The following is a 57671-nucleotide window of genomic DNA, read 5'->3' on the forward strand; positions in this document are numbered from 1 at the left end:
TGGCCGGTGGAGGGCGGTGGCCGGTGGAGGGCGGTGGCCGGTGGAGGGCGGTGGCCGGTGGAGGGCGGTGGCCGGTGGAGGGCGGTGGCCGGTGGGGGCGGTGGCCGGTGGGGGCGGTGGCCGGTGGAGGGCGGTGGCCGGTGGGGGCGGTGGCCGGTGGGGGCGGTGGCCGGTGGAGGGCGTCGACCGGTGGGAAGGCGTCGGTCAGCCGCGCACGATCTGCTCGGTGTAGGCCCAGTCGTCGTCGAGGGCGGCGTCGCGCTCGCCGGTCAGGCCGGTCAGGTCCGCGCCCGCGACGCGGCCCGCGCCCGCGATCCGGTCCCGCAGGATCCGGGCCGTGACCACGGCGGCCCGGGTGCCCTGGGCGGTGACCGGGTCCAGGTGGTAGCCGGCGTCGCCGACCAGGCACCAGCCGGGCCCGCTCATCGGCCGGCGCAGCATGCGCATCCGCCCGGCGCCGCCGATCGACGTGGTGCGGCGCCCGACGGCGACGGCCGGGCCGAGCAGCGGATCGTCGCGCACCATCCGCTCGTACGAGCGCGCCGGGTGCCGGCCGGTCTCGTCGATCAGGCTCTGGTGCAGGTCCACCGCGACGCACCACTGCTTGTCGCCGCAGGGCGTCGAGATCATGACGCTGCGGTCCTGCAACGAGAAGTAGGAGCGGTCGGTGGGCAGCGGCAGGTTCTCGTAGTAGGCCAGCAGCGCGAACCACGGTGACTCGACGACCCGGTAGGCCTCCGCCCCCACGCGCTCGGCGTTGCGCGACAGCCGGCCGTCCGCCAGCACCAGCAGGTCGCAAGTGACCTCGCTGTCGACGCCGCCGTGGCGTACGGTCGCGCCACGTACCCGACCCGCGTCGATGGTGAGGTCCCGCACCCGGGCCGGGCGCCGCACGGTGACGTTGCCCCGGCCGCGCGCCGCGGCCAGCAGCGCCGGGTCCAGCACCTCGCGGGGCACGCTCATCCGGTACGAGTACGCGTCCTCGCGCGGGTAGACCCGCTCGACCACGTCCTCGCCGATGCGCTGGGTGTCGCCGTAGGTGCGCGGGGCGCCGCAGGCCAGGACCGTCTCCAGCAGACCGAGCTCGGCCCAGGCGAGGTTGCCGGACCGGTCCCAGGTGGACTGCTGCGGCCAGAACGCGGTGGGCCGCGAGGCGTCGAGGACGAGGACCCGCTCGGCGTACGGCGCGAGGGCCCAGGCGGTGCACGCCCCGGCGATCCGGCCGCCGACGACGACGACCTCCCAGTGGCCGGTGATCACGCCGGCACCGGCTCGGCGCGGTGGTGCTCCGGCGGGCTCCCGAGGTCGTCACGCGACACGACTCAGTCTCGCATCCGGACCCGACCCGGGGAAGGGAGCAGCCCGGCGAGGGGCGCGGGCCTCGTGGGCGACGGGGCCGACGTCGCGCGACGGCCCCCGAGGTCGCCGCGACGGCGCACACCGTCGGGAGGATCTTGTTATTACTGGCCGATTACCCAAGACCATTAGATTCACCCAGGTCAGCGGGCTCCCGTCTGGACGTGGGGTGAAATGTGAACAGTCGAACAATCGCGCGCCCGGAGCCCAGGCTCGAGGTCCGGGACCTCGGGTGGCGGCAGCTGTGGGCGGGCTCCCGGCTGCTCGCCCAGGCGTACGAGAACGGCGCCATCTGGGCCGCCGCCGGCTCGCTGCCCCGGTGGCAGCGGAAGTCCGCGCTGACCGCGCTGTACCTGTCCGAGCTGGTGATCGCCCAGCTGATGAGCTCGGGCATCACCCTCGCCGCGTACCGGGCCGACCGGCTCGACGGGATCCTCGTCCTCTACGGCGACGAGCGCACCACGCCGTGGTGGGGGTGGGCGCTGCGCTCGGTGGCGTGCCTGCTGGCCGGGCCGCGGGCCGTGGTGCACGCCGTCCGCATCTCCAACGCGCTGGACCGGATGCGCCCCGACCGCCCGCACGTGTGGTTCGCGGTGCTCGGCCGGCGGGTCGACTCGGTCGGCGTCGGCTACGTCCTCATGCGCGCCGGCCAGGCGCGGGCCGAGGCCCTCGGCCTGCCGGGCTACCTGGAGACCTCGGCCGGCCCGGAGCAGGTGCAGATCAACGAGATGCTCGGCTGGACGTCCGTCGACGAGTACGTGCTGAGCACCGGAAGCGTCATCAAGACGATGTGGCGCGACAACCCGGGGCGGTCATGACGGCGGCCGGACTGTGCCGGGGGCTGGACACGCTCTTCGCGGTCCCGCCGGAGCACCGGCTCGGCGATGTCGACCGTGCCTCGGCGAGACAGGTCCTCGGCTGCGACGACCACACGCTCTCCACGTTGCTCGACAGCGGGCTGCCGGCCAGTGGTGACCCGGGCGAGGAGCGTTTCGACTCGCGCGACCTGTTCAACCTGGCGCTGTACTCCGGCACCGGCACGACGGTGCCGGAGCAGGCCTTCGCCTACTCGCTGCGGTGGATGCGCTCGTCGACCGAGGAGTTGCTCGCGCCCCGCGCCTCCCGGTTCGCGCTGCGGATCGCGTGTGCCGCGGACGCGTGCGGCCCGCAGCCGACCAGCACGCTGGCACTGCCGCGCCCCGAACGCTGCGGCGGCGCGGTGCACGACCTGACGGTCGAACCCGCCGACGGCGTCGCCGGGCCGGACGCCGAACTCGGCGACACCGTCACCCGTACGGCGTCGCAGCTCGCCGTCACCGCCACCGTCCACACGACGGGCGAGCGGGCCGAGCTGCGTTCCCCGGAACTGCGCGCGATCGCCGCCGAGTTCGCCGCCATGGACCTGCGCTGGGTCAAGCTGCCCGAGGCCCTGCAGAACGACGTGGACCTGGTGACCACGCACGGCGTGGCGAGCTGCGACTCGGCGAGCCGGTACCTGGCCCAGCTCTGCCACCGGGCCGGCATCCCGGCGGTCACCCGGATCGGCTGGGTCGTCGGCATGCTCGACCTGGTCCACGCCTGGGTCGAGGTCGAGGACGCCGACGGGGCGACCAAGGTCATCGACCCGGTCTTCGCGCTGTTCTCCGCCACCGTGCGCGACACCAACCCGCTGCTGCGTGATCCGGCCGTCGCGCTGCGCACCAACCGGCTCATCCCGACGGGCCTGTCCACGGGACGGGCCGTGGCCGAACACCGGTGCGCCGGCGAACCGGCGGCGGCCCGGCTCACCACGAAGATCCTCCCCGCACCGACACGCCCCCAGGAGGGGTCATGAGCACGACCGAGACGGTCCCGGAGTTCCTCACCACGTTCCTGCGCGCCAGATGTCCGGACATCGACTCGGTCGGGCTCGACGACGACCTCGTGGACACGGGCGTCCTGAACTCGATGCACTTCGTCGAGCTGCTCTACCTGATCGAGGCGGAGCTGGGCACGGAGATCTCCCTCGACGAGGTGAGCACGGACGACTTCCGCACCATCTCCCGGATCACGCGACGTTTCTTCACCCCGGGGCAGGGCCCCGGCGCGACACCCAAGGAGTAGCAATGTTGGAGACCCGCGTCCGCGAGGTCGTCGGCTCGGTGTTCGGTGTCGCACCGGACGAGCTGCCCGAGCGCCTGGACCCGGACACCGTCCCGGGCTGGACCTCGCTGCGCCAGATCCAGCTCATGATGGCGCTCGAGAGCGCGTTCGGCATCGAGATCGACCCGAACCTGCTGCCGGCCCTCGCGTCCGGCCCGGCCATCGTGCAGTACCTCGAGGAGACGCTGGCGGTCCCGGACGGGACGGCCCGATGACGGCGTACCACCCGCAGTTGCGCACGGTGCACGACGTCGTCGCCTTCCACGCCGGGCAACGGCCCGACCATCCGGCGGTGCACTGCGAGGACCGTACGGTCAGCTACGCGCAGCTGCACCGGTCGAGCAACCGGACGGCGCACGCCCTGCGGCGCGCCGGGGTCACGGCCGGGCACCGCGTCGCCTACCTGGGCAAGGAGTCCGAGCACTACTACGACGTCCTGTTCGCCTGCGCCAAGACCGGCACCGTGCTGGTCCCCATCAACTGGCGGCTGCGCGCCGGCGAGATCCGCCACATCATGCGCGACTCCGGCAGCACGGTCCTCTTCTGCGACGAGGACCTCCTGGACACCGTCGACGCACTGCGGCCGGACCTGCCCGAGCTGCGCGAGGTCGTGTCGCTGGCCGGCTTCACCGGTTGGCAGGCCGACGAGGACGCCGATCTGGACCCGTCCTGGACAGAGGAGCAGCCCCTGGCCCAGGTGTACACCAGCGGCACGACCGGCAACCCCAAGGGTGTCGTGCTGGCCCACCGCAGCTTCTTCGCGGTGCGGGACGCGCTCGCCTCCGAGGGCCTGGACTGGATCGACTGGCGGCCGGACGACGTGAGCCTGATCGGCATCCCGGGGTTCCACATCGGTGGGCTCTGGTGGTCGATCCAGGGGTTCAGCGCCGGGATCACCAACGTGTCGGTCCGGGTGTTCGCCGGGCACGAGGCGGTCCGCCTCATCCGGCGCCACGGCGTCACCACGGCGTGTGTCGTGCCGGCCCAGTTGCAGATGATGCTCGCGCCGCCCCGGCCGAAGCGGGAGGACTTCGTCTCGCTGCGGAAGATCGTCTACGGCGGGTCGCCGATCTCCGAGGCGCTGCTCGGCCGCAGCATCGAGATGTTCGACTGCGAGTTCGCGCAGATCTACGGCCTCTCCGAGAGCGGCAACACCGCCGTCTGCCTGCCGCCGTCGGAGCACGTCGTCGGCGGGCCGCGCATGCAGGCGGCCGGACGGCCGTACCCGGGCTTTGCCGTGAAGATCATCGACGGTACGGGTCGCGTGCTGCCGCCGTTCGAGGTCGGCGAGATCTGCCTGTCGACCCCGGCGCGGATGATCGAGTACCGGGGCCTGCCCGACGCCACCGCCGCGACCCTGGTCGACGGCTGGCTGCACACCGGCGACGCCGGCTACCTGGACGACGAGGGCTTCCTCTTCGTACGCGACCGGATCAAGGACACGATCATCGTGGCCGGCGAGAACGTCTACCCGGCGGAGATCGAGAACGCGGTCTGCGCGTACCCGGGGGTGGTCGAGGCCGCCGCCGTCGCCGTGCCGCACGAGCACTGGGGCGAGGTCGTGCACTGCTTCGTGGTGACCCACCCCGACCAGCCCGTGACCGCCCGCGATCTCACCCCGTTCCTGCGGGGACGGATCGCCGACTTCAAGATCCCGGCGAGCTTCGAGTTCGTCGCCCAGCTGCCCCGCAACCCCAGCGGGAAACTCCTCCGGCGGGAGCTGCGCGAAAGGTTCTGGCAGCACCTCGACCGGCGCGTGGCCTGACAGCCGGCGCGGTCCCCGTCCGGCCCCCAACACCCACCCTTCGTGCAAAGGCGGATCGATGCACATTTTCCTGCGCCACAACAGCGACCGGATCGCGCTGTCGACAGGCAGCCCCAACCGGCTCTCGCTCGGCTACTCGGAGGACCCGCGAGCGGTAGCGAGCCGGCTCCCCCGACGCGGTGCCGACGAGCCGAAGAACGTGCTCCTGCTGGGCGCGAACGGATACGTCGGCATGCACATGCTGCGTGAGCTCCTCGGCGACGCCCGGGTGGCGACGGTCTACGCCCTGGTGCGCCGCAAGGGCGACAAGTCCGGCGAGGACCGCATCGCCCGGCAGCTGCGGAAGTACAAGATGGAGCTGCCCGACACCGGGAAGCTGTCGGTCCTGGAGGGCAGCTACCTGGAGCCGGCGATGGGGCTCGACCGCGCCGCCCACGACGAGCTGCGCACCGAGGTCGACGTGGTCATCGACGCCGCGGGGGCGACGACCCACGACTACCCCTACGCCCGGTACCGCGAGGAGAAGGTCCTGCCGACGCTCCGGCTCGCCGAGTTCTGCCTGCAGGAGCGGTTCAAGACGCTGCACGTCATCGGCTCGGTCGGCAGCGAGGTCTACCAGCAGCGGCGCGACTTCTACCGCAACAGCTTCTTCTACACCGGCTACAGCAGGATGAAGTGGGTCGTCAAGCACCTCAGCCTGCGGGCGAACCGTGACGGCGTGCCCATCCACATCTACCAGGCGCCGTTCGCGTTGGGCGGCGCGCCCACCGGGTTCAAGGACCCGGGTATGGAGTACTCGTTCTGGAACATGATCTCGCACATGCTCCAGCTGGGCCTGATCTGGGACTCGGAGGTCACCAGCCCGATCGTCGCCGGCGACGTGCTGGCCCGGTCGGTCGTGGACAACGCGTTGTCGGACGCGCCGCGGCCGATCAGCTACCCGGTGACCCCGGCGACCACCCGCGAGATCGCCGAACGGTTCGACCTGAAGCTGGTGTCGTGGCAGGAGTTCCGGCGCGAACTGATGCGGCAGCACCGGTTCCGGCCGGGTCAGATCGACTGGTCGAAGCCGATCACCAGCATCAAGCGCGGCCGGCAGCAGTCCAAGTTCGTACGCTCGCTGTTCCCGCGGTCGTTCCACACGCTGCTGAGCAACATCCACCACGCCGCCGCCAACCCGACGACCGTGCGGCTCGACACCGACCTGCCGCCGATCGACGTCCTGGTCAACAACGCCAGGCGGATCCGCAAGCTCGGCAAGTACCTGCCCGAGGAGGCGGTGGCTCCCGTCGCCGTCGCCGCGACGGTTCCCGCTCCGGCCCCCGCCGCCGAACCGGTGGCCGTCGGGGCCGTCTGACCCTCCCCTCTCGCGCGACAACGACGCCGGCTGACCTGGCACGGGTGCCAGGTCAGCCGGCGTCGGCGCGTCGGCGGGCTGGCGGGCTGGCGGGCCCAGTCCGGTATCCCCGCCGAAGGTCTCCGCGCTGCCGCGGCGGGCCTGGCGGTGGGCGCGGTGCTGGCGCTCCCCCTCGGCCGCGAGGCCAGTCGGCCGACTCCGGGACTTTGACGTATCCGAATGCGTTGCCCGGCTGTCGAGTCGCCAGCGGGAATGCCCGGACACCAATGGCCAAAGGCCGGCCGAGGCGATACGCCAACACGTGCACGAATGGCCCCACTCGCAACCCATCGAGAGGGAATTCCGCACCGCCCGGCGGCTTTGCCTGTCCCGAGGCACGCGATTCGCCCCATCGCCGGCGAGGAGCGCCCGACCACCGGCCTGTGCGGCGGCACGCCGAATCCGGCCAAGGTCCGGCCACCCCACCCGGGACGCCCGGCGAGCGCTCGTCAGCAGGCGCGGTGTCGGCCAGACAGAGAGCGCCACCTGCGCGAACGCCTGCGCCGAGCCGCTGGCCGGCACACCAGTTCCCGGCACCCTGACCGCCGACACAACCGCCCCGTCGCGTCGGCGACCAGGTGCCCGGCGCCCCGACCGCCGCCGGCCCTGGCGGTCGGCTCGCATCTCCATTGACTCTCGCTGTAAGACGGTCCAGGAAAGACCGCCGACCCCTTGGCAGAGGGTCGACGCATTCGCTACCTTCTCTATTGCCGCAAGCGGGAACGGATGAGGGGAGTCGTCGTGACGGCGTACCGCTCGGAGAATGTCTCCGAATTTCTCTTTCGGAGTCCCGAACGCTCGCCGCAGTCGACTTTCCTACCTCGTCCGCCCGACCGATCCGCATCCTGACTGCGTTTCCGCGGCACCGAGGTTCCCCCGAACGCCCGTCCCGGCTGCAGCCTGGGCGGTCCCGTCCAGGGGTGTACCGAGCCCACCGCGCCGGAGAGGAGGTACGAGCCATGGCCTTCGACATCGTGATCGTCGAGACGAACGACGTTGTGCTGAACCACGGGGCGGCCTGACGCGCCCGGTGCCGGACCCGCATGCGGGTCCGGCACCATTCCGTCCGTCGTGCTTCGTCGTCGTCGAAAGGGCATCGGAATGCGGGTACGCCGCCGCGACCAGCTCGTCTGCCGCTGGGACAGCGATGCGCTGATGGTCGCCCTGCCCGGTCAACGCCGGTGGTTGCGGGTCACCCCCGACCTGCTGAGCCTGTTGCAGCGGCTGGACGACTTCACCGACGTCGACGAGGTCGCCGCCCAGTTCGGGGGCGAGGCCGCCGACGCCGCCGTCCAGGCGGTCCACAAGCTCCGCGACGCCGGCATCCTCGTCGCCGACACCGACGACGCCTGCACCCCGCCCGTCTGGCAGCACTGGGGGCCGATCGCGTCGCGCATGCACACCGAGGCCCGCGACGCGAACTACCTCGTGGATTCGCCGCGACGCGACGCCACCGCCGCGCAGATCGCCGCCGACGGCGCACCTCCGGCGCCGTTCAAGCGGTACCCGGACGCCCCGGCCGTGCACCTTCCCCGACGCGCCCTGCCGCTGCGTACGCCCGTGGAGGAGGTGTTCGCCGCCCGGCGCACCCACCGCGCGTTCGCCGGTACCCCGGTCGGCATCGACGCGCTCGCCACCGTCCTGTCCTGCACGTTCGCGCCCCAGCGATTCCTCGACGGCGGCGCGTTCGGCCCGCAGCAGGGACGCATCAGCGCCTCCGCCGGTGGCCGGCACGAGGTCGAGTGCTACGTGGCCGTTTACGACGTCACCGGCGTCCCGGCCGGCCTCTACCACTACGCGCCCGAGGTGCACCGCCTCGAACTCCTCGACGCCACCGTCGACCGCGAGCGCATCGCCGCCCTGGCGTACGAGCAGGAACCCTCCTACCAGGGGGCCTTCACCTGCCTCACCACCACCGTCGCCGCCCGCCTGTCCTGGAAGTACCGCCACCCCCGGGCCTACCGGCTGTGGATGTTCGACGCCGGCCACTACGGTCAGACCTTCGCGCTGACCTGCACGGCGCTCGGCCTGGCGCCGTTCCAGACCGTGGCGTTCCACGACAGCGGCGTCGAGGCGATGCTCGGCGTGGATGCCGACCACGAGTTCGCCACCTACCTGCTCTCCGCCGGCAATCCCGCACCCGACGACGGCACCGGTCCCACCGGGCCGGGGTATCCACCGCCGTTCCGCCTGGCCGCCAGCTCCCACCGGTCACCGGCCGACCCCGCCGCCGGCCCGGAGCAGCTCGGATGAGCCCGACCGGCCGCACCGGCGTCCCCATCGTGGCGCCCGGCACCGGCAGCCGCGGGGCCCCGCCCGGCCACGCGGCCGGCCCGGCGTCCGTCGTCGGCGTGCCGGCCACCGGCCACCGCCGGGCGCGCCGCACGCCATGAGCGCGCCCACCAGCCCCGCCACCGCCGCCGCGCAGAAGCTGAGTCAGCACCCGCGGTTCCTGCGGGTGTGGGCCAGCCAGTCCGCCGGGGCCGTCGCCGACCAGATCCTGCCGGTCGCGTTCGCGCTGTACGCCGTACAGCGCGGGGCCGGTGCCGGCACCATCGCCGTCATCCTCGCCGGCCGGGCGATCGCCCTGGTGGTCTGCCTGCTCGCCGGGGGCATCCTCGCCGACCGCGTCTCCCGGCCCCGGATCCTGTTCACCGCCGATCTGATGCGCACCGCCATCGTCCTCGGCACGCTGCTCGCCCTCGACGACCTGCCCCTGGCCGCGCTCGGCATCGTCACCGCGCTCTCCGGCGTGGCCGAGTCCCTGTCCCGGCCGGCCATGCGGTCGTTGATCCCGGCGCTGCTCCCCGCCGGCCTGCTGGAGCGCGGCAACGCCCTGATGTCCGCCGTGCAGCGCTCCGCGACCCTCCTCGGGGCGCTCGCCGGCGCCGCGATCGTGACCGCCATCGGCATCCACGCCGCGCTGGGCCTGGCGGCCCTGCTGTTCGCGACCGGCGCCCTCGCGGTGCTGGGCGTGCGCGACGTCGCCGCCGGTGACCGGCCCCGGACCAGCGTCCTGGCCGACGCCGCGGCCGGCATCGCCACCGTCCGGCGCCGTCCCTGGGTCGCCGCCGTCATGGCTGCCGTCGCGGTCCAACTCTTCGCCGGCACCGCGCCCAGCCTGACGCTGCTCCCGCTGATCGCCGCGGACCGCCTCGGCGGCGAACTCGCCTACGGGCTCGTCCTCGCGGCTGCCGCCGCCGGCGCCCTCCCGGCCATCGCGCTGGCCGGCCGGTGGCGGCCCCGGCGGCCCGGCACGGTCAGCATGCTCGCCCTCACCACCTACGCCGCCCTGCCCGCCAGCCTCGCCTTCGCCCTGCCGCTACCGGTCACGGCGCTCTGCTTCGCCCTCGGCGGATTCGTCGTGGAGATCTACTTCATCTCCTGGCTCTCCGCCCTGCAACGCGAGATCCCCGCCGAGGTGCTGGGCAAGACCCTCGCCCTGGACCAGCTCAGCGCGTTCGCCCTGCTGCCGGTCGGTTACGCCCTCACCGGGCCGGCGGTCGCGGCGTTCGGGATCCAGCCCACCCTCGTCGCGGCGGCCGCCCTGACCGCCGCGGCCAGCGCCGTCACGCTGCTGGTCCCCGGCGTCAGCACCTTCAGCGACCCCGCCCGGGCCCACGCCGCCGGTGCGCCGGCGGGCGGCGCGGACCGCAGCGGATGATCCCTTCGGGTACGCGGAACGGGCCGTGACCGCCTGGCGGCCACGGCCCGCTGCGCGTGGAGACCGCTGCCGGGTCAGCCCACCCGGGCCGCGGCGGCGGTGACGCCCGTGACGCCGCTGCCCGACTTCGTGACGTGGTAGGTGACGGTCGTGCCGCTCCAGAAGTGGAACGTCAGGGTCACCCGGGCGCCGTCGTTGACCTCCGCGAAGAAGGCCTCGGTCAGCGTGATGCGGTTGCCGGCGTAGTCGGGGGCGAAGGCCACGTCGAACTCCTTGAACGGCGTCCAGTTGTGCGGGCCGGCGTTGCTGCCGTCGGCGTACTTCGCCTCCAAGGTGGCGAGCTGGTCACCCCGGAACTGGGTCGGCACGGCGAACGAGGTGGTGCTCCCGGTCGCGTTCGACAGCACCGGCGGGTCGTACGTGATCACGTTGATCCGCCACGGGACCCCGGCGGAGAACCGCGCGTGCAGGGTGGCGTTCACGCCGTACGCCCGGCTGCCGACCAGCCGGGTCAGCGCGCTCGCGGTGAGCGTGAGCTGGCTGCCCGACACGGTGTAGTCGGTGCCCTGCGCCAGGGCGGTGCTGCCCTGGTACAGCCCCTGGATGGTGGTGCCGTTCAGGTTCAGCGCGAGCGTTTTGGCAGTGATCGAGCCGGTACGCGGCACGTACACCTGGTCGGCGTAGGCCGTGCCGGAGCGGGTGGTCCAGCTCGACTTGATCTGCGCGAACAGCTCCGCGTCCTTCCACTGGAACGTGAGCCGGTTGAAGTGCTGCCCGTTGTCCCAGAACTGGGTGGTGATCTTCCTGGTCTTCGCGTACCAGCCGAGGAACTCGAAGAACTTCAGCTTCTCGCCCTGCTGGATGGTGCCGGTGTGCCGGTCGAAGCCGAGCAGGCCGTACTCGCCGATCACCACCGGGATGCCCTTGGCGACGAAGGCGTTGTGCACCCGGTCGAAGGCGTCGGTCAGGTCCTTCTGGGTGGTGGCGTCGAACCGGGTGCCCCCGGCGACGTTCACGCTGAACGGCCAGTAGCCGTAGAAGTGCACGGTGGCGATCAGGTTGCGGTCGCCCAGCTGGGTGAAGGTGCTGGTCAGCTCGTCGATGCGGGCCTGGTCCGACGAGGTGTGCAGGGTGGGCAGGACGAGCATCCGGGTGGCGTTGTTGCCGCCGGAGGCCCGCACGATCCGGTGGAAGGACGTGTTCAGCTCGTGCAGCAGCTGGGCGTTCTGGGCGTCGCCGGAGCTGTTGGCGAACTGCGGCTCGTTGACGCTCTCGAAGTGCAGCCTCGGCGAGGCGTCCCGGAACGCGGCCGCGATCTGGGTCCACAGCGCGTTGTAGCGGTTGAGGACGGTGGTCCGGTCGGTCGGCATCGCGTTGATCCACTGCCACGAGTCGTGGTGGATGTTGATCATTACGTAGAAGCCGTCATCCAGGGCCCAGCCGACGACCTCCTTGATCCGGTTGAGCCACGCCGCGTCGATCGTGTACGCCGGCGCGGCCCCGTGGTGGTTGCTCCAGGTGACCGGGATCCGGATGCTGTTGAAGCCCTGCGCCCGGATGGCGTCCAGCTGCGCCTGGGTGACCCGCGGGTTGCCCCAGGCCGTCTCGTCGCTGCCGACCGCGTCGAAGGTGTTGCCGAGGTTCCAGCCGGGCTGCATCGCGGCCACGTAGGCCATCGGGTCACCGGTCGGCGGCGGGGTGGTGGGTGGCGGGGTGGTGGGTGGCGGGGTCGTCGGCGGGGCGGTGGTCGGCGGGGCGGAGGTGGGGCCGACGCCGCCGGTGCAGGTGACGCCGTTGAGGGCGAACGACGTGGGGGCGGTGTTCGCGCCCGACCAGGAGCCGTTGAAGCCGAAGGACACCGTGGCGTTGGTGCCGATGGCGGCGTTGTAGCCGACGTCGGTGGCGGTGACGTTGGCGCCAGCGGCGGTGACGTTGGCGTTCCACGCCGAGGTCACCTGCTGCCCGGAGGGGAACGTCCAGGTCAACCGCCAACCGTTGATCGGGTCACCGAGGTTGGTCACGGCCACGTTCGCGGTGAAGCCGCCGGGCCACTGGTTGGCCGAGTATGCCACCCGGCAGCCGGCCGCCGCGTGCGCGCTCACCGCGAACGTCAGGCCGAGGCTCACCAACAGCAGGGTGAGGGCGCCGGTGAACAGGCTCAGCCGCCATCGGGTTCTTCTCGTCGTGCCTCGCATCTCGGCCATGACGCTCCTCGCCTGGGGTGCCGCTGGGACGGGCTCGCGGCAGGCGCCACCACGAACGCGGCCGCACCCGATCGCGAACCGCAGATTAAGTTTGGATTCCAAACTTTGTCAATCGGCGTACCTCTATCTGGGCAAGGAGGCGCGGGACGGCCGGAGGTCCGACCGCCCCGCGCCGCGCCTCACTGGTTGCGGCGGTACACCTCGATGTACGCCGCGGAGCGGTACTGCTGCTTCACGTCCTCGGCCAGCACACCGATCCACAGCGGGCCGGTGCCGGTCTTCGAGCTGACCCTGGTGTGCGCCGGGTCCAGGGCGCCGGTGGGCAGGAACGCCGGCTGCTCCACCACGGCGGAGTGGTACGCGTCCGTGCCCCCCAGCCACCAGACCAGCACGTCCCTGGCCGCGACGTTGCGCGCGTTGTCGATCCGCCCGAGTGTCTGGTACTCGTCGGCCAACACCTGCGGCAGGAAGTCGCCCCAGACGGTGTACCTGTGCGCCCCGAAGGTGCCCAGCGAGTAGCCATGGCAGAAGAACCTCTGGTCACCGGTGACGGTGGGCGCCGCCCGCCACGCCTCCACGCGGGTGCCGAGATCGGTGCGTACGGAGAGGTTCATCCCGCTGACGTTGTTCGCCAGCGCGGGCTGGAGGAGGATCTGGTCGCCACTGGTCAGGTCGAACGGCTGCATGGGACTCCTCGGCACATGTGCGACGGATGTGAGCAGGGTTCGACCCTCGACCATCCGGTCACGCACGGCAAGCATGAGGTCACCAACCCGACCGGGGACGGGACGATCCGCGCGTGCCGGTCGGCGATGTCCCGGACGATCCGGCGGGCCGTGGCCGGCCGTCGACGGCGGTCAGGCGACCGGCGACGTCCGTACGCCGGTGAGGTGTTTGGTGACGCGTAGCAGCACCTGGTCCGATGGCCCGGCGACGAAGGCGGCCGTGTCGGCCAGCGCGGTGATCAGGGGCAGTCCGCGACCACCGACGGTGAGCGGGGCGGGCAGTGCGGCGTCGAGCCCGGCGCCGTCGGGGATGCTGCCGCGGTTGCCGACCTCGAGCAGGCAGACGTCGTCGTCGATCACGATGGTGATGTCGACGCTGCTGTCGGCGTCCGCGTGCAGCACCGCGTTGGTGCACGCCTCGGTGATCAGCACGGCGAGGTGACCACGGGAGTCCTCGGCGGTGTCGGTGAGGCTCAGCAGGGTGGCGAGTACGTGCCGGGCGCGGGTCACCGAGGACGGTCGACGCGGGAGTGAGAACGTCGTGGTTACGCGCATCGCGCCGTTCCTCCTCCCCGCTGGGTGACCGCGCCGGACTACTGTGCCACAACTCGGGGCGGGACGCTTCCGCGGTGATCAGCACTACCCGGAGTTGCCGCGGTCAAACGGCCGGGCGTGTCGGCGCGACGCACGCCGGCCGGCGGCGGTCCGCACCCGGCAGCATAGGGTGAGCGGGGATCATCGGCGTGGGGAGGCTGTCGTGGCACTGCTGTTGTCGGTCCGGCCGGGCCGTGGTTGCACCGTGCTCGAGGTGCGCGGCGAGCTGGACCTGGCGACGTCCCCGCAGTTGCGTGAGGGTCTGCAACGGTTGGTCGACGCCGGTGACCGCCAGGTGGTGGTGGACCTGGCCGAGGTGGGGTTCATGGACTCCAGCGGGCTGGGCGCGCTGGTGGTGATGTTCAAGGCGTTGCGTGACGCCGGCGGTCGGCTCTGCCTCGCCGCGGTGCAGCCCGCCGTGCGGAGCGTCCTGACGGTCACGTCGGTGGACCGCGTGATCGACATCTACGACAGCGTGCCGGCGGCCGAGGCCGATCTGCCGTCCGGGCACGACGCGACGGGCCGGTAGTCAGTCGGGCAGCGCGCCGCTGGCACGTGCCTGGTCGGCGCCGGCGCTGGTGCTCCGGTCCTCGCTGTGCCCGCCGTGCCAGTCGAGGATGAACAGCGTGGCATCGTCGGCCAGAGTCGGCCCGCTGACCTCGAGCACGGCATCCGCCAACGCCCGGGCGGCCTCGCGCGGATGCAGCCCGGCGATCGACCGCAAGTGGGCCGGAAGGTCCAGGCTGGCGGCGTTGCGCTCCCGCATCCCGTCGGTGATCACCACCAGACGGTCGCCCGGTCGCAGCGTGACCTCGCCTGCGCCGTAACTGGCTTCGGCGAACATGCCGAGGGGGAAGTTGGCCGGTAGCGACAGCGCCCGGGTGTCCCCGTCGCGCACCAGCAGCGGCGGCACGTGCCCGGCGTTGAGCAGCGCGCACACCCCCGCGCGCAGGTCCAGACGGCCGAGGACCGCCGTGACGTAACTGCCGGGCACGCTGGCGTGAGCGGCCACGTCGGCGTTCGCAGCGTCGGCCTGCTCCACCAGACCAGCCCCGCGGCGGCGGCTGTTGCGCAGGCTGCCCACGCCCAGCGTGGCCGTCAGCGCACTGGCCACCCCGTGGCCCATCGCGTCGGTGACGCTGAAGTGCAGCACGTCGCGGGCGAGGCTGTAGTCGAAGGTGTCCCCGCCGATGCTGGCGGCGGGTTCGAGCCAGCCGGACAGGGTGAACGCGCTGGCCTCACACGTGAACGAGGCGGGCAGCAGGCGGCGCTGGATCTCCCCGGAGAGAGTGAACGGGGTCGTCCGTTGCCCCCACTCGAACAGGTCGGTGTACCGCCGGTTGGCGATCACCACGAACGCCAACACGTGCGCCGTGCGGGCGATCTCCTCCAGCGTTCGCGCATCGGGCTCGTCCGGCAGGACCATCTCGAGCAGGCCCATCGCCTCGCCGCGCTCGGTCACGGGCGCCAGCACGGTCCATCCGTCGGGCTGCGCGAGAACCTGCACCGCCTGGGCGCGCAGCGCCTGCTCGGCGGGGCCGCCGTCGAACGGCATCACCGTGGCGGCCTCGTCGCCGTCCCGGCGTCCCGCACCGGCGCCGTCGAGCGGCACGTGGGTCAACCGGACCAGCGCCCGGCCGCTGAGGTCCGCGATGAGGAACGCGATCGTACGTGCCCCCAGCGCCGCGCCGAGCCCTCGCGTGACCGCCTCCACCGCCTCGACCGGCGAGGCGTTCTCCGCAGCATCCAACAACATCTGAACCACGATCCGCCCTCGACTGCTCTCCACTGTCGGAGCCTACCGACCCGGCCGGTGAGCACCGAGTACGGCGATCCTCCCCCGCGACGACCTCAGTCAGCCGCTTCCACGTACGACGCCAGGTTGGCCAGCGAGGAGGCGATCCCGGCCTCGTGGTCCGCCTGGTCGATACCGTGTGGTACGTCCGTGGCGGTGACGGTCACCTCGGTCCCCGCGCCGGTGGCCGCGAGGTGCCAGGTCATCGTCATGGTGCCCGCGTACGCCGGGTCGTCGGCCTCGAACACCGCCCGCTGCACCACGCGCTCGGGTGGCACCAGGGCGGCGAACCCGACGTCGACGACATCCGTCGCATCCGACGTCTTGCCGGGGCTGTCGGCGGCGTCGAGGTAGGTCAGGACCATCCGGAACCCGCCTCCGGGCCGGGGATCCCACCGCTCGATCCGCCCGCGCATGCCGTCGGGCGGCAGCCACGCCTCGAGCGCCTCCCGGTCGAGCAGGGCGCCGTAGACGGTCGCCGGTGGTGCCGCGATCACCCGGCTGGCGCGGTCGGTCCGTCCCATGACCCGATCCTAGGACCGGGCTCGCGCCATGCCCATCCGCGTCGACCGCCCTGGGTCAGCTCAGCCGGGAACCGGTCAGCGTCGGGTTGCGGGCGCCGAGGAAGAAGATGCCGGGGTAGCCGCGCGTCTCGAAGCCGTTGCTCGGGTTGCGGCGCAGGGTGGAGTTCTCGATCCGCATGGTGCCGGTGCGGTCGTTGCTGACGAAGAAGACGGCCCCGCCGCCCTCGCTCGCCTCGTTGCCCTCGATGAGGGTGCCGGCGATCCGGACGGTGAACTCGTTGCCGTCGCAGTAGATCGCCCCGCCGCTGCCGCCGCCCGGTGTGCCGGGCCTGGCCGGGTTGGCCCCGGTGCCGACCGCCCGGTTGTCGCGCAGGACGCTGTTCAGCACCGCCCAGGTGACGCCGATGCTGCTCAGGGCGCCGCCGTTGGCGCAGACGCCGCCGTCGAACGTGCTGCCCACCACGTACACGGGCTTGTTCTCGTGCTGGCTGAGTACCCGGATGGCCGCGCCGCCCAGGTCGGGGCCGGTCCGGTCGCAGCGGTTGCGGACGAAGCGCGAGTTGACCACCTTGAACCGGCCGCCCCGGACGAAGATCGCCCCACCGCCGCCGCCCTCGGTGCGCTCGCCGGTGGAGTTGCCGTCGGCGAAGGTCAGGTTCTGCACGGTGAGCTGGGGGTGGTCCTGGTTCTGGCAGTGCGAGGTGGTCCAGCCCTGCGCGCTGTCGCAGGTGTTCATGTAGAGGATCCGCCGCTGCCCCTGGCCGCTGAGGGTGACCTTGCCGCCGCCGTCCAGCACCACCCTGGGACCGTTGGCGTTGCGGACCTTGGCGGTGGCCGTCATCTTGATCGTCACCGGTTGCGGCCCGCAGTCGAACGTGATGACGCCGCCGGCCGCGACCGCCTTCACCACCGCGGCCGAGGTGCAACTGGCGGCGGTGCCACTGCCGATCGTCCGGGTCGGCCTCGACGTGTCGACGGCGCGCGCCTCCGCCGGCACGGCCGCGCCGCCGTCCGGGTTGCCGGCCTTCAGGGTCCCCGCCTTCGTCGCGCGCCCCGGGCTGGCGCTCGCGGAAGGTCCGCCGAGTCCGGAACGGGCCGTCGGGGCGGCCCCGGGGCTGCTCGCCTCGGCCCCACCGGCCGGCGTCGCCGCGGCTGGCGGGGCCGGGGGCGGGCCGCCGTCGGCGGCGGAGTTGCCGCAGGCGGGCAGGCCCGCCCCGGCGACGGACAGGACGAGTAGGGCGGCAAGCGACTTCACACGCACCCCGTGATGCTAGGGACCGCCCGGCCTCCGCCCTCGACGGGACAGGGACCAGCGGTGACGCCCGCCCGGTCACCGGACCCGACGGCGGACGAGCCCCGGTCGATCCACCAGCGATCGACCGGGGCTCGTCGTCCGGAGCCGGGTCAGACGAGGTCGAACCGGTCGAGTTCCATGACCTTGGTCCAGGCCGCGACGAAGTCGGCGACGAACTTGTCGCGCGCGTCCTGGCTGGCGTAGACCTCGGCGAGGGCCCGCAGCTGGGAGTTGGAGCCGAAGATCAGGTCGACCGCGGTGGCGGTCCACTTCACCTCGTCGCTGGCCAGGTCCCGGATCTCGTAGACGTGCTCGGCGGACTCCGACGCCTTCCACCGGGTGCCCGGGGAGAGCAGGTTGGCGAAGAAGTCGTTGGTGAGCAGGCCGGGCCGGTCGGTGAGGACGCCGTGCCGAGTGCCGCCGGCGTTCGCCCCGAGGGAGCGCAGGCCGCCGACGAGGACGGTCATCTCGGGCGCGGTCAGGTTGAGCATGTAGGCGCGGTCGAGGAGCAGCACCTCCGGCTGGGTCTTCTCGCCGGCACGCAGGTAGTTGCGGAACCCGTCGGCGCGCGGCTCCAGCACCCGGAAGGACTCGACGTCGGTCTGCTCCTGGGTGGCGTCGGTGCGGCCCGGCCGGAACGGCACGGTCACCTCGACGCCGGCGTCGCGCGCCGCCTTCTCGACGGCCGCCGAGCCGGCCAGCACGATCAGGTCCGCGAGCGAGATCTTCGCGCCGCCGGCGGAGTTGAACTCCTGCCGGATGCCCTCGAGGGCCTCCAGGACCGTCGCGAGCTGCTCGGGCTGGTTGACCTCCCAGCCGCGCTGCGGCTCGAGACGGATCCGCGCGCCGTTGGCGCCGCCGCGCTTGTCGGTGGACCGGAAACTGGCGGCCGAGGCCCAGGCGGTGGAGACCAGCTGCGCGGTCGTCAGACCGGACTCGAGGACCTTCGCCTTGAGCGCGGCGACGTCGGCGTCGCCCACGAGCTCGTGGTCGACGGCCGGCACCGGGTCCTGCCACAGCTGGGCTTCCGGGACCCACGGCCCGAGGAAGCGCTCGACCGGCCCCATGTCGCGGTGCAGCAGCTTGTACCAGGCCTTGGCGAACGCCAGCGCGAACTCGTCGGGGTTCTCCAGGAAACGGCGCGAGATCTTCTCGTACGCCGGGTCGACGCGCAGCGACAGGTCGGTCGTGAGCATCGTCGGCTTGTGCTTCTTCGACGGGTCGTGGGCGTCCGGGATGATCGCCTCGGCGTCCTTGGCGACCCACTGCTTCGCGCCGCCGGGGCTCGTCGTCAGCTCCCACTCGTAGCCGAAGAGGATCTCGAAGAACCGGTTGCTCCACTGCGTCGGCACGTCGGTCCACGTCACCTCCAGGCCGCTGGTGATCGTGTCACCGCCCTTGCCGCTGCCGTAGGTGCTCAGCCAGCCCAGGCCCTGCGACTCCAGCGGGGCGCCCTCGGGCTCGGGGCCCACGTGGTCGTCGGCGACGCCGGCGCCGTGGGTCTTGCCGAAGGTGTGGCCGCCGGCGATGAGGGCGACGGTCTCCTCGTCGTTCATCGCCATCCGGGCGAAGGTCTCACGGATGAAGTGCGCCGCGGCGAGCGGGTCCGCGTTGCCGCGGGGGCCCTCCGGGTTGACGTAGATGAGCCCCATCTCGGTGGCCCCGACGCCGGTCACCATCTCCTTCTCGGAGGCGTAGCGCTCGTCACCGAGCCAGGTGTCCTCCGGGCCCCAGAAGATCTCCTCGGGCTCCCAGACGTCCTCCCGGCCGAAGGCGAAGCCGAAGGTCTTGAAGCCCATCGACTCCAGGGCGACGTTGCCGGCGAGCACGAGCAGGTCGGCCCACGAGATCTTCTGGCCGTACTTCTGCTTCACCGGCCACAGCAGCCGGCGGGCCTTGTCGAGGTTGGCGTTGTCCGGCCAGCTGTTGAGCGGGGCGAACCGCTGGCCACCGTCGCCGGCGCCGCCGCGGCCGTCCTCGATGCGGTAGGTGCCCGCGGCGTGCCAGCTCATCCGGATCATCAGGCCGCCGTAGTGGCCGAAGTCGGCCGGCCACCAGTCCTGCGAGGTGGTGAGGACCTTGACGATGTCCTGCTTGAGGGCCTCGACGTCGAGCTTGGCGAACTCCCTGGCGTAGCTGAAGTCCTCCCCCAGCGGGTTGCCCTTCGACGAGTGGGCGTGCAGCACCGAGAGGTCGAGCTGGTTGGGCCACCAGTCCCGGTTGGTGCGCGGACGGCCTCCGGTCTTCGGCGTCGGCGAGTCGATCGCCGGGTTCTCGCTCTCGCTGCCGTGCGCGGTCACGGAGTCGTGCGCGACCGGGCAACCGGCCGCCTCCTTCTTGTCCACGCCCTGCGCGCTGACGGGGCCATTGTCCTGGGTGTCGCTCATCTGCTTCCTTCCGGACTGGCGGTTCACTGAACGGTGCGTTCGGTCGCGCAGTCGGGGCAGGTGCCCCAGTAGACGACCTCCGCCTCGTCGACCACGAAGCCGCGGTCGTCGGAGGCGGTGAGACAGGGTGCATGGCCGACGGCGCACTCGACGTCGGCGATCGCGCCGCAGGAGCGGCACACGACATGGTGGTGGTTGTCGCCCACCCGAGACTCGTAGCGGGCGGTCGCCCCGGCGGGCTGGATGCGCCGCACCAGACCGGCGTCGGTGAGCGCGCGCAGCACGTCGTAGACCGCCTGGTGGGAGACCGTGGGCTGGTCCGCCCGCACCAGGGCGATCACCGTGTCGGTGTCGACGTGCGGGTGGTCACGCAGCGCTCTGAGCACCGCCAACCGGGGCCGCGTCACGCGCAACGAGACCGCCCGCAGCTGGGTCTCGAAGTCGGGCGTCACGTGTCGAACATAGTCCAGTATTTTGGAACGGATCAAGTTTTTCTGAGGTTCAACCCGCGCACCTCCGACCGACGCGGCCCCGGCCGCCCGGCGGGCGGTCGGGGCCGTTCACCGACTGCTCCCGGAGCGGCTGTCGGGCCGCAGCAGCTCGTCCACGCTGTCGCGCAGCGTCCTGCGGTTCGCGTGCCCGGTCTTGAGCAGCAGGCTGGCGACGTGCTTCTCGACCGTACGTGGCGAGAGGTGCAGCAGCGAGGCCAGATCCTGGTTGTCGTGGCCCTTCGCGAGCAGCACGAGCACCTCGTGCTCGCGGACGGTCACCCCGACGGCGCGCAGCCGGGCCGGGATGCGGTCGTGACCGGAGCGCCGCTGCCCGAGCGACGCGCCGGCCTGACGGAGCAGGCCCCGGCAGGCCCCGGCGATCACCGGCGCGTCGACGTTGTGGAAGTGGTCCTCCGCCGCCCTCAGCCAGGCGACGGGCTCGCCCCACCCGTCGGCGAGCGCGGCCTCGGCGACCAGACGCAACCCCAGGTGGTACGACATGCGGTACGGCGCCGCGGCCTCCAGGGCCAACGCGACCTCCGTGGCGGCCCGCTCGCGCTGCCCCGCGCGCCCGTACACCACCGCCTTCGCCAGGTGCAGGAACTGCCGGTTCCAGCGCAGGGTCGCGCCCGGGGCCAGCGCCACCGCCTCCATGCCGGTGCGGTCCAGCGACCCGGCCAGCGCGTCGAGCAGCGGTCGCAGTCCGAAGCGGCCCGTCATGTAGTAGGTGTTCGGGTGGTCGTCCTCCCACGCCCGGGCCAGGTCGAGGGCCCGGATCGCCGCCGGCCGGTCCTCCTCCAGCAGTGCGCAGACGGCCTCGCAGAAGCCGTAGGCGAGGGGAACGTGCCCGGACTCTCCCCCACCGACCGCCCGGAACTCCTCCAGCCGCTGCTCCATCAGTCGCCGTCGTCCCCGGTGGGCAGCGGAGGCGGCGGCCGTCACCAGCGCGAACTGCTGGTCGTCGATGTTGCGCAGCCGGGCGGTCGCCGCGGCGCACCGGGCGGCGAGCTCGTCCCCCGTCGGGTAATCGCCCTGCATCACGGCCCGGATCGCGTACACGCCCTCGATGCTCTGCCCGATCATGATGGCGCCGGACAGCTGCGCGGCCTGCTCCGCCTGGCGCAGCAGGGTCTGCTCGCCGGTCCGCATGCTCTGGTTGACGCCGAGCCGGAACAGCGCGTTGATGCGCCACAGGGGCAGGCGGTGTTCCTCGGCCATCGCCAGCATCCTGGTCAGGTAGGACTCCGCCTCGTCGAAGCTCCGGCTCCGGGCGATCATGGCCAGGAGTTGCAGCGCCTGGCACGCCGTCTCCGCCATCGGCACCCGTTCGGCCACCGCCAGGGCCTGGAGCACGAGCTGCTCGGCCTGCGTGGTCCGGCCGCAGCCGTCACCGTCGCCGAAGATCAGGTGCGCCTCGACCACGTCCACCCGGGCCGCCGGCCCCGGCGGCGGGTTGCTGCCGAGGACCGCCCGGGCGATGCGCACCTGGGACGCGCCGTCGGCCCACCGCCCGGTCGTGACCGCGACCCAGGCGAGCCGGGTCCGGATGCTGACGTGCTGCTCGACGCCGAGGGTCACGGCGTTCACCCAGGTCGCGTCGTCGACCAGGGCGAACGCCCGGTTCGCGTGGCCGGCTTCGGCCAGGGCGTTGAGCAGCGACTCGAGAATGCCGGCGCGCGCCTCGGGGTCGGGCGGGTCGGACATCAGCTGGTACGCGCGGTCGAGCAGGGTGACGGCCGACGTGGTGGCGCCGTCGCCGAGTGCCCGCCGGCCCGCCTCCGCGAACAACAGGCCCGCGGCGTGGTTGTCCCCGGCGGTCTGCCTGAGTTCGGCCGCGAGCTGGCACCAGTGTCCGGGCAGCCCGGCGTACGCCGACTCCAGCGCGTCGGCGGCGCGTTTGGCCAGCGCGGACCGTTCGGCGGGGGTGAGCGTGGCCAGGATCGCGTCGGCGGTCAGCGCGTGGCGGAAGGAGTACCAGTCGGGCGTCGACCGGTCGGGCATGACGACCTCGACGTCCACGCCGGAGCGCAGATGGCTCAGCATGGCCCGCTCCTCGAGACCGGTCGCCGCCCGCAGCGCGGCCACGGGGAAGCGCCGGCCCAGCACCGCGGCGGTGTGCAGCAGTGTCCGCGCCTGCGGATCGAGGCCGGCCAGCCGGCGGGTCACGCTGAGCGTGACGGTGTTCGGCAACGCGATGGCGGGGTCGTCGGTGAACCGCCAGCCGTCGCCGTCGCGGACCAGTGCGCGCGCGCCGATCATGCTGTTCAGCAGTTCCTCGGCGACGAACGGGTTGCCCTCGCTGTCGCGTACCAGCCGGTCGGTCAGCTCGGCGGGCAGGGCGTCGGTGTTGAGGCAGGCGGCGGCGAGCTCGTGGACCTCCTGGTCGGACAGGGGGTGGAGTTCGACGACGGCCGCGGAGCGACGCACAGCCGCGGCCCAGGCCAGCTCGGTCGCGGGGCCGCTGCCCGGCCGCATGGTGGCCACCATCAGGATGGGCAGGTCGGCGAGGTTGTCGACCAGGTACTCCACGACGGCGTGGGTCTCGGCGTCGGCGTCGTGGATGTCCTCGAGGATGAGGACGCAGCCCCGGCCCCCGGCCACGGCGGTGACGAGCCGCAGGACCGCCTCGGCCAGTTCGACGATCGAGGCCACCCGTTCCGGCACCGCGGGGTCCCGCCACTCGGGGACGAGCCGGGCGAGGGCCGGGCGGTAGGGCGCCAGCTCGGTGTTGTCCGGCAGCCGGCCCGTGCGCGACAGCGCGAAGATCGCCTCGGTCAGCGGGCGGAACGGGACGATGGGGCCGGTGGAGCTGCTACGGCCCCGTAGCAGCTCCATACCGGCCTCCGCCGCCGCGTGCGCGCAGTGTTCCGCGAGCCGGGTCTTGCCGATCCCCGCCTCGCCGATCAGGAAGATCGTGCCGCCGGACGAGGACCGAGTGGCCGTCAGTCGAGCGTTGACGGCGCGGATTTCGGCATCACGTCCGATCACCACCGGCGAGGAGAAGCGCATGCCCGCAGGCTAACGTGAGCGGCACCCGCGTTACCGCGTCGAACACGGGCGCCCGCTGTCGATGAAACGACACGGGAAGGTGCCGCTCCCGGTCGGACTCACTCCGACGAGTGACCGCCAGTACCACCGGTGTCGATGATGGCCGCGATGGCGGGCGCGGCGATCATCAGGCCGGTCAGGATGCCCGACCGCCTCCCGACGTGCCACAGGAAGCTGAACTTGATCTCGCCCGCCGGGTGAGTGTCGGCCGGCTCGGGTTCCTCGGCCGCCCCCGCCGGTCGAGGAACAGTCAGGTCGTTCCGCATATCTTCCCCCTATCTGGTTCTCGACACCACGTCGGATGTCGTCGGCTCGGCATGCAGCAGCAGTGCCGAGGGCACTCGATCGGCGAAGCCGATACGGAGCAGTCCGTGGCCGATCCCGGCCAGGCCGTCCAGCAGGCCGGGGACGCTCACGCCGCCGGCGGCACCGCATCTCGGGCCGGCCTGGTCCAGCGCGGCGACCAGTTGTCCGGCCTGGTCGGAGCGGACGCTGGCGGCGGCCCGGCGACCGCGCGCGGCGGCGACCGACAGCATCTCCTGCCTACCCAGCTCCCCGTGGCAGAGGCTGTGGTCGTCGACCAGCCCCGATCTCGACACGGCGGTCGCCGCGCGGTCCACGAAGGCGGCCAGCGCCGGGTCTGCCAGCAGCCGGCCCTGGTCGGCGATGGCGACCGCGATTCCGGGCACGCCGTGGCACCACGAGTGCGCCGACGGGTCCGGGACCGGGCCGGTGGCGGCACGGGCCAGCATCGCGCTGCCGGCCTCGGCGTACCGCTCGTCGCCCTCCGCCTGCGCGAACCGCAGCAGGGCCCAGCCGATCCCGGCCGTACCGGTGGCGAAGCCGGGCTGCGCGGGCAGCGTGGGGACTGCCGCCAGCAGCCGCTTGGCGCAGTCGCGGGCCGTCTCGGCGGCGAGCGGCAGGCCGGTCAGCTCGTTGACGGCGAGCATCGCGGCGAGACAGCCGGCCAGCCCGTCGAGCACGCCCGGGTTGGGGTCCGTCGCGGCGGCGATCGCCGCGAGGCGTACCGCCGGTTCGACGGAGTCGCCGAGCGCGTCGTCCCGGAGCAGGTCGGCGAGCCGGGCCGCCGCGTAGGCGATCCCCCCGAGGCCGGTGAACCCGCCGCTGCCGACCGTGTCCGCCAGGTGCGGCCGGGCCTGCATCGCGGTGAGCAGCACGGGAAGTTGGCGCACCGCCCTGCGGGCGGCCTCGGCGTAGCGGTCGACGTCCGTCAGCCGGGCCAGTTCGGCCAGGAAGAGGGCGGTGCCCGGGTATCCGTTTCCCAGCCCCGCGCCCAGCGGCATGATCGTGCTGTGCCCGCCGTCCACCGGTTCGAGGCCGAGCCAGTTGGCGAACACGCCGTCGTCGTAGGCGTCCGAGATGATCTTGTCGGCGATGCCGCAGGCGACCGTGAGCAGCCTGCCCGGGTCCGGTGCCGTGGCCTCCCACCGGACGGGGGCCGGCTCCGCGCACTCGTGGCGTGCCCCGCCGAGTCGGCCGGCGAGCGCGGCCCGGACGATCCACTCCTGGTCGCGTTGGTCGACCGCGCCCATGGCGGCGATCCTGCGCAGCGCGGTCGTCAGCACCGGCTCGTCGAGCACGTCGACGAATCCGACGCCGTCGCCCCCGGCCAGGTCGCGGTCGTCCGGGCGGCAGGTGAACAGGGGGACGTCGCCGTCCCAGAGCTGTTCGATCTCGCGGGACACCAGTCGGTTGCGTACCGGGTCGTCCACCGAGGCCGCCCAGAGCAGGTCGAAGATCTGGTCTCGGTCGAGCGCGTCGCGCAGCACGTCGGGATGGGTGGACTCGCTCAGCAGCACGGTGTAGGTCCGCGTCGACCGGGCGATGACCCGCAGCTCGTCGGCGGTGAACCGCCGGAGCAGGCCGTCCGGGCCGGTCAGGTCGCCGGCCCGCCGGGCGATGGCGCGGTACCCGGCGCGGAAGCCGGCGAGCAGCTCGCCCGTGTACCCGGCGGCGTCGGCCGGGACGCCGTCCAGCGTCGGGCGGTTCTCGGCCGCCCGCACGGGCGCGGCACCACGTACCAGGTGCATCGTGTCGGTGCCGGCAGCGGCCCACTCGACGACCTCCCGGAGCTGCTGCGCGCCGGGGTCGCCGCCCAGGCCGGAGATGTCCAGCAGGCCGCGTTCGCCGATGAGCGGCTGCGGCAGCAGGGCGGTGCGGTACACCGACGTCCGCAGCGCCCGGGCGGCGGGATCGGGCGCGGCGGTCGGCACGGGCAGGTCGGGGTGCAGCAGCGTCTCGACATCGACGAGGACGGGCTGGTCGGCGCAGGCGATCAGGTTCTCGTGGTGGATGTCCGTCATGCCCAGCAGGTACAGCAGCGCGAGCAGCACCCCCTGCCGGCGGTAGAACGCGCCCACCTGGACGGCGTCGGAGCAGGCGGCACGGTCGACGACCTCGATCCACCCGTAGCCGCCGCGGGCGAGCACGGTCAACCTGCGCAGCTCCAGCTCCGGCAGCAACCCGTTGAGCCAGTCCAGGACCTCGTTGAAGTGCACGTGGACGGCGACCGAGCGCGGCCGGTAGACCACCCGGGCGCCGGAGGCGAAGCGCAGGAGCGCCACCGCCCGCCCGTGCCCGTGCGAGTCCCCCGCCACGTCGACTCCGACCAGCGGGCCCGGATCGTGGCCGTCGAACAACCGCCGGAGGATCTCCGCCCGGTCCGCGACGAACCGGTCGAGCAGCTCGGCCGCCGCCTCGACGGCGTGCCGACAGGCGGTCGCCAGGATCCGCGCCAGCACGGGATAGTCCGTCATCACCCGCGTCAGCCGCTCGCGCTGGGCGAGGTCGGCCACGAAGGCGGCGAACCGGTGCTCGGGCGTGGGACCCGCCAGCCGGCCGGCGGCGCGGGCGACGTTGAGTTCCAGGACGAAGGTACGCGACGCCATCGCGACCAGCCGGGCGCGGAGCGCGTCGGCGAACCCGGCGTACACGGCGGCGAGGTCCACCACCGCGGGCGTACCGGGAGCCCGTACCCGCTGCCGCAGGTCGGCGCAGGCGGCCGCGACGAACGGCGCCAGCACGCCGGCGAACGCGTCGGACCACGGGGTGCCCGGGGTCGGCTGGGAGGCGCCGTCGGGGGCGAGGCCGAGCGCCCGCTCGGTGTACTCGGCCCAGCCCGGCGCCGCCGACCCGGCCGCCAGCGCCGCCGGCGGTCGGTCGAGGAGAGCCAGGAACTGCCCCTCGGTGATCCTCAGGGCCGCCAGGCGGTGCGCGAACTGCCCCGTCGTCCCCAGCTCGTACGCCGAACGCCAGTCCTGCAACCGCCGCACGGCGTGCTCGGACCCGGGGTCGGCGACGACGGACCCGCCGTCGTCGGCTGCCCGTACCCGTTCGGCCAGCGTGAGGCCGGGCGCCCACCAGGCGTCGCCCGCACCGCCCACCGCCGCCGCCGCCGCAATTCGCGTACCCGATCTCTCCACGCCGATATCGTGCCGGCGGCCCCGAGGGGGTCACATGGGTAACCGGTACCCATATTTCGGCGGCACCGGCGCACCGCCGGTGACCTGCGGGCTCACCCGGCGCACCACTCCAACGCGGCCTGGGCGCTGGACATCTTGTGCCTCGCCTGAGCGAAGGCGATGCTGCGGGGACCGTCCAGCACGCCGGCCGTGACCTCCTCGCCCCGGTGCGCCGGCAGGTCGTGCATGAACACCGCCTCCGGGCTCGCCGCCAGCAGCGCCCCGTCGACCCGGAACGGCGCGAAGACGCGCCGCCAGTCCGGGTCCGGCTTGGTGGTGCCGGTGGTCTGCCAGCGGGTGGTGTAGACGACGTCGACCTCCGGCAGGTCCGCCATGTGGTGCGCCTCGGCGACCGCCGAACCGGTCCGCGCGGCGGCCGCCCGGGCGGCGGCGAGGACGTCCGGCTCCAGGCCGTACCCGGGCGGCGTGCGCAGGTGCAGCCGCGTTCCGGTGAAACGGCTGAGGGCCAGCGCGAGCGCGGCGGCGGTGTTGTTGCCCTCCCCCACGTAGAGCACCCGCAGCCCGTCGACCCGGCCGAACCGCTCGGTCATGGTGCTCAGGTCGGCCAGCGCCTGCGTGGGGTGCTCCTCGGCGCTCATCGCGTTGATCACCCCCATCCGGTCCTGCCCGGCGAACGCCCGCAGCTCGGCGACCGGGTCGGCGGTCCGGGCGACGAACAGGTCGACCATCTCGGACAGCACCCGGGTGGTGTCCTCGACCGTCTCGCCGGTGTTCAGTTGCAGGTCCCCGGGGCCGTAGCTGATCAGCTGGGAGCCGAGCCGCAGGGCTCCGCTGGAGAAGGCGGTACGGGTCCGGGTCGAGGTGCGGCGGAAGTAGACCGCGGTGACCAGGCCGCGCAACTGGTCGGCGGGCCCGACCCGGCCGGCGGCGTGGTCGGCGCTGCGGGCCACCAGGTGCCGCAGGTCGGCGTCGCTGAGGTCCTTCATGGACAGCAGGTGACGGCGGGGACGACGGTCCATCGGGATCCTCCAGGAACGGTGACGGTGGCGGGCGGCGGTCAGCTGGCCCGGATGGCCCGGTGCAGGACGGCGAGGCCCCGCTCCAGCCGGGCGAGGTCGATGGTGAGCGGCGGCATCACCTTGATCACCTCGTCGTCGCGTCCGCAGAGTTCGACGATCAGCCCGGTCTCGAAGCAGCGCCGCTGGATCCGGTCGGCCCGCTCGGCGCCCCCGGCCGCCCGCAGGTCGACGCCGAGGACCATGCCCAGGCCCCGGACGGCGAGCGCCGGTTCGCTGTCGCGCAGTTCGGCGCCGAAGCGCTCCAGTCGCCGGGCGCCGACCGCAGCGGTGGTCCGGAACCCGTCCTGGCCCCAGAGTTCGCAGGCGGCGGCGCCGGCGACGAAGGCGAGCTGGTTGCCCCGGAAGGTGCCCGTGTGCTCCCCCGGCGACCAGACGTCGAGTTCCGGCCGGAACAGCACCAGCGACAGCGGCAGCCCGTACCCGCCGATCGCCTTGGAGACGGTGATGATGTCCGGCACCACGCCGGCGTGTTCGAAGCAGAAGAACGTGCCGGTGCGTCCGCAGCCGGACTGGATCTCGTCGAAGATGAGCAGGACGCCGTACCGGGTGGTCAGCTCGCGCAGTCGGCGCAGCCAGTCGGCCGACGCCGGGTACACCCCGCCCTCCATCTGCAACGGTTCGACGATCACGGCGGCCGGGAGGTCCAGCCCCGACGACGGGTCGGACAGCATCCGCTCCAGGTAGCCGATCGAGTCGAACGGCCCCGCCGGACCGTCCTCGTACGGCACGAACGTCACGTCCGCCGTGCCCACCTGACCGGCGGCGCGGGCCCGGCGGCCACCGCTGACCGCAAGCGACCCGCGGGACATGCCGTGGTACGCCCCGCTGAAGGAGACCACGCCACGGCGTCCCGTGGCCCGACGGGCCACCTTCAGCGCCGCCTCCACCGCGTCGGTGCCGGTCGGCCCGCAGAACTGCACCTTGTGGTCCAGCCCTCGCGGGGCCAGCACCTGCTCGCGGAGCCGGCTCAGGAAGGTCCGCTTCGCCACGGTGTACATGTCCAGGCCGTGCATCACGCCGTCCCTGGCGAGGTACTCCGTGATGCGACGCTTCAGGTGGGGATGGTTGTGGCCGTAGTTCAGGGTGCCGGCGCCGCAGAAGAAGTCGGTGAACATCCGGCCGTCCTCGGCGTAGAGCTCGGCGCCCCGGGCCCGGTCGAACACCACCGGAAACTTGCGGCAGTAGTAACGCACCTCCGACTCCATCGCCTCGAAGAGGGAGAAGTCGTAGGCCGCCTTGTGCGGCGGTACCGTCTCGTCCACCAGCATGGTCATCGGTCCGGGGTCTCCTCGGTCGTAGTCGTCTCGTCGTCGAAACAGGTCGGTCGGGTGCCTGCTCCCCGACCGGCGGGCGGTGCCGGGGCCCGGCGGGGCCCCGGAGCACGTCAACCGCGGGTGGTCAGCGCGACCTGACCCAGGGCGCCGAAGGAGGCCCGCACGGTGTCCCCCGGCACGAGGTCCACCGCCGCCGCCCAGGATCCGGAGAGCACGAGCTGCCCGGCCCTGATCCCGGTGCCGAACCCGGACAGGATGCGCACCAGGCAGGCCACGGACTCGGCCGGATGGCCCATCACGGCCGAGCCTCGCCCGGCCTGCACGCCGTGGCGGCTACGCAGCTCCATGCGCGCGCCGGCCAGGTCCGTCGTGCCGGGCGGCACGCCGGCGCCGAGGACGGCCAACGCCGACGAGGCGTTGTCGGCGACGGTGTCCACGAGGCCGATCCGCCAGTCCTGGATCCGGCTGTCGAGCACCTCCAGCGCCGGCAGGACCTCCGCGGTGGCCGCCAGCACGTCGTGCGCGGTCACGGTCGGGCCGGTGACGTCCTGCGCGAACCGGAACGCGATCTCGCCCTCGACCTTCGGCGCGATGAACCGGCCCAGGTCGAGGTCGGCGCCGTCGTCGAGCACCATCCGGTCGGTCAGGTAGCCGAAGTCGGGATGGTCGATGCCGAACATCGACTGGATCGCCTCGCTCGTCGCACCGATCTTGAGCCCGGCCAGGACCGCGCCCTCGGCCAGTTCCATCTCGCGCAGCTCGCTCTGGATGGCGTAGGCGTCCGCCAGGTCGAGCTGCGGATGCCGGGCCGAGATCGGCGGTACGGCGCGAAGGGTCCGCGCCGCCGTCCTGAGTTCCCCCGCGAGCGTGCGGTGCAGCGACAGCGTGGTGGCCACTACCTGGCCGCCACGAAGAGCCGACCGCCGGGCACGCCGAGCGGTACGCACGCCGTCTCGGAGAAGCCGGCGGACCGGAACGTGTCCAGCCACTGCCGCTCGGTCGGCAGGGTCACGCGCATGAAGCTGGCGTGCAGGTAGGTGAAGAGCGCGCTGAACCTCCGCTCCGCGGGGTCGGGCGCATAGGAGACCGCGTCGGCGACCGCCATGAACCCGCCCGGCGCCAGCGCGTCGCGGCAGGCGCCCAGCACGTCCTTGGCCACCGACTCGTCCGCCACGATGTCGTGCATGACGAAGCACGCCAGCACGGCGTCCGCGCCCTCGACCGGTCCGGGATCGTCCGCGAGGGACTGGACCGTACGCTCGACGACCTGGAGCCGGTCGGCCACCCCCGCGGCGGTGGCGGCCTCCCGCGCGGCGGCACACGCGGCGCCGCTGCTGTCGAGCGCCACACCGGTACGTCCCGGGTCCTGCCCCAGGAGCTCGATGAGCAGCCCCCCGGCGCCGGCGCCGAGGTCGGCCACGTGCGCGGCGCCGGCCGAGGCGACCCGGTCGACGATCGGCGGATAGAAGGCCCGCTCGCCGATCCACCTCGAACTGACCGCCACCCGGCGTCCGTTCCGTCGGTGGACCCGGGCCGCCGCGTCGCGGTCGGTCAGGAACTCCCGGGCGTTGGCGAGGAACGGGCCGTTGGCGCTCATGGCCCAGGACACGTAGCCGGCCGTGTACCGCCGGTCCGGGTAGTCCTCGGCCGCCCGGAAGCGGTCCGGTACGTCCGTGCCGACCACCAGCCCGGCGGCGACCAGCGCGGCGAGGTAGTCCTCCACGCCGGCCTGCGGGAGGTCGGCGGTCCTGGCCAGCTCGGCGGCGTCGAACGTGCCGCCGGAGTCCAGCAGCCGGTCCACGCCGATCTCCGCGCCGATCTGCAGCAGCGCGGCGACACCGGCCAGGTCGGCCGCCTCGTGAAGCGGGGAATGGCGTTGCATTGGTCCTCCTACATCAGGTGATGCGAGCCCTACGTGACGTGATGCCAGCCCTACGTCGGGTGATCCGAGCCCGGAGGGCCGCGCGTACCGGCTCAATGGCTCTGCTCGGCGGCCAGCGACATGGCGACCTCGATGATGGTGTCCTCCTGGCCCGCCACCACCCGGCGGTTGCCCAGCTCCAGCAGGATCCTGCGGGGGTCGACGCCGAAGCGGGCGCTCGCGCGCCGCACCGGCGCGGCGAACCCGGAGAACACGCCGGCGATCCCGCTGGCGATGGTGACGCTGTCGTTGGTGGGCACGTGCTTGACGAACCGCTCCTGTGCCACGTCGGCCGCGTCCAGCGCGCCGAAGAGCTGGATGTCGGTCTCGATCTGCCCGACGTGCAGGTTGGCCGCGACGAGTTCGATCGGTGCGTTGCCCGCGCCCGCGCCGAAGCCGCGCGCCGTGACGTCGACGATGGTGGCGCCTGCCTCGATCGCCGCCATGCTGTTGACGACCGACATGCCGAGGTTGTTGTGCGCGTGGAAACCGACCGCGATGTCGAGGTGCTCGACGAGTTCGCCGACCTTCTCGCGGACCTTCTCCGGCGTGTACGCGCCGGCGGAGTCCATCAGGATGACCGCCTCGGCGCCGTAGCCCTGCATGAGCCAAGCCTGTTCCAGCAGCTTCGCCGCGGAGGCCATGTGGCTCATCAACAGCATCCCCTTGACGGCGACGCCCATCGCCCGCAGCATCGTGACCTGCTGCCGGGTGACGTCCGCCTCGGTGCAGTGCGCGCCGACCCGGACCTCGTCCACCCCGCAGTCCAGCGCCGGCTTGAGGTCGCGCTCGACGCTGGCGAACCCGGGGATGGACAGCACGCCGAGGCGGGCCGTACGCAGCTCGGCCTTGGCGGCCCGCAGCATCTCGGCGTCGCTGAGCGCGGCCATGCCGACCTGGATGGACGAGGCGCCGAGGCCGTTGCCGTGGCCGACCTCGACGACGTCCACGCCGGCCGCCTCGGCCGCCCGCGCGTAGGCGCTGATGTCCGCGCGACCGAGTTGGTGGCCGACCGCGTGGTTGCCGTCGCGCAGGGTCGTGTCGCAGATGCTGAGTTTCGGTACGCCGCTCATGACCGCCGCCGTTCCGCCCGGGCCTCCGCGACCGCGAGGGCGGCGCAGGTGATGATGTCGAGGTTGCCGGCGTAGCGCGGGAACCAGTCGCCCCGGCCCTCGACCTCCACCGTGATCGTGATCCGGTCCCCGACCGTCACCGGCGGGACGACGACGCGGTAGCCCGGGACGTACGACCTGATCTGCTTCTCCATCATGGCGACGGACGCGCGCAGGGCGTCCATGTCGATCCGTTCGGCGGTCGTCACCGCGATGGAGTTGCGCATGACGATGCCGGGCTCGGCGGGGTTGATGACCAGCACGGTCTTGGTGCATCGCACGCCGCAGAACTCGATGGTCGCCTGCTCGGTGGTGTGCACGTACTCGTCCAGGTTGGCCCGGGACGCGGGCCCGACGGTGGCCGAGGCGCTGGCCGAGACGATCTCCAGGTAGCCGATCCCGTCCGCGGCCTCCGCCATGCAGTGGGCCATCGGGACCGCCGCCTGTCCCCCGCAGGTGACCATGCTGAGGTACTGCTCGTCGAGGCAGTCGTCCAGGTTGAGCGCCGGTACGCAGAACTTCCCGAGGTGCGCCGGCGTGAGGTCGACGAACGGCAGCCCGGTGGGCGCGACGACCGACCAGTGGCGGGCGGCGTCGTCGGCCGAGGTCGCGTCGCAGACCAGGTCGATGTGCTCGGCGCGGGCGGTGACCGCGTCGATGCCGGCCACGCTGGTCGGCACCCCGCGGCGCTCGGCCAGCTCGATCCCGGGTGATCCGGCGCGGCGTCCGGCGAACAGGACACACTCCAGCAGGGGGGACGCCTCGACCTTCAACAGCAGGTCCGTGCCGATGTTGCCCGTGCCCACGATGGCTACCCGTAGGGGTGGCGGGCTCGTGTGGGTACTCATCCAGTTCTTCCTCTCGTCCGGCCGCGCACGGCGGGCGCGGCCGGCATCCGTGACAGACGGTCAGCCCTCACCCAGCACGTCGGCGATGACGCGGGCGAGCGTGGTGACGTGCGGCGGCTTGATGACGCTGAAGTGGTCGCCCGGCACCCGGTGCACCCGCACGCCGCCGGTGCAGAGCTCCTCCCAGCGCGCCAGGTAGTCCGGGTAGCTCTGGCCGGAGGTGACCTCGTGCTGGCCGTCGGCGAGTTCGTCGCTGACGATCAGTTCCAGCCGACCCGGCCAGGGCCGGTGCCGGTACTCGACGTCCACCTCCATGACCTCGCGCCAGATCCGTACCTGCCGCGGCCACGAGTCCCCCACGCCGCGCTCGGGCAGCGCGATGCCGGTCTCCTCGTCGACGTCGTCGACGAGGTGTTCGAGCAGGTCGAGGATCTCCCGGCGGCGTTGCGGCGTGTCGGCCTCGTCGCCACCGGCGCCCACCTCGTGCAGCAGCAGTTCGAGGCGGCGGATCAGGGTGAGTTCGCGCCAGGCGTCGGCGCGGGTGTGGATGTCCAGGCCCGGGTCGAGCAGGATCAGCGTCACCTCGTGCCCGTCCTCGACCAGCCGGTGGGCCATCTCGCTGGCGATGCCGCTGCCGCCGCACCAGCTGAACAGCCGGTACGGCCCGTGCGGCTGGGCCCGGCGGAGTTCGTCGCCGTAGCGTTCGGCCATCTGCGCCGTGGTGGGCGTGCCCCCCGGGTGCGGGCCCGGCCATTCGAACGCCGCGACCGGCTGGTCCGGGTGCAGGTGCGGGGCCAGGCGCAGGTACCAGTGGGCGCTGCCGCCACCGGGGTGCACGCAGAACAGCGGGGGCCGGCCGTCGCCACCGCGTCGCAGCCACATCATCGCGCCGGCCGTCGCCGCCGGGTCCTGAAGTGTCGCGGCCAGCCCGGCGACGGTGCGGTGCTCGACGAACGAGCCGAACGTCAGCTCGTAGCCGTGCCGGCTGCGCAGCGTCGCGGTCAGTCGCATCATCGCCAGCGAGTGGCCGCCGAGGGCGAAGAAGTCGTCGTGCACACCGATCCGCTCGATGCCGAGCGCCTCGCTCCAGGCCGTGGCGATGTGCCTCTCGACGTCCGAGCGCGGCGCGACGTACTCGACGTCCGTCACCGGCCGCGAGCCGTCCGGCGCCGGGAGGGCGGCCCGGTCGACCTTGCCGTTGCGGGTGTACGGGAAGTCGTCCACGGCCAGGTAGTGGTGCGGGACGAGGTGCTGCGGCAACCGCTCCCGCAGGTGGTCGCGCAGCTCGGCCGGGGACGCCGCGGTCCCGTCCGCGGGGCGGGTGTAGGCGACGAGCGAGGCGTCCGGGGTGCCGGCGCGGTGCACGGCGACCACGGCGGCGGCGACCGCCGGGTGGGCGGCGAGGGCGTGCTCGATCTCGCCGAGCTCGATCCGGAACCCGCGAACCTTGACCTGGTGGTCGCGGCGCCCGTGGAAGTGCAGGATGCCGTCGGGGTCGCGGGAGACCACGTCGCCGGTGCGGTACATGCGCTCGCCCGGTCGCGACGCGTACGGGTCCGGCACGAACCGCTCGGCGGTGAGCGCCGGCCGGTTGAGGTACCCGCGCACCACGCCCGCCCCGCCGAGGACCAGTTCCCCGCGTACGCCGGGGGGCAGCAGGCGCAGTTCGTCGTCGACGACGTAGGCGCGCACGTTGTCCAGCGGGAGCCCGATCGGCGGCGGTGCCGTGTCCGTGGCCCGCAGCTCGGCGATGGTGGCGACGACGGTGGTCTCGGTGGGCCCGTACGCGTGCAGGACGCGAACCCGGTCGGCCCACCGCGCCGCCTGCTCGGCCGTGCACGCCTCGCCGCCGGTGACCAGCACCCGCAGGCGCGGGAAGGCGGCCGGGTCGAGGCGGTCCAGCAGCGGCGGCGGCAGGGTCATGTGGGTGAGCTCGGCCGCGTGGCGGCGCAGGTCGCCGGGGTCGGCGTCCGGCGGGGGCAGCACCAGCGCCGCGCCGTTGGCGAGGGCCAGCAGGATCTCCCAGACCGAGGCGTCGAAGCTGGGCGAGGCGAACTGGAGCACCTCGTCCCCGGCGTGCGCGTCCAGGACCCGCCGCTGGGCGTGGCAGAAGTTGAGCACGGCGCGGTGGGTGACCGCGACGCCCTTGGGCCGCCCGGTGGAGCCCGACGTGTAGATGACGTAGGCGAGGTTGTCCCCGCTGAGCCGTACCGCCGGCGGGTAGGCCGCCCGGGGCCGGCCGTTCGCGAGGTCGGCGACCAGCACCGTCGCGGCCGTGCACGGCAGTCGCGGGGCCAGGTCGCCGTCGGTCAGCACGACCACGGGCGCCGCGTCGCGGACCATGTCGCCGACCCGCTCGGCGGGATAGGCCGGATCGAGCGGCAGGTACGCCCCGCCGGCCTTGAGGACGGCCAGCATCGCGACGATGAGGTCGATCCCGCGGGGCAGGTGGATGCCGACGACCGTGTCGGGCCGGACGCCCAGCTCTCCCAGGCGCGCGGCGAGCCGGTCGGACCGGTCGTCGAGCTGCCCGTAGGTGAGCGTGGCGTCGCCGTGCCGTACCGCCACCGCGGCGGGCGCGGCGGCCGCGCGCCGGGCGACGAGGTCGTGGACGAACGGGGCCGCCGGGAACGGCTCGACGGGCTGGTACGCCTCGACCGCCCAGGTCCGGTCGGCGACGCTCAGGCCGACGTCCGTGTCGCCGTCCGGGTCGGCGGCCATCGCCTCCAGCACGTGCCGGTAGGTCCGGGCCAGCAGTTCGAGGTACGGCCGGTCGATGTCGGCGGGTCGGGCGCCCAGCCGCAGGACTCCCGGGAAGGTCCACACGTCCAGCCCGACGCTGCTCGGGCTGAAGTCGTCGACCATCCCGACCGACTCGGCGGGACCGTCGAGCACGTGGAAGTCCAGGTACGAGAAGCCGACCCGCAGCAGTGGCGTGCCGTTGCCCCACTGGCGTTGCATGGCCGGCAGCGGGTAGCGGCGGTGCGGCCAGAGGCGCGCCTCGCCGGCGAAGACGGCCTGCACCAGGGCGCGCCAGGTGCGGGCGGAGGTGTCGGCGGCGAACGGCACGGTGTTGAGGTACATGCCGAAGACCTCGTCGCCGCGCAGCCGCTCGGGCCGGCCGTTGCACAGCAGGCCGGTGAAGAAGCGCTGCCGGCCGGTGACGATGCTCAGCACCTTGAGGTGCGCGGCGTGCAGCACGCTCTTCAGGGAGGTGCCGGCGGCGGCGGAGAGCCGGCGCAGTGCGGGACGCAGGTCGGCCCACGGCACCTCGACGATGTTCGCCGGGGCGTCCGACCCGGTGCCCCACTCCGGCGGGAGTTCGAGCCGGTCCGACCCGGCCACGGTCGCCGCCCAGAAGCCACGGTCCGTCGCCGAGGCGAGGGACGCGCGCTCGCGGGCGACGAGGTCGGCGAAGCGCACCGCCGGCGGTGGCGGCAGAGCGGGCCGCTCGCCCCGGCGCAGCGTCCGGTACAGCGAGATCAGCATCGCGACCGTGGAGGTGTGGCTCCAGCCGTCGAGGATCGCGTGGCTCTCCGAGTGGGTCAGCCGCCATTCGCAGTCGCCGAGCTGGTGCACGTGGTAGCGCAGCAGCGGCGCCGTGGTGATGTCGAACGGCCGGACGCGCTCGGCCCGCAGGTGTGCGCGTACGGCCTCCTCCTGCGCGTCGGGCCGCAGCCCGCGCAGGTCGTCGTAGCCGATCGGCAGGTCGACCGACGCGTGGACAAGCTGCATCAGCTCGGAGTAGTGGGACAGGTCGAACGACGTACGCAGGATCTCGTGCCGGTCCGTGAGCAGCCGGCCGGCCTCCCGCAGCGCGTCCAGGGAGAAGGGCTGCTGGTCGGTGATCCCGTAGCAGGAGACGTTGCGGTAGACCGGCCGGTCGCCGCCGGAGAGCATCTCGAACAGCATGCCCGCCTGGTTCTGGGTGATCGGATAGGCGTCGACGAGCCCGTCCGGCAGTCGGCTGCGGTCCGCGTCGCCCACCAGCGCGAACCGGCCGACGGTCGACTCGGTCTCCTCGGCCGGCCCGGTCCGCACGGCCACGCCCGCCAGCTCGGCCACGCTCTGGTGCGTGAACAGGTCCTGGACCGACACGGTGAGCCCGGCCGCACGCAGCAGCCCCACCATCCGGATCGCCCGCATCGAGTCGCCGCCGAGCAGGAAGAAGCTCTCCGTCACGCCGACCGTGTCGAGGCCGAGCGCCACGCCGAACGCGTCGGCGATCCGCTCCTCGGTCTCGTCGCGGGGGGCGACGTGGGCGCCGCCCTGCGTGACCGGCGCCGCCTCGGGTGCCGGCAGGGCGCGGCGGTCCACCTTGCCGCTGGCGGTCAGCGGCAGGGCGGGCAGGATCGTCCAGCGGGCCGGGACCATCGCGTCCGGCAGGCGGTCGACCAGGTACGCGCGCACCCGCTCGACGGTCTCCGGCCCGACGAGGTAGCCGACGAGCTGCTCGTCGTGGACGGCCACCGCCGCCGCGGTGACGCCGGGGGCCTCGTACAGCAGGGCCTCGACCTCGCCGAACTCGACGCGCTGGCCGCGGATCTTCACCTGGTGGTCGATCCGGCCCAGGTACTCGATGCTGCCGTCGGGACGGTAGCGGGCCAGGTCACCGGTGCGGTACAGGCGCCGCCCCGGCGCGGCGGCGAACGGGTCGGGGACGAACCGTTCGGCGGTCAGCGCGGCCCGGCCCAGGTAGCCCCGGGCGAGCTGCACGCCACCGATCAGCAGCTCGCCGGGCACGCCGACCGGGACAGGCTGCCCGGCGGCGTCGACGATGTGGGCGGTGGTGTTGGCGATCGGGCGGCCGATGGTGACCGGCTCGCCGGGCTCGCACCGCGCCGCGGTGACGTCGACCGCGGTCTCCGTGGGGCCGTACAGGTTGTGCAGCTCGCAGCCGATCCGCTCGTGCACCCGCTCGGCCAGGTCGGGCGGCAGCGCCTCGCCGCTGCAGATCAGCCGCCGCAGGGACGGCAGCGCCCCGACGGGCTCGGCCAGGAAGGCCCGCAGCATCGATGGTACGAAGTGGACGGTGGTGATCCCCTCCGTGCGGATCACGTCGGCCAGGTACGCGGGATCGCGGTGCCCGCCGGGGCGGGCGAGGACCAGCGTCGCGCCGGTGATCAACGGCCAGAAGAGCTCCCACACCGACACGTCGAACCCGACCGGCGTCTTCTGCAGCACCCGGTCCGAGGCGTCGAGGCGGTAGGCGTCCTGCATCCACCGCAGGCGGTTGACGATCGCGCCGTGCTCGATCAGGGCGCCCTTGGGCCGGCCGGTCGACCCGGAGGTGTAGATGAGGTAGGCGGCGTGCCCGGGCGTGATCTCCGCCGACGGTTGCGGGTCGCCGTCGGCGGAGTTGTCCTCCTCGGCGGCGGCCAGGAAGTCCTCGTCGATCACGAGCTGGGCGCCCGAGTCGCGCACCATGAAGGCGCGCCGCCGCGCCGGCAGGTCCGGGTCCAGCGGCAGGTAGGCGGCGCCGGCCTTCAGGACCGCCACCAGCGCCCGCATCAGGTCCAGGCCGCGCGGCAGGCAGACGGCCACGACGGACTCCGGCCCGACCCCGGCGTCGCGCAGACGCCGCGCGAGGACGGCGGCCTCGGCGTGCAGCCGGCCGTACGACAGTTCCGCGCCGTCGAAGCGCAGCGCGACCGCGTCGGGCGTACGGGCCGCCTGCGTGTCCAGCAGCCCGGTCAGGGTGTGCCGGGGGTGGTCGACGGCGGTGTCGTTCCACGCCGCGAGTTGGGCGGTCTCGGCGTCGGTGAGCAGGGGCAGCCGGGTGACCGGGGCGTCCGGGTCGGCGACGACGGCGCTCAGCAACCGCTGGTAGTGCCCGGCCAGCCGCCGCACGGTCGCGTCGTCGAACAGCGCCGTCGGGAAGTCCACCCCGCCGGAGAGGGAGCCGTCCGCCTCCTCGGTCAGCCCGAGCGTCAGGTCGAACTTCGCCGTGGTCGGGCCGGCGTCAAGCTCCTCCCCCACCAGGCCGCCCGCGTCGAAGCCGGCCGACCCGCCCTCCTGGAAGAGGAACATGGTCTGGAACAGCGGGTTGCGCGACAGGTCGCGCTCCGGGGACAGCGCGTCCACGATCCGCTCGAACGGCACGTCCTGGTGGGACTGCGCGTCCAGCACCGCCTCCCGGACCCGGGCCAGCACCTCGACGAAGGTCGGCTCGCCGGACAGGTCCGTCCGCAGCACCAGCGTGTTGAGGAAGAGCCCGACCAGGCCGTGCGTCTCCAGGCGGTCCCGGCCGGCGGCCGGGGTGCCCACCGCGACGTCGGTCTGCCCGGTGTGGCGGGCCAGCAGGAGCTGGAACGCGGCCAGCAGCACCATGAACGGGGTGGCGTTCGACGCCCGGCCCAGGTCACGCAGCCGGCCGGCGAGGGCGGCCGGCACCGTGAACGTGACCAGCCCGCCGTCCGGGTTCCACACCGCTGGCCGGGGCCGGTCGGTCGGCAGTTCCAACGGCGTCAGCCCGGCCAGCCGGTCCCGCCAGTGGTCGAGCTGCCGGTCCAGCCGGTCCCCGGCGGAGCGGGTCCGCTGCCAGACCGCGAAGTCCGCGTACTGGATGGGCAGCGGGGTCAGCGGGGAGGGCCGGCCGGCGACGAACGCGTCGTACAGGGCGGCCAGTTCGCGCAGGATGATCCCCTCGGACCAGCCGTCGGAGGAGATGTGGTGCATGGTGAGCGCCAGGGCGTGCTCGTCCCCGGCGAGGCGGACCAGCCGGGCCCGCAGCGCCGGGCCGGCGGCCAGGTCGACCGGGTCCGGCGCGCCGAGCAGCGCGGTGAGGCGCTGCCGGGCCGTCTCCCGGTCGGTGTGGCCGAGGTCGGTCGTCGTCAACTCGACCGGGGCGGGCGGGTCGACGACCTGTGCCGGCTCGCCGTCGACGACGACGTACCGGGTCCGCAGGATCTCGTGCCGGGCGACCAGTTCGGTCAACGCCCGGCGCAGCGCGTCGGCGCGCGGCGTCCCGCGCAGCCGCAGGCCGACAGACATCAGGTAACCGGTGCCGCCGGGCTGCAACTGGTCGAGCACCCAGAGCCGGTGCTGCCCGAAGGAGAGCGGCAGCGGGCCGGTGCGGGGCGCCGGGGCGATGGTGTCGGCCCGGCGGGCCCGACCGGCACCACGCAGGCGCCGCTGGAGCAGTTCCTGTCGCGGGGACGCGCTCGGGGTGTGGCTGGCGGTCACAGGTTGCCCTCCTTCAGCAGTTCCGCCACCTCGGCGTCGGAAAGCCGTGAGATCTCGTTTTCGATGGCCGTGTGCACCGCGTCGGCGAGGTCGGCCACGGTGGTCTGCTCGAACAGCAGGCGCAGCGGCAGGTCGAGGTCGAAGCTCTGCCGCAGGTGCGCGAGCACCCGGGTGGCGAGCAGCGAGTGACCGCCGAGGTCGAAGAAGTCGTCGTGGACGCCGACCCGGTCGACCTCCAGCACGGTGGCCCAGATGTCGGCCACGGCCCCCTCCAACGGGGTACGGGGTGCCTCGTACGCCCGGCCGAGGTCGGCGCGCACGGGTGTCGGGGCGGGCAGTGCCCGGCGGTCGACCTTCTTGCTGGTGGTCAACGGCAGTGCGTCCAGCACCATCCACTGGGCCGGCACCATGTAGTCCGGCAGCCGGTCGCGCAGGTGGGCCCGGAGTTCGCCGACCGCCGGCGGGGTGCCGTCCCGGCAGACCAGGTAGGCGACCAGGCCCTTCTCCCCCGGCTGGGTCTCGCGGGCCACCACCGCGACCGCGCGGACCGCCGGGTGCTCGGCCAGGGCCGACTCGATCTCGCCGAGCTCCATCCGGAAACCCCGGATCTTGACCTGCTGGTCGATCCGGCCGAGGAACTCGATCGTCCCGTCCTTCCGGTACCGGACCAGGTCGCCGCTGCGGTAGAGCCGGCCGCCGGGGGCGGCGCCGAACGGGTCGGGCACGAACCTGTCGGCGGTCAGTGCGGGCCGGCCCAGGTAGCCCCGGGCCAGCCGTACCCCGCCGAGCAGCAGCTCACCGGGCACCCCGACCGGGACGGGGTCCAGGTGTTCGTCGACCACGTAGGTCCGGGTGCCGGGGACCGGGCGGCCGATCGGCAGGGCCTCGTTCCGCTCGCCGGGCGGGTCGCCCGCGACCGGGTGCAGCAGGCAGGTGACGGTGGCCTCGGTCGGGCCGTAGTTGACCAGGAACCGGCCGGGCAGTCCGGTGGCCGCCCAGCGCCGGGCGTCGGCGACGGTGACCACGTCGCTGCCGACGTTCATCAGCTTCAGGTGCCGCAGCCGCTCGTCGCCGGCCGGCAGGGCGTCCATCACCTCCCGGTAGTAGGCGGGGGTGATCTCCATGTGGGTGATCCGGTGCCGGGCGAGCCGGTCCGGCAGCTCGGCCGGGCTCCAGAAGACCGGGTCGCTGACCACCAGGGTCGCCCCGGCCAGCAGGGTGGCCATCATGCCGTCCATCGCCACGTCGAAGGTGAGCGCGGAGAGCAGCACCACCCGGTCGCCGGGGTCGATGTCGTACGCGCGGGCGATGACCTCGCAGTGGTGGGCGTACGCGCCGTGCGGGATCATCACGCCCTTGGGCCGCCCGGTGGAGCCCGAGGTGTAGATGACGTAGGCGAGATCGTCCGACCCGGTCGACGGGTCCGGCGCGGTGCCGTCCCGACCGGCGATCACCGCCCGGTCGGCGTCCACGGCGACCACGGTCACCCCGTCGGCGGCGACCCGGTCGGCGAAGCCCTGCTCGGTGACCACCACCGCGGCCCTCGCGTCGGCGAGCATGAACCGCAGCCGCTCGGTGGGGTGGTCCGGGTCGACCGGGAGGTACACCCCGCCCGCCTTGAGCACCGCGAGCAGCGTGACCACCACCTCCAGGCCGCGTTCCAGGCAGACCGCGACCGGGACCTCCGGGCGCACCCCGAGTTCGCGCAGGTGGTGGGCGAGGTGGTTGGCCCGGGTGTCCAGCTCGGCGAAGGTCAGCCGCCGGCCGTCGAACTCCACCGCCACGACGTCCGGGTGCTGCCGGACCCGCCGGCCGAACCGCTCCACCACGCCGGTGCCGGCGGGCTCGGCGACGCGCAGCGGCCCAGCGGCCTCGGCGGCGCGCAGCGGCCCGGCGGCCTCGGCGGCGCGCAGCGGCCCGGCGGGCGCGACCGGCTCGCCGGCCAACGGCCCGAGGAGGTACGTCCGCTCCGCGCCGGTGGGCAGGGTCAGGTCACGCAGGGCGGTTCCCGGCGCGGTCGCCACCTGGGCGAGCAGGTGCAGGTAGTGCCCGGCCATCCGCTCGATGCTGGGGCGGTCCCAGAGCGCGGTGGCGTACTCGAACCAGCAGCGCAGCCGGCCGTCCGGGTGCTGCTCCACGGAGAGGGTGAGGTCGAACTTGGCCACCGGGAAGGAGCTGTCGACGTGCTCGATGGTGGTCGGGCCGAGGGTCGCGGTCATCCGCTCCAGGTGTTGCAGTTCGAACATCACCTGGAACAGCGGATTGCGGGACAGGTCCCGGTCCGGCCGCAGCGCGTCGACCAGCCGCTCGAAGGCGACGTCCTGGTTGCGGAACGCGTCCGTCACGGTGCGGCGCACCTGGTCGAGCAGGACCGGGAAGGGCTGGTCGTCGACCAGTTCGGCGCGCATCACCAGGTTGTTGACGAAGAAGCCGAGCAGGTCCTCGGTCTCCTGCCGGGTCCGGCCGGCGACGGGGGTGCCGACGGCCACGTCGTGCTGCCGGGCGTACCGGCCGAGCAGGACCTGGAAGGCCGCCAGCAGCACCATGAACAGGGTGGCGCCCTCCCGGTTGCCCAGCTCGGCCAGCGCCCGACCGACGTCGGTCGGCACGTCGACGACGACGTTGTCACCGGCCGGGTCCCGCAGCGCCGGGCGGGGCCGGTCGGTGGGCAGCTCCAGCGGGGTCGACCCGGCCAGTTGCCGGGACCAGTAGGCGAGCTGCGCGTCCAGTTCGGGGCTGTCCTGGCGGGCCGTCTCCCAGGCGGCGAAGTCCGCGTACTGCACGGGCAGGTCGGGCAGTGCGGTCGCCGCGCCGCCCCGCGCGTATCTGCGGTAGAGGGTGTCGAGTTCGCGCAGGAGGATGTCCATCGACCAGACGTCGAACGCGATGTGGTGCATGGTCAGCGCGACCAGGTGCTCGTCGGCGGCGACCCGGATCACCTGGGCCCGGATCGGACGTTCGGTGGCCAGGTCGAAGGGCCGGCCGGCCGCGACCCGCAGCAGCACCTCGGCACCGTCGACGACCTCCGGGGCGCCGCTGAGGTCGACCAGCTCCCACCCGACCGGTCCCGGCGGGTCGACCACCTGCACCGGCTCGCCGTCGACCGAGTGGTAGCGGGTACGCAGGATCTCGTGCCGGTTGACCACCTCGTCCAGCACCCGCCGGAACACCGCCACGTCCAACGGGCCGGTCAGCCGCATCGAGATCGGGATCAGGTATTCGAGGCTGCCCGGTTCGAGCTGGTCCAGGAACCACAGCCGGCGCTGGCCGAGGGAGAGCGGCAGCTTCCCGTCCCGCGTCACCGGCCGGATCGCCGCGTCGGCCGGCTCGTCGGTGGACCCGGCGCCGGGTCGGGCCTCGTCGACCAGGGCGGCGAGTTGGGCGACGGTGGGGGCGGTGAAGAGCTGCCCGACGGTCAGCTCCACGTCGAGTGCCCGGCGCACCCGGAGCACGCCCCGGATGGCGAGCAGGGAGTGGCCGCCGAGGGTGAAGAAGTTGTCGTCCCGGCCGATCCGCTCGACGCCGAGCAGCTCGGCCCAGATCCCGGCGACGGCCCGCTCGGTGTCGGTGGCCGGCGGCAGGTACCTCCGGTCGGCACCGGGGCCGGGGCCGTCGGGCGCGGGCAGGGCCGCGCGGTCCAGTTTTCCGTTCGCGGTCAGCGGGAGGGCGTCCAGGCTGATCACGGTGGACGGGACCAGCGCGGCGGGCAGCCGGTCGGCGAGCGCGTCGCGCAGCCCGTCCGGATCGATCCGGGCACCGGCGGCGGGGACCACGTACGCGACCAGCTCCGCGTCGCCCGACGGCGGCCGGTGCAGGGTCACCACCGCCGCGTCGACGGTGGGGTGCCGCCGCAGGGCCGCCTCGACCTCACCCGGCTCGATGCGTACCCCGTGCAGTTTGATCTGGTGGTCGAGGCGGCCCAGGTACTCCAGGCTGCCGTCGTCGCGCCACCGGGCCAGGTCCCCGGTCCGGTACAGGCGCTCCCCCGGCGTGCGGCCGTACGGGTCGGGGGTGAACTTCTCCCCGGTCAGGGCGGGCCGGCCCAGGTAGCCCCGCGCCAGGCCGACCCCGCCGAGGCAGAGCTGGCCGGCCACCCCGACCGGCGCCGGCCGGTCGTCGGCGTCGAGGACCAGGACGGTGCAGCCGGGCAGCGGCCGGCCGATCGGGACGATCTCCGTTGCCTCGTCACCGCGGTAACGCCAGGCGGTCGCGTCGATCGCGCACTCGGTGGGGCCGTAGGTGTTCCAGACCTCCACGGGCAGCAGGGCCCGAAGCTGCTCGCAGAGCGCCGCCGGCAGCGGCTCCCCCGCGGAGCAGACCAGCCGCAGCGCGGCACAGCCCGACAGGTCGGTCTCGTGCAGCAGCACCCGCAGCACGGACGGCACCAGTTGCAGCACCGTCACGCCGTGGTCCCGCATCGCCCGCAGCATCGCGCCCGGGTCACGGTGGGCGTCCGGGGCGGCCAGGACGACCGCGCCGCCGCTGACCAGTGGCGCCAGGAACTCCCACATGGAGGCGTCGAAGCCGAGGGCGGTCTTCTGGAGCACCCGGTCGGCGGCGGTGAGCCGGTACTGCTCGACCGACCACAGCACCCGGTTGCGGATGCCGGCGTGGGTGACCACCACGCCCTTGGGCCGCCCGGTCGATCCGGAGGTGTACATGACGTAGGCGGCGGCGTCGGGGTCGGTGGCCGGCACCGACACCGTCGCGGTGCCGTCACCGCGACCGGCCCCGGTCCCGGTGTCCGGGCCAGCCTCGGTGCTGCGGTCGCCCTCAGTGCTGCGGTCACCCTCGGCGTCGGTCCCGGCGCCGGAAGCGGCGTCGACGAGGACCACCGGGGCGTCACCGGCCGGCAGCAGGCCCCGCAGGGCCGACTCGGTGACCACCGCCGACACCCCGGCGTCGGCCGCCATGAACTCCAGCCGGTCGACCGGCTGGTCGGGGGCGAGGGGCACGTAGACACCGCCGGCGAGCAGCACCCCGAGCAGCGCGGTCACCAGGTCCGGCCCGCGGTGCACCGCGACCCCGACCGGGGCGCCGACGCGAACGCCGACGGTGTGCAGGTGCGCGGCGAGCTTCCGGGCGCGGCCGGCCAGCTCGGCGTAGCCGACCTCGGTGCCGTCGTCGGCGATCAGCGCGGTCGCGTCGGGGGTCGCCGCCGCCTGGGCGAGGAAGAGCTCCGGCAGCCCCGGGCCCGCGGGCCGGTCGGCGCCCCGGCCCCACTCGCCGAGCATCTCCCGGCGCTCCCGGGGGGCCAGCAGGTCCAGCTCGTCCAGGGGGACCTGGCCGGCGGTGACGACGGTGGTCAGCAGGTGCAGGTAGTTGGCGACCATGCGGTGCACCCGGGGGCCGTCGAACAGCGCGGTGGGGAAGACCACCTCCCCGTGGTACGAGCCGTCCGGCCGCCCCACCAGTTGCAGGGAGAGGTCGAACGCGGCCGAGGTCCACGAGGTGGGCTGCTCGGTGACGGCCAGGCCGGGCAGGGCGAAGGCGGCCCGGTCGGCATTGTGCAGCCCGAACCCCACCTGGAACAGCGGGTTGCGGGACAGGTCCCGCTCCGGGGACAGCTCGGCGACGATCCGGTCGAACGGCACCTGCTGGTTGTCGTAGGCGTCCAGGGTGGTGCTGCGGACCTGGTCGAGCAGGTCGAGGAAGCACGCCGGGGCGGCCAGGTCGGCCCGGAGCACGACGGTGTTGACGAAGAGGCCGATCAGGTCCTCCAGCTCGACCTCGTGCCGCCCGGCCACCGACACCCCGACCGCCACGTCGCTCTGACCGGCGTACCGGCCGAGCAGGAGCTGGAAGGCGGCGAGGAAGACCATGAAGGGGGTGGCACCCCGGTCCGCGCCGAGCCGGGTCAGGGCGGTCGCCAGGTCCGCCGGCACGGTGAAGGTGAGGCCGTCGCCGGCGGCCCGCCAGTGCGCGGGCCGGGGCCGGTCGGTCGGCAGGTCGAGCGGGCCGAGCCCGGACAGCCGCTCCCGCCAGTAGCCGACCTGGGCGTCGACGTGCGGCCCCGACAGCCAGTTCTCGCGCTGCCAGGCGGCGAAGTCCGCGTACTGCACGGGCAGCGGCGGCAGCGGGCTGGGCCGGCCGGCGACGAACGCCCCGTAGAGGGTGTGCAGTTCCCTGGCGAGCACGCCCCAGGACCAGCCGTCGAAGGCGATGTGGTGCACCACCAACAGCAGGACGTGGTCATCGGCCGCGCAGCGGATCAGCCGGGCCCGCAGCGGCGCGTCCCCACGCAGGTCGAACGGGGCGTCGAGGGTGGCCTCCAGCACCTCGTCGAGGCGGCCGTCCCGGTCACCGGCCGGCGAGTCGCCCAGGTCGACGACGTCGACGTCGACCGGGCCGGGCGGGTCGATCACCTGCACGGCACGCCCGTCCACCGTGTCGTACCGGGTCCGCAGGATCTCGTGTCGCGCGCTGATCCCGCTCAGCGCGGCCCGCAGCGCCGTGGCGTCGAGCGGGCCGCGCACCCGTACCGCCTGGTGCAGGAGATACTCGCTGGCACCGGAGCGCAGCTGGTCGACGAACCAGAGCTGCTCCTGCGCCGACGACACGGCGTGGCCGCCCTCGTGATCGGACAGCACCGCCCCGCCGGTGCCGACGTACCGGCTGTCGCCGTCTGCCATGGGTCTTTCGCCTCCGTGTCCGGGCCGGGCATCGCTGCGATGCCGTGGGGAGTTGGTTCGGTGTGCGCGAGGGTCCCCGGCACACCGCCGACGGTCACCCCGGGGCCGCGCCGGCCGCCGCGCTGTACGGCTCGGCCATCGCCACGGCGATCCTGCGGTCGCCGGTGAACGGTTCCCGGGCGTGCGCGGCGAGCATGTTGTCCACCACCAGGACGTCGTCGCGCTGCCAGTCGAAGCGCCGCTGGGCCGCCCGGTAGCAGTCCCGCAGGTGGGCCACCACGTCGTCGGGGATCCGCCCGCCGTCGCCGTAGTAGGTGTTCGTGGGCAGCTCGGTCTCGTCGAACAGTTCCCGCAGCCCGGCGCAGACCTCCTCGGCCAGCGTGGTCACGTGGAAGAAGGTCACGTGGTTGAACCAGAGCAGCTCACCGGTGCCCGGGTGCCGGTGCACGGCGTCGCGTCGGGCGCGGGTACGCAGCCCCGAGCCGGTCCACTCCACCTCGATGCCGCTGCGGGCGCAGTAGCGCGACACCTCGTCCCGGTCGTCGGTGTTGAACGCCCGCTGCCAGGGCACGCCGAAGCCCTCGTGGAAGTTGCGCACCACCAGCCAGCCCCGGGCGACGAACTCGGCGCACACCGCCGGGTCGATGCGCTGGCGCACCAGGCGGGTGTCGGCGAGCGGGGTGGCGCCCAGGGTGGCCGGCGTCCGCAGGCAGTAGAAGTACAGCGCCATGGGCCAGTCGGCCTGGTAGGAGTTCTCGTTGTGCAGGAAGATCTCCTCGGCCGGCGGAAAGTCCGTCGAGGTGTAGACCCGCCCCTGGATGGTGCTGCGGGGCGACGAGCGCTCGGCGTAGTCCAGCGGCTCACCGGAGAGCGCCCGGACCACCTCCTCGAAGCCGGCCACCCCGCCGACGTCGAACCCGCGCAGCAGGACGGCCCCGTGCTCACGCAGCCGGGCCCGGATCGCGGCCCGGTCGGCGGCCAGCCGCCCGCCGATCGGCTCCCCCGGCGCACCGGCGGTCAGGACGAACGGAAGCGGCTTCTCAGCCGGCCCGCGCGGCAGCGGCGGCACCGTCATCCGGGGCGTACTCATCGCTTCTCCTGTCGGCCTCTGGGCTGCCGGTCACGCGGCACGGCTCAGCCTCTCCGCTGAGGCACGGGTCAGAAAGAGAATCCCCGGCAAGGCTCGTACGCGTTTTTCTGCCAGTTCTTCTCTACGTACGGCGATCGGCGTCCCGGCAGGGTGTGACCGGCAGTGGGACCAGTGTCGTGTCGTACGACACGGCTGCCCTTTCCCGAGGAGGAGCCGGCATGTCCGACGAGAACACCGATGAGCGCGCGTACCGGGTCGTGGTGAACGACGAGGAGCAGTACTCGATCTGGCTGGGCGATCGGGAGCTGCCGCTGGGGTGGCGCGCGGAGGGCACCGAGGGCACCCGCGAGGAGTGCCTGAAGCGGATCGACGAGGTGTGGACCGACATGCGCCCGCTCAGCCTGCGCCGGCGCATGGAGCAGGCGGCGGGCCGGTAGTCGTGACCGCCATGGCGAAGCTGACCGCGGCCGACGGCCACCGGGTCCCGACAGGGTGGAACGACACCGAGGTCGGGTACCCGACCGACCCGTGCCTGCACGAGCTGTTCGAGGAGCAGGTACGGCGTACCCCGGACGCGATCGCCGTGGTGTCCGACGAGCGGACCGTCCGCTACGCCGAGCTGGACCGCGAGGCCGACCGGCTCGCGCGCCGGCTGCGGGCGGCCGGGGTACGCGCGGAGTCGGTGGTGGGGGTGTGCCTGCACCGGGGGGTCGACCTGGTGGTGGCGCTGCTGGGGGTGCTCAAGGCGGGCGGCGCCTACCTCCCGGTGGAACCGGACCAGCCGGCCGACCGGATCCGCTACCTGCTGACCGACTCGAAGGCGACGACCGTCGTCACCGGCCCGGGCGTCGACCACGAGCCGCTGGCCGCCGCCGGCGCCCCGATCCGGATCGACGACGACCACCGGGGGCTGCCGGACGGTGCCCCGGAGCCGGTCGTGGGCCCGGCCAACGCCGCCTACGTCATCTACACCTCCGGCTCCACCGGCCGCCCGAAGGGCGTGGTCGTGGAGCACCGCGCGATCGTCAACCGGGTGCGCTGGATGCCCGACGCCCTTGGTGCCGACGGCGGCGTGGTGCTCCAGAAGACGCCGTACGGCTTCGACGTCTCGGTGTGTGAGCTCTTCTCCCCGCTGACCACCGGGGCGACGCTGGTGACGGCCCGTCCCGGCGGGCACCGCGACCCGGCGTACCTGGCCCGGGTGGTGGCCGAACGGCAGGTCACCTCGATCCGGTTCGTGCCGTCGATGCTGCGCGCCTTCCTGGACGTGCTGCCCGCCGGCCGGACCAGCCTGCCGTCGATCCGGTGGGTGCTGTGCAGCGGCGAGGCGCTCCCCGCCGACCTGGTGGCCGCGGCGCACGACCGGCTCGACTGCGAGGTGGTCAACCTCTACGGGCCGACCGAGGCGGCGGTCGAGGTGACCAGCACCCGCTGCCTGCCCGGCGAGGCGGTGACCATCGGCCGGCCGGTCGCCAACACCCGCACGTACATCGTGGACGGCGAGCTGCGGCCGGTGCCGGTCGGTGAGCCCGGGGAACTGGTGCTCGCCGGGATCCAGCTCGCCCGGGGCTATCTCGGCCGGCCGGGACTGACCGCCGCCTGCTTCGTCCCCGACCCGTTCGCCGACCGGCCCGGACAGCGCATGTACCGCACCGGCGACCAGGCCCGGTACCTGCCGGACGGCGACATCGAGTACCTGGGCCGGCGGGACCAGCAGGTGAAGATCAGGGGCTTCCGGATCGAACTGGGCGAGATCGAAGCGGTACTCGGCCAGCACCCCGCCGTCCGCGCCGCCGTCGTCGACGTGCACCACGGCGCGGTCGGCGGCCCGCAGCTCGTCGCGTACCTGCTGCCGGCCGGCCCGGAGCCCGCCGACCACCGGGCGGTTCGCGCGTACCTGGCCGAGCGGGTGCCGCAGCACATGGTCCCGCAGCACTGGGTGACCCTCGACGACCTGCCCCTGACCAGCAGCGGGAAGGTCGACCGCCGGCGGCTGCCGGAGCCCGCCCCGGCCGGCCCGGTCACCGACGGACCGGCGGTGGCGCCGCGTACCCCCACGGAACGGGCGGTCGCCGAGGTGTGGACCGAGGTGCTGGGCGTCGACCGCTGCGGGATACACGACGACTTCTTCGACCTCGGCGGTCACTCCCTGCTGGCCACCCAGGTCGTCGCGTTGCTGCACGAACGGTTCCCGGTCGACCTGCCGGTCAGCGCGGTCTTCGAGGCACCGACCGTGGCGGAGCTGGCGACGGTGCTCCAGCGGGCCGTCGAGGAACGGGTGGCGGGGATGTCCGAGTCCGAATTGGAGACGATGTTGGCGCAGGTGGGCAAGGAATGACGACTCCCGAGGACCCGTCCCCGACCTCGACCGACGCCCGTCGTCGGGCGCTGGTGGAGGCGCTGCTGGCCGGGCGGGCCCCGGACCGGTCGCCGGCCGCCCCGAGTCCACCGCGGCCGACCGGCCCGCTGCCGCTGTCCTACCCGCAGCAGGGGGTGTGGCTGCTCGACCAGATCCGGCCCGGCGGCGCGGAGTACGTCGTGCCGTTCAGCTGGCGGTTGACCGGCCCGCTGGACCCGGTGGCCCTCCGTGACGCCTGGCGGGAGGTCGTCCGGCGGCACGAAGTGCTGCGGACCCGCTACCAGGTGGTGGACGGCCAACCGAGCCAGGTGGTCGGCCCGGCCGAGCCCGTCGAGCTGCCCGTCGTGGACCTGGCCGGCTGCGCCCCGTCGGAGCGGCGGGAGCGGCTGGACTCGCTGATCCGGGACGAGGCGACCACCCCGTTCGACCTGGGTCGGGACGCGCCGCTGCGGGTACGGCTGGTCCGGCTGGCCGAGGACGAGCACGTCATGGTGCTAGTCGCCCACCACATCGCGTTCGACGGCTGGTCGGTCGGCGTGCTGGCCCGGGAACTCGGCGCGCTCTACCCGGCGCTGGTCGCCGGCGAGCCGTCCCCGCTCGCCCCGCTGCCGTGCCAGTACGCGGACTTCGCGGTGCGGCAGCGGGACCGGGCGGCCGGCCTGACCGGGCAGCTCGACCACTGGCGCGACCGGCTGGCCGGCCTCGTGCCGCTGGAGCTGCCGACCGACCGGCCCCGCCCACCCGTGCAGGACCCCCGAGGCGCGACGCTGCCGTTCACCGTGCCGGCCGACCTCGGTCGCGCCCTCGCCTCGATCGGGCGCCGGCACCGTGCGACCCCGTTCATGGTGCTGCTGGCCGTCTTCCACGTGCTGCTGGCCCGCTACACCGGGCAGACCGACGTCGCGGTGGGCACCCCGGTCGCCGGGCGTACCCGCCCCGAGGTCCAGGACCTGATCGGCTACTTCGTCAACACGCTGGTGCTGCGGACGGACCTGTCCGGCGAGCCGACCTTCGTCGAGGTGCTGGCCCGGGTCCGGGAGACGGTGCTGGACGCGCAGTCCCACCAGGACGTGCCGTTCGAGCGGATCGTGGACGCGCTGTCCCCCGAGCGGGACCTGTCGCGCAACCCGCTGTTCCAGACCATGTTCGTGATGCAGAACGCCACGGCGGCCGACTTCGCCGGGGCGGGGCTGCGCGCGCGGCAGGTGCCGACGCTCTGGCACACCGCCAAGTTCGACCTGACCGTGCAGGTGACCGAGGAGGCGGACGGCTCCTTCTCCGGGGTGGTCGAGTACGCGACGGCGTTGTTCGACGACGCGACCGCGCGGCGGCTGGCCGGGCACTACCAGCGGTTGCTGAGCGCCGTCGCCGCCGACCCGGACACCCCGGTCACCCGGCTGCCCCTGCTCACCGGCCCCGAGACGGCCCAGCTCGCGGCCTGGAACGACACCGCCGTCGAGCACCCCCGCCACACGCTGCTGCACCGGCTGATCGAGGCGCAGGCCGACGCCACGCCCGACGCGGTCGCCGTGCTCGACGACGACGAGGAGCTGACGTACGCCCAGCTCGACGCCCGCGCCAACCAGCTCGCCCACCGGTTGATCGCCCTCGGCGCCGGCCCCGAACAGATCGTCGCCGTCAGCGCGCGACGCCGCGTCGCGCTCGCCGTGGCCCTCGTCGCCGTGCTCAAGACCGGCTCCGCCTACCTGCCGCTCGACCCCGGCCACCCCGTCGAACGGCTGCGCTGGATGCTCGCCGACGCCGGCGCCCCCGTCACCCTGGTCGACGCCCCGGACCAGCACGACTGGTCCCCCGGCCCACGGGTCCACCTCGACGACCCGACGCTCGCCGACGAACCCGCCGGACGACCCGACGTCACCACCGACGACCGCGGCCCCGCCTACCTGATCTACACCTCGGGCTCCACCGGCCGCCCCAAGGGCGTCCTCGTCGACCACCGCGCCATCGTCAACCGGCTCCGCTGGATGCAGGACACCTACCGGCTCGACCACACCGACCGGATCCTGCAGAAGACCCCGCACACCTTCGACGTCAGCGTCTGGGAGTTCTTCTGGCCCCTGACCACCGGCGCCACCCTCGTCATGGCCCGCCCCGACGGGCACCGCGACCCCGCCTACCTCGCCGAGACCATCGACCGGCGGCGGGTCACCACCGTCCACTTCGTGCCCTCGATGCTCCGCGCCTTCACCAGCCACCTCGCCGCCACCCGCACCGCCCTGCCCCACCTGCGCCGCGTCGTCTGCTCCGGCGAGGCGCTGCCCGACGACCTCGCCGCCGCCGTGCACGCCCACCTCGACGTCGAGCTGCACAACCTCTACGGACCCACCGAGGCCGCCGTCGACGTGACGGCCGCCCGCGTCCACCCCGGGCAGACCGTCACCATCGGCAGCCCCATCGCCAACACGGGCGCCCACATCCACGACCCCTGGGGCAACCCGGTCCCCGTCGGCGTACCCGGAGAACTCCTCCTCACCGGCGTGCAGCTCGCCCGCGGCTACCACCGCCGGCCCGCGCTCACCGCCGCACGCTTCATCCCCACAGACGGCGGGGAACGCGCCTACCGCACCGGCGACCAGGCCCGCTGGCGCCCGGACGGCACCATCGAGTACCTCGGCCGCCTCGACCACCAGGTCAAGATCCGGGGCAACCGCATCGAGCTCGGCGAGATCGAAACCGCCCTCGCCGACCATCCCGGCGTCCGCGCCGCCGTCGTGCACCCGCACGGCCCCGGCGACGACCGGCGACTCGTCGCCTACCTCGTCGCCGCCGACGGCCACCCCGTCGACGCCGACACCCTGCGCACCCACCTGCGCGCGCGGCTGCCCGAGTACATGGTCCCCACCCACTGGGTCACGCTCACCGAACTCCCCCTCACCAGCAGCGGCAAGATCGACCGCAACGCGCTCCCCCCGCCCGACACGCACGCCGCGCGCAGCGGCGAGCACACCCCACCGGCCACCCCCACCCAGCACCTGATCGTGGCCGCCTACGCCCAGGCCCTCGCCGGGCACGGCGGGCCGATCGGCATCCACGACCGCTTCTTCGACATCGGCGGCGACAGCATCCGCGCCATCCGGGTCGTCGGGAACCTCCGCGACCAGGGGCTCGACCTCACCGTCACGGACCTCTTCCGGTACCGGACGGTCGCCGAACTCGCCGCGGCCGTCGACGCCCGGGAGGGCGCCCTGCCAGCCGAGGCCACCCGCCTGGTCGACCGGTTCGCGCTCATCGGCGAGGAGGACCGGGCCCGACTGCCCGAGGGCGTCGTTGACGCGTACCCGCTGTCGATGGCGCAGGCCGGCATGGCGTACGAGATGCTCGCCGACCCGACCGGCGAGCTGTACCTGAACAGCCTCTGCTACCCGGTCGAGGGCGAGGCGTTCTCGCTGCCCGCCCTGCGCGCCGCCGCCCGGCTGCTCGCCGCCCGGCACGAGATCCTGCGGGCCTCGATCGACCTGACCTCCTACCGCGAGCCGCTCCAGCTGATCCACCCGGGCGCGGAGATCCGGGTCGGCCACACCGACCTGCGCGAGCTGCCGGCCGCCGAGGTGGAAGGCACCGTGGCCCGGCTGGTCGCCGAGGAGCGCCGGGACCGCTTCGACCTGGGCACGCCGTCGCTGCTGCGGCTGCACGCCTACCAGCTCGCCGACGACCGGTGGCGACTGCTGGTCAGCTACAGCCACGCCATCCTGGACGGCTGGAGCCAGAACTCGCTGGTCCCGGAACTGCTGGCGTACCACCGGCGGATCCGGGACGGGCAGGACCCGCGGCCCGCCCCGCTGCCGGCCGTCCGGTTCGCCGACGCGGTGGCGCTCGAACGCCGCGCGGTGGCCGCCGGGGTGGACCGGGAGTTCTGGGCGTCGCGGGTACGCACCCACGAGCGGCTCGGCATCCCGGCGGCGTGGGCGGGTGCGGGTGCCCGGTACCGGGCGGTGCGGCTGCCCTTCGCCGACCTGATGCCGGGGCTGCGGGAGCTGGCCCGGACGGCGGACGTACCGCTGAAGAGCCTGCTGTTCACCGCGCACCTGGCCGTGCTGGGCGTCGTGACCGGGCAGCGGCGCTTCCACAGCGGGCTGGTCTGCAACGGACGGCCCGAGCTGACCGACGGCGACCAGGTGCGGGGCATGTTCCTCAACACCGTGCCGTTCGCGGTGGAGCTGACCGCGTCGATCTGGGCCGAGCAGGCTCGCCGGGTCTTCGCCGGGGAGGTCGCGCTCTGGCCGCACCGGCACTACCCGCTGCCCGCGATGCAACGCGAGTGGGGCGAGCAGAAGCCGCTGGTGGACGTCTTCTTCAACTACACCGACATGCACGTGCTCGACCTCGACGGCATCGACCGGTCGGCGATCACCGACACCACCCCGAACGAGTTCGGCCTCTCGGTGTCCAGCGAGCCCGGTCAGCTGATCATCGAGGCCGGCACCGACCGGATCTCCGACGGCCACCTGGACCTGCTCACCCGGACCTACCGGCGGGTGCTGGAGGCGATGGTCGCCGACCCGTCGGGTGATCCGCGCCGGTGCGGGCTGCCGGAAGCCGACCGGCGCGCCCTGCTCGGGCTCGGCGCCGGCGGACCCCGACCGGTCCCGGACGGGACGCTGCCCGAGTGGGTCGCCCGGCAGGTGGCGGCCACCCCCGACGCGGACGCGGTGGTCTTCGGCGCCGACGTGCTCAGCTACGCCGAGCTGGACCGCCGGACCAACCGCCTCGCCCACCACCTGCGGGAGTTGGGCGTCGGGCCGGGGACGCTGGTCGGGGTGTACCTGAACCGCAGCGCGGACCTGGTCGTGGCGTTCCTCGCGGTGCTGGCCGCCGGTGGCGCGTACCTGCCGCTGGACCCGGACTACCCGGCGCAGCGGACCGCCTTCATGCTGGCCGACGCCGGCGCGCAGGTGATGGTGACCGAGACCGCGCTGGCCGGGCGGCTGGACACCGCCGGGATCCGATTGGTGCTGCTGGACGCCGAGCGGGCGGCCATCGCCACCCGTCCCGAGCGGCGGCTGCCCGACCGGCCGTCCGCCGACGACCTGGCGTACGTCATCTACACCTCGGGATCGACCGGCACCCCGAAGGGGGTGATGATCAACCACCGGGGGCTGGGCAACTTCCTCGCCGCGATGCGGCACCGGCCGGGTCTGCCGGCGGGGGCCACCGTGGTCGGCCTGACCACCGTGTCGTTCGACCCCTCGGTGCTGGAGCTGTACCTGCCGCTGCTGGTCGGCGGCCGGGTGGTGATCGCCGACGCGGAGCAGACCCGCGACCCGCAGCGGATGGCCGAGCTGATCGATCGCGCCGGGCCGGCGGTGCTCCAGGCCACCCCGGTGACGTACCGGATGCTGCTGGACTCCGGCTGGGCCGCACCGCCGGGTGCGACCGTGCTCTGCGGCGGCGAGAAGCTGCCGACCGAGCTGGCGGTCCGGCTCGCGTCGACCGGGGCCACCGTGTGGGACATCTACGGGCCGACCGAGACCACGGTCTGGTCCACCACGACCCGGCTGGCTCCGGACGGCCGGCCCGTCGACTTCGGCATGGCCCCGAACGCCGGGCTTTACATCCTGGACGAGCGGCTGGAGCCGGTACCGGTCGGCGTCCCCGGCGAGATCCACATCGGCGGGGACGGGGTGGCCTGGGGCTACCGCGCCCGACCCGCCCTCACCGCGGAGAAGTTCGTTCCCGACCCGCACGCCGGGGTGCCGGGTGCCCGCATGTACCGCACCGGCGACCTGGCCCGCTGGCACGCCGACGGGCACCTGGAGATCCTCGGCCGCGTCGACCACCAGGTGAAGATCCGGGGACACCGGATCGAACCGGCCGAGATCGAGGCGGCGCTGCTGGCCCACGAGCACGTCCGGGGCGCCGTGGTGCACCCGCAGCGGTACGGCGGGGAGCAGGAGCTGGTCGCGTACCTGGTCGGCGGGGGGCGGCACCCGGTACCGACCGGCGAGCAGCTGCGCGAGTTCCTGCTCCGTACCCTGCCGGACTACCTGTGCCCGGCCGCCTACGTGCCGCTGGACGCCTTCCCGCTCACCCCGACCGGCAAGGTCGACCGCAACGCCCTGCCGGTGCCGCGACCCGGTGCCGGCGGGCGGCGGGAACCCGTGCGGGTGGCGCCGCGCAGCCCCGACGAGCGGACGGTCGCGCAGGTGTGGGGCGAGGTGCTCGGCACCGGCGAGGTCGGCGTGCACGAGAACTTCTTCCAGGTCGGCGGGCATTCGCTGCTGGCCACCCGGGTCGCGGTCCGGCTGCGGGACCTGCTCCGCGTCGACGTGCCGGTCCGGGCCCTGTTCGACCACCCGACCGTCGCCCGGCTGGTCGGGGCGCTGCCCGGCTACCCGAAGCTGGACGACCGACCGGCGGTCCCCCGGCTGACCGCCCGGAGCCGGCTGGCCGACGTCGCCGCCCGCCGGGGTGCCCGGTGACCGCGCGCGGGGGCGCCTCCGGTCGCCGCCGGATCGGTGGCGACCGGTGAGCCGGGTCGACGCTCCGGTCGTCGGGGAGCAGATCCCGCCGTTGCACCGCAACCGGGACTTCCTGCTGCTGTGGAGCGGCTCGGCGGTCTCCATGCTCGGCTCGACGGCGTCGCTGGTGGCGTACCCGCTGCTGGTGCTGGCGCTGACCGGCTCGCCGGGCGCCGCCGGGCTGGCCGGCTTCGTGGCGCTGCTGCCGACGCTGCTGTTCCAGCTGCCGGCCGGGGCGCTGGTGGACCGGTGGGACCGCAAGCGGGTGATGATCTGGTGCGACGTGCTGCGGGCCCTGGGGGTGGGCAGCATCGTGGCGGCGATCGCCGTCGACGAGCTGCACCTGTGGCACGTGCTGGCCGTCGGTTTCGTCGAGGGGACGCTGTCGGTCGGGTACGAGCTGGCCGCCGGTGCGGCCATCCCGAACGTTGTGCACCCGAGCCAGGTGACCACGGCGCTGTCGCGCAACGAGGCCCGTGAGCGGGCCGCGGTGATGGCCGGCACCCCGCTCGGCGGCGCGCTGTTCGGGCTGGGGCGGATCTGGCCGTTCGCGCTGGACACCGTCTCCTACCTGGTCTCCCTGCTGACGCTGCTGTTCATCCGCCGCGACTTCCAGGCCGCACCGGGCGACGCGACCGACCCTGACGCCCGTCCCGGAAAGCTGGCCGCCGAACTCACGCACGGGCTGCGGTGGTTGTGGGGGCAGCCGTTCCTGCGCACGGCCACCCTGCTGGTCGCCGGCAGCAACCTGCTGTTCCGCGTCCTCTTCCTGATCATCATCGTGGCGTTCGAGGCCGCCGGGGCGGCCCCGGCCGCCATCGGCCTGCTGCTCGGGGTGGCCGGCACCAGCGGGGTGCTCGGCTC

General features: G+C 73.6%; 34 protein-coding genes (1 of these 34 cut by a window edge). 13 read left to right on the forward strand and 21 right to left on the reverse strand.

Annotation, left to right across the window (positions count from 1 at the left end; translation table 11 throughout):
• Positions 1-204: 204 nt before the first annotated feature.
• A complete protein-coding gene (locus ACPXCB_RS06820; RefSeq protein WP_425873201.1) occupies positions 205-1260 on the reverse strand; it encodes an FAD-dependent monooxygenase in 1056 nt (351 codons plus the stop codon).
• 272 nt (positions 1261-1532) lie between these two features.
• Here ACPXCB_RS06820 and ACPXCB_RS06825 point away from each other — a divergent pair, with 272 nt between their 5' ends.
• The 8 genes from ACPXCB_RS06825 to ACPXCB_RS06860 all read left to right on the forward strand — a co-directional run bounded on the left by ACPXCB_RS06825 (position 1533) and on the right by ACPXCB_RS06860 (position 10323).
• Positions 1533-2174: a hypothetical protein gene (locus tag ACPXCB_RS06825; protein WP_425873203.1), complete on the forward strand. Its 642-nt coding sequence runs from the start codon at positions 1533-1535 to the stop codon at positions 2172-2174.
• Complete coding sequence (locus ACPXCB_RS06830; RefSeq protein ID WP_425873205.1) at positions 2171-3190, forward strand: hypothetical protein; 1020 nt, start codon at positions 2171-2173, stop codon at positions 3188-3190. The genes ACPXCB_RS06825 and ACPXCB_RS06830 overlap by 4 nt, the downstream gene beginning before the upstream one ends.
• A complete protein-coding gene (locus tag ACPXCB_RS06835; RefSeq protein WP_132240601.1) occupies positions 3187-3459 on the forward strand; it encodes an acyl carrier protein in 273 nt (90 codons plus the stop codon). Before ACPXCB_RS06830 ends, ACPXCB_RS06835 begins: the two co-directional genes overlap by 4 nt.
• 2 nt (positions 3460-3461) lie before the next feature.
• Entirely contained in the window at positions 3462-3713 is a 252-nt protein-coding gene (locus ACPXCB_RS06840) for an acyl carrier protein (RefSeq protein WP_425873207.1), read from the forward strand.
• Positions 3710-5263: a long-chain-fatty-acid--CoA ligase gene (locus ACPXCB_RS06845; RefSeq protein ID WP_425873209.1), complete on the forward strand. Its 1554-nt coding sequence runs from the start codon at positions 3710-3712 to the stop codon at positions 5261-5263. Before ACPXCB_RS06840 ends, ACPXCB_RS06845 begins: the two co-directional genes overlap by 4 nt.
• A 58-nt stretch (positions 5264-5321) precedes the next feature.
• Positions 5322-6620 (forward strand): SDR family oxidoreductase, encoded by a 1299-nt coding sequence (locus ACPXCB_RS06850; RefSeq protein WP_425873211.1) that lies wholly within the window; start codon positions 5322-5324, stop codon positions 6618-6620.
• Between the two features lie 1140 nt (positions 6621-7760).
• Entirely contained in the window at positions 7761-8912 is a 1152-nt protein-coding gene (locus ACPXCB_RS06855; protein ID WP_425873213.1) for a SagB/ThcOx family dehydrogenase, read from the forward strand.
• 136 nt (positions 8913-9048) lie between these two features.
• On the forward strand, positions 9049-10323 hold the full coding sequence (locus ACPXCB_RS06860) for an MFS transporter (protein ID WP_192581455.1): 1275 nt from the start codon (positions 9049-9051) through the stop codon (positions 10321-10323).
• Between the two features lie 74 nt (positions 10324-10397).
• Here the strand turns inward: ACPXCB_RS06860 and ACPXCB_RS06865 are convergent, their stop codons facing one another.
• The 3 genes from ACPXCB_RS06865 to ACPXCB_RS06875 form a co-directional block, all read right to left on the reverse strand.
• Positions 10398-12527, reverse strand: coding sequence for a cellulase family glycosylhydrolase (locus ACPXCB_RS06865; protein ID WP_425873215.1), 2130 nt, complete (start codon positions 12525-12527; stop codon positions 10398-10400).
• 179 nt (positions 12528-12706) lie between these two features.
• Positions 12707-13213: a hypothetical protein gene (locus ACPXCB_RS06870; protein WP_358121322.1), complete on the reverse strand. Its 507-nt coding sequence runs from the start codon at positions 13211-13213 to the stop codon at positions 12707-12709.
• Positions 13214-13384: 171 nt separating this feature from the next.
• Positions 13385-13807 carry an ATP-binding protein gene (locus tag ACPXCB_RS06875; protein WP_151453871.1) on the reverse strand — a complete coding sequence of 141 codons (423 nt, stop codon included), beginning with the start codon at positions 13805-13807 and terminating at the stop codon, positions 13385-13387.
• A gap of 202 nt (positions 13808-14009) precedes the next feature.
• On the opposite strand from ACPXCB_RS06875, the gene ACPXCB_RS06880 reads away from it, so the two are divergent.
• Positions 14010-14375 carry an STAS domain-containing protein gene (locus ACPXCB_RS06880; RefSeq protein WP_425857244.1) on the forward strand — a complete coding sequence of 122 codons (366 nt, stop codon included), beginning with the start codon at positions 14010-14012 and terminating at the stop codon, positions 14373-14375.
• Here the strand turns inward: ACPXCB_RS06880 and ACPXCB_RS06885 are convergent, their stop codons facing one another.
• The 17 genes from ACPXCB_RS06885 to ACPXCB_RS06965 all read right to left on the reverse strand — a co-directional run bounded on the left by ACPXCB_RS06885 (position 14376) and on the right by ACPXCB_RS06965 (position 47969).
• Positions 14376-15635 carry a PP2C family protein-serine/threonine phosphatase gene (locus tag ACPXCB_RS06885; protein ID WP_358121319.1) on the reverse strand — a complete coding sequence of 420 codons (1260 nt, stop codon included), beginning with the start codon at positions 15633-15635 and terminating at the stop codon, positions 14376-14378. It abuts the gene before it with no gap.
• 62 nt (positions 15636-15697) lie between these two features.
• A complete protein-coding gene (locus ACPXCB_RS06890; RefSeq protein ID WP_327028832.1) occupies positions 15698-16165 on the reverse strand; it encodes an SRPBCC family protein in 468 nt (155 codons plus the stop codon).
• A 55-nt stretch (positions 16166-16220) separates the two neighbouring features.
• Positions 16221-17426 (reverse strand): hypothetical protein, encoded by a 1206-nt coding sequence (locus tag ACPXCB_RS06895; RefSeq protein ID WP_425873217.1) that lies wholly within the window; start codon positions 17424-17426, stop codon positions 16221-16223.
• A 143-nt stretch (positions 17427-17569) separates the two neighbouring features.
• Entirely contained in the window at positions 17570-19846 is a 2277-nt protein-coding gene (katG, locus tag ACPXCB_RS06900; protein WP_151453866.1) for a catalase/peroxidase HPI, read from the reverse strand.
• Positions 19847-19869: 23 nt separating this feature from the next.
• Complete coding sequence (locus tag ACPXCB_RS06905) at positions 19870-20298, reverse strand: Fur family transcriptional regulator (RefSeq protein WP_132240588.1); 429 nt, start codon at positions 20296-20298, stop codon at positions 19870-19872.
• Between the two features lie 108 nt (positions 20299-20406).
• A complete protein-coding gene (locus tag ACPXCB_RS06910) occupies positions 20407-23346 on the reverse strand; it encodes an AAA family ATPase (protein WP_425873219.1) in 2940 nt (979 codons plus the stop codon).
• Positions 23347-23444: 98 nt separating this feature from the next.
• Positions 23445-23651 carry a hypothetical protein gene (locus ACPXCB_RS06915; protein ID WP_425873221.1) on the reverse strand — a complete coding sequence of 69 codons (207 nt, stop codon included), beginning with the start codon at positions 23649-23651 and terminating at the stop codon, positions 23445-23447.
• Between the two features lie 9 nt (positions 23652-23660).
• Positions 23661-26828, reverse strand: a complete 3168-nt coding sequence (locus ACPXCB_RS06920) for a type 2 lanthipeptide synthetase LanM family protein (RefSeq protein WP_425873223.1) — start codon at positions 26826-26828, stop codon at positions 23661-23663.
• A 92-nt stretch (positions 26829-26920) separates the two neighbouring features.
• Positions 26921-27847: an ornithine carbamoyltransferase gene (locus ACPXCB_RS06925; protein WP_425873225.1), complete on the reverse strand. Its 927-nt coding sequence runs from the start codon at positions 27845-27847 to the stop codon at positions 26921-26923.
• Positions 27848-27885: 38 nt separating this feature from the next.
• Positions 27886-29181 (reverse strand): aspartate aminotransferase family protein, encoded by a 1296-nt coding sequence (locus tag ACPXCB_RS06930; RefSeq protein ID WP_425873227.1) that lies wholly within the window; start codon positions 29179-29181, stop codon positions 27886-27888.
• 110 nt (positions 29182-29291) lie between these two features.
• A complete protein-coding gene (locus ACPXCB_RS06935; protein ID WP_425873229.1) occupies positions 29292-30077 on the reverse strand; it encodes a 2-keto-4-pentenoate hydratase in 786 nt (261 codons plus the stop codon).
• On the reverse strand, positions 30077-31063 hold the full coding sequence (locus tag ACPXCB_RS06940) for a class I SAM-dependent methyltransferase (protein WP_425873231.1): 987 nt from the start codon (positions 31061-31063) through the stop codon (positions 30077-30079). Before ACPXCB_RS06940 ends, ACPXCB_RS06935 begins: the two co-directional genes overlap by 1 nt.
• A 92-nt stretch (positions 31064-31155) precedes the next feature.
• The gene (gene dmpG, locus ACPXCB_RS06945) at positions 31156-32175 is read right to left on the reverse strand and encodes a 4-hydroxy-2-oxovalerate aldolase (RefSeq protein WP_425873233.1); all 1020 of its coding nucleotides are present in this window, start codon (positions 32173-32175) and stop codon (positions 31156-31158) included.
• Positions 32172-33062, reverse strand: a complete 891-nt coding sequence (locus ACPXCB_RS06950) for an acetaldehyde dehydrogenase (acetylating) (protein ID WP_425873235.1) — start codon at positions 33060-33062, stop codon at positions 32172-32174. Before ACPXCB_RS06950 ends, dmpG begins: the two co-directional genes overlap by 4 nt.
• Positions 33063-33122: 60 nt before the next feature.
• Positions 33123-40247: an amino acid adenylation domain-containing protein gene (locus ACPXCB_RS06955; RefSeq protein WP_425873237.1), complete on the reverse strand. Its 7125-nt coding sequence runs from the start codon at positions 40245-40247 to the stop codon at positions 33123-33125.
• On the reverse strand, positions 40244-46834 hold the full coding sequence (locus ACPXCB_RS06960; RefSeq protein WP_425873423.1) for an amino acid adenylation domain-containing protein: 6591 nt from the start codon (positions 46832-46834) through the stop codon (positions 40244-40246). The genes ACPXCB_RS06955 and ACPXCB_RS06960 overlap by 4 nt, the downstream gene beginning before the upstream one ends.
• A 139-nt stretch (positions 46835-46973) precedes the next feature.
• Entirely contained in the window at positions 46974-47969 is a 996-nt protein-coding gene (locus ACPXCB_RS06965; RefSeq protein WP_425873239.1) for a TauD/TfdA family dioxygenase, read from the reverse strand.
• Between the two features lie 218 nt (positions 47970-48187).
• Here ACPXCB_RS06965 and ACPXCB_RS06970 point away from each other — a divergent pair, with 218 nt between their 5' ends.
• The 4 genes in view from ACPXCB_RS06970 to ACPXCB_RS06985 are tightly spaced (at most 46 nt apart) and all read left to right on the forward strand, a layout consistent with a single transcriptional unit that may run on beyond the window.
• Positions 48188-48406, forward strand: a complete 219-nt coding sequence (locus ACPXCB_RS06970) for an MbtH family protein (RefSeq protein WP_091630286.1) — start codon at positions 48188-48190, stop codon at positions 48404-48406.
• 11 nt (positions 48407-48417) lie between these two features.
• On the forward strand, positions 48418-50307 hold the full coding sequence (locus ACPXCB_RS06975) for a non-ribosomal peptide synthetase (RefSeq protein ID WP_425873241.1): 1890 nt from the start codon (positions 48418-48420) through the stop codon (positions 50305-50307).
• A complete protein-coding gene (locus ACPXCB_RS06980) occupies positions 50304-56768 on the forward strand; it encodes an amino acid adenylation domain-containing protein (RefSeq protein ID WP_425873243.1) in 6465 nt (2154 codons plus the stop codon). Before ACPXCB_RS06975 ends, ACPXCB_RS06980 begins: the two co-directional genes overlap by 4 nt.
• A gap of 46 nt (positions 56769-56814) precedes the next feature.
• A protein-coding gene (locus tag ACPXCB_RS06985; protein WP_425873245.1) for an MFS transporter crosses the window boundary here: on the forward strand, positions 56815-57671 show its 5' portion. 421 nt of this gene lie beyond the right edge of the window; only the first 857 of its 1278 coding nucleotides appear in the window; it begins with the start codon at positions 56815-56817; its stop codon lies beyond the right edge, outside the window.

Origin of the sequence: Micromonospora sp. DT62 (assembly GCF_049847285.1) — a bacterium.
GTDB classification, from domain to species: Bacteria; Actinomycetota; Actinomycetes; order Mycobacteriales; family Micromonosporaceae; genus Micromonospora; species Micromonospora reichwaldensis.

Coding starts and splice junctions, on each gene's coding strand:
- ACPXCB_RS06865 (WP_425873215.1), bottom strand. CDS start 12,527: ATGGCCGAGATGCGAGGCACGACGAGAAGAACCCGATGGCGGCTGAGC.
- ACPXCB_RS06850 (WP_425873211.1), top strand. CDS start 5,322: ATGCACATTTTCCTGCGCCACAACAGCGACCGGATCGCGCTGTCGACA.
- ACPXCB_RS06910 (WP_425873219.1), bottom strand. CDS start 23,346: ATGCGCTTCTCCTCGCCGGTGGTGATCGGACGTGATGCCGAAATCCGC.
- ACPXCB_RS06970 (WP_091630286.1), top strand. CDS start 48,188: ATGTCCGACGAGAACACCGATGAGCGCGCGTACCGGGTCGTGGTGAAC.
- ACPXCB_RS06840 (WP_425873207.1), top strand. CDS start 3,462: ATGTTGGAGACCCGCGTCCGCGAGGTCGTCGGCTCGGTGTTCGGTGTC.
- ACPXCB_RS06870 (WP_358121322.1), bottom strand. CDS start 13,213: ATGCAGCCGTTCGACCTGACCAGTGGCGACCAGATCCTCCTCCAGCCC.
- ACPXCB_RS06980 (WP_425873243.1), top strand. CDS start 50,304: ATGACGACTCCCGAGGACCCGTCCCCGACCTCGACCGACGCCCGTCGT.
- dmpG (WP_425873233.1), bottom strand. CDS start 32,175: ATGAGCGGCGTACCGAAACTCAGCATCTGCGACACGACCCTGCGCGAC.
- ACPXCB_RS06940 (WP_425873231.1), bottom strand. CDS start 31,063: ATGCAACGCCATTCCCCGCTTCACGAGGCGGCCGACCTGGCCGGTGTC.
- ACPXCB_RS06925 (WP_425873225.1), bottom strand. CDS start 27,847: ATGGACCGTCGTCCCCGCCGTCACCTGCTGTCCATGAAGGACCTCAGC.
- ACPXCB_RS06860 (WP_192581455.1), top strand. CDS start 9,049: ATGAGCGCGCCCACCAGCCCCGCCACCGCCGCCGCGCAGAAGCTGAGT.
- ACPXCB_RS06875 (WP_151453871.1), bottom strand. CDS start 13,807: ATGCGCGTAACCACGACGTTCTCACTCCCGCGTCGACCGTCCTCGGTG.
- ACPXCB_RS06890 (WP_327028832.1), bottom strand. CDS start 16,165: ATGGGACGGACCGACCGCGCCAGCCGGGTGATCGCGGCACCACCGGCG.
- ACPXCB_RS06915 (WP_425873221.1), bottom strand. CDS start 23,651: ATGCGGAACGACCTGACTGTTCCTCGACCGGCGGGGGCGGCCGAGGAA.
- ACPXCB_RS06930 (WP_425873227.1), bottom strand. CDS start 29,181: ATGACCATGCTGGTGGACGAGACGGTACCGCCGCACAAGGCGGCCTAC.
- ACPXCB_RS06975 (WP_425873241.1), top strand. CDS start 48,418: ATGGCGAAGCTGACCGCGGCCGACGGCCACCGGGTCCCGACAGGGTGG.
- ACPXCB_RS06950 (WP_425873235.1), bottom strand. CDS start 33,062: ATGAGTACCCACACGAGCCCGCCACCCCTACGGGTAGCCATCGTGGGC.
- ACPXCB_RS06835 (WP_132240601.1), top strand. CDS start 3,187: ATGAGCACGACCGAGACGGTCCCGGAGTTCCTCACCACGTTCCTGCGC.
- ACPXCB_RS06845 (WP_425873209.1), top strand. CDS start 3,710: ATGACGGCGTACCACCCGCAGTTGCGCACGGTGCACGACGTCGTCGCC.
- ACPXCB_RS06965 (WP_425873239.1), bottom strand. CDS start 47,969: ATGAGTACGCCCCGGATGACGGTGCCGCCGCTGCCGCGCGGGCCGGCT.
- ACPXCB_RS06830 (WP_425873205.1), top strand. CDS start 2,171: ATGACGGCGGCCGGACTGTGCCGGGGGCTGGACACGCTCTTCGCGGTC.
- ACPXCB_RS06855 (WP_425873213.1), top strand. CDS start 7,761: ATGCGGGTACGCCGCCGCGACCAGCTCGTCTGCCGCTGGGACAGCGAT.
- katG (WP_151453866.1), bottom strand. CDS start 19,846: ATGAGCGACACCCAGGACAATGGCCCCGTCAGCGCGCAGGGCGTGGAC.